This is a genomic window from Pseudomonadales bacterium, assembly GCA_024234615.1.
Taxonomy (GTDB): Bacteria; Pseudomonadota; Gammaproteobacteria; order Pseudomonadales; family IMCC2047; genus JAJFKB01.
The window spans coordinates 1,096,887-1,154,557 of the sequence record JACKNY010000001.1 but is presented as its reverse complement, the minus strand read 5'-3'; the positions used below and the strand labels follow the sequence as shown (position 1 = coordinate 1,154,557).

General features: G+C 45.3%; 43 protein-coding genes (1 of these 43 only partly in view). 4 read left to right on the top strand and 39 right to left on the bottom strand.

The window, feature by feature from the left end; genetic code table 11:
- The 17 genes from H6995_05400 to H6995_05320 all read right to left on the bottom strand — a co-directional run.
- Positions 1–117, bottom strand: the 5' end (the start) of a protein-coding gene (locus tag H6995_05400; GenBank protein ID MCP5214424.1) for a glycosyltransferase family 4 protein. It extends 960 nt beyond the left edge of the window; only the first 117 of its 1,077 coding nucleotides appear in the window; the start codon lies at positions 115–117; its stop codon lies off the left edge, out of view.
- Positions 114–1,334 (bottom strand): glycosyltransferase, exosortase A system-associated, encoded by a 1,221-nt coding sequence (locus tag H6995_05395; protein ID MCP5214423.1) that lies wholly within the window; start codon positions 1,332–1,334, stop codon positions 114–116. Before H6995_05395 ends, H6995_05400 begins: the two co-directional genes overlap by 4 nt.
- Positions 1,335–1,341: 7 nt before the next feature.
- Positions 1,342–1,788, bottom strand: coding sequence for a hypothetical protein (locus H6995_05390; GenBank protein ID MCP5214422.1), 447 nt, complete (start codon positions 1,786–1,788; stop codon positions 1,342–1,344).
- The gene (locus H6995_05385; protein MCP5214421.1) at positions 1,769–2,764 is read right to left on the bottom strand and encodes a sulfotransferase; all 996 of its coding nucleotides are present in this window, start codon (positions 2,762–2,764) and stop codon (positions 1,769–1,771) included. The genes H6995_05390 and H6995_05385 overlap by 20 nt, the downstream gene beginning before the upstream one ends.
- Positions 2,764–4,689, bottom strand: coding sequence for an amidotransferase 1, exosortase A system-associated (locus tag H6995_05380; GenBank protein ID MCP5214420.1), 1,926 nt, complete (start codon positions 4,687–4,689; stop codon positions 2,764–2,766). Before H6995_05380 ends, H6995_05385 begins: the two co-directional genes overlap by 1 nt.
- A 153-nt stretch (positions 4,690–4,842) precedes the next feature.
- The gene (locus H6995_05375; GenBank protein MCP5214419.1) at positions 4,843–6,066 is read right to left on the bottom strand and encodes a glycosyltransferase; all 1,224 of its coding nucleotides are present in this window, start codon (positions 6,064–6,066) and stop codon (positions 4,843–4,845) included.
- A gap of 63 nt (positions 6,067–6,129) precedes the next feature.
- Positions 6,130–7,680 (bottom strand): exosortase A, encoded by a 1,551-nt coding sequence (gene xrtA / locus H6995_05370; protein MCP5214418.1) that lies wholly within the window; start codon positions 7,678–7,680, stop codon positions 6,130–6,132.
- Complete coding sequence (locus tag H6995_05365) at positions 7,677–8,951, bottom strand: TIGR03087 family PEP-CTERM/XrtA system glycosyltransferase (GenBank protein MCP5214417.1); 1,275 nt, start codon at positions 8,949–8,951, stop codon at positions 7,677–7,679. The genes xrtA and H6995_05365 overlap by 4 nt, the downstream gene beginning before the upstream one ends.
- 205 nt (positions 8,952–9,156) lie before the next feature.
- Positions 9,157–10,191 carry a FemAB family PEP-CTERM system-associated protein gene (locus H6995_05360; GenBank protein MCP5214416.1) on the bottom strand — a complete coding sequence of 345 codons (1,035 nt, stop codon included), beginning with the start codon at positions 10,189–10,191 and terminating at the stop codon, positions 9,157–9,159.
- An 86-nt stretch (positions 10,192–10,277) separates the two neighbouring features.
- Positions 10,278–11,090, bottom strand: a complete 813-nt coding sequence (locus H6995_05355; protein MCP5214415.1) for a DUF3473 domain-containing protein — start codon at positions 11,088–11,090, stop codon at positions 10,278–10,280.
- A 247-nt stretch (positions 11,091–11,337) separates the two neighbouring features.
- Positions 11,338–11,673, bottom strand: a complete 336-nt coding sequence (locus tag H6995_05350) for an endonuclease domain-containing protein (GenBank protein ID MCP5214414.1) — start codon at positions 11,671–11,673, stop codon at positions 11,338–11,340.
- Between the two features lie 118 nt (positions 11,674–11,791).
- On the bottom strand, positions 11,792–12,922 hold the full coding sequence (gene wecB / locus H6995_05345) for a UDP-N-acetylglucosamine 2-epimerase (non-hydrolyzing) (protein ID MCP5214413.1): 1,131 nt from the start codon (positions 12,920–12,922) through the stop codon (positions 11,792–11,794).
- 41 nt (positions 12,923–12,963) lie between these two features.
- Complete coding sequence (locus H6995_05340) at positions 12,964–14,031, bottom strand: AAA family ATPase (GenBank protein ID MCP5214412.1); 1,068 nt, start codon at positions 14,029–14,031, stop codon at positions 12,964–12,966.
- A gap of 39 nt (positions 14,032–14,070) precedes the next feature.
- Positions 14,071–15,660, bottom strand: a complete 1,590-nt coding sequence (locus tag H6995_05335; protein ID MCP5214411.1) for a TIGR03016 family PEP-CTERM system-associated outer membrane protein — start codon at positions 15,658–15,660, stop codon at positions 14,071–14,073.
- The gene (locus H6995_05330; GenBank protein MCP5214410.1) at positions 15,657–16,598 is read right to left on the bottom strand and encodes a tyrosine-protein kinase family protein; all 942 of its coding nucleotides are present in this window, start codon (positions 16,596–16,598) and stop codon (positions 15,657–15,659) included. Before H6995_05330 ends, H6995_05335 begins: the two co-directional genes overlap by 4 nt.
- Before the next feature lie 14 nt (positions 16,599–16,612).
- Positions 16,613–18,160 carry a chain length-determining protein gene (locus H6995_05325; GenBank protein ID MCP5214409.1) on the bottom strand — a complete coding sequence of 516 codons (1,548 nt, stop codon included), beginning with the start codon at positions 18,158–18,160 and terminating at the stop codon, positions 16,613–16,615.
- A 141-nt stretch (positions 18,161–18,301) separates the two neighbouring features.
- Positions 18,302–18,955, bottom strand: a complete 654-nt coding sequence (locus H6995_05320; protein MCP5214408.1) for a polysaccharide biosynthesis/export family protein — start codon at positions 18,953–18,955, stop codon at positions 18,302–18,304.
- 223 nt (positions 18,956–19,178) lie between these two features.
- Here H6995_05320 and H6995_05315 point away from each other — a divergent pair, with 223 nt between their 5' ends.
- Positions 19,179–19,982: a PEP-CTERM/exosortase system-associated acyltransferase gene (locus H6995_05315; GenBank protein ID MCP5214407.1), complete on the top strand. Its 804-nt coding sequence runs from the start codon at positions 19,179–19,181 to the stop codon at positions 19,980–19,982.
- Between the two features lie 65 nt (positions 19,983–20,047).
- Here H6995_05315 and H6995_05310 read toward each other — a convergent pair whose 3' ends face one another.
- Positions 20,048–20,872 (bottom strand): PEP-CTERM/exosortase system-associated acyltransferase, encoded by an 825-nt coding sequence (locus H6995_05310; GenBank protein MCP5214406.1) that lies wholly within the window; start codon positions 20,870–20,872, stop codon positions 20,048–20,050.
- Positions 20,873–21,122: 250 nt separating this feature from the next.
- On the opposite strand from H6995_05310, the gene H6995_05305 reads away from it, so the two are divergent.
- The gene (locus tag H6995_05305; GenBank protein MCP5214405.1) at positions 21,123–23,087 is read left to right on the top strand and encodes a ThiF family adenylyltransferase; all 1,965 of its coding nucleotides are present in this window, start codon (positions 21,123–21,125) and stop codon (positions 23,085–23,087) included.
- Positions 23,088–23,294: 207 nt separating this feature from the next.
- Here H6995_05305 and H6995_05300 read toward each other — a convergent pair whose 3' ends face one another.
- The 7 genes from H6995_05300 to prsK form a co-directional block, all read right to left on the bottom strand.
- On the bottom strand, positions 23,295–24,107 hold the full coding sequence (locus tag H6995_05300) for a PEP-CTERM sorting domain-containing protein (GenBank protein ID MCP5214404.1): 813 nt from the start codon (positions 24,105–24,107) through the stop codon (positions 23,295–23,297).
- A 192-nt stretch (positions 24,108–24,299) separates the two neighbouring features.
- Positions 24,300–27,053, bottom strand: coding sequence for a PEP-CTERM system TPR-repeat protein PrsT (gene prsT, locus H6995_05295; GenBank protein MCP5214403.1), 2,754 nt, complete (start codon positions 27,051–27,053; stop codon positions 24,300–24,302).
- A gap of 90 nt (positions 27,054–27,143) precedes the next feature.
- On the bottom strand, positions 27,144–28,322 hold the full coding sequence (locus tag H6995_05290) for a hypothetical protein (GenBank protein ID MCP5214402.1): 1,179 nt from the start codon (positions 28,320–28,322) through the stop codon (positions 27,144–27,146).
- Positions 28,323–28,414: 92 nt separating this feature from the next.
- Positions 28,415–29,149 (bottom strand): outer membrane lipoprotein-sorting protein, encoded by a 735-nt coding sequence (locus H6995_05285; protein MCP5214401.1) that lies wholly within the window; start codon positions 29,147–29,149, stop codon positions 28,415–28,417.
- A 160-nt stretch (positions 29,150–29,309) separates the two neighbouring features.
- On the bottom strand, positions 29,310–31,613 hold the full coding sequence (locus H6995_05280; GenBank protein ID MCP5214400.1) for an MMPL family transporter: 2,304 nt from the start codon (positions 31,611–31,613) through the stop codon (positions 29,310–29,312).
- Positions 31,614–31,783: 170 nt separating this feature from the next.
- Complete coding sequence (gene prsR / locus H6995_05275; protein ID MCP5214399.1) at positions 31,784–33,118, bottom strand: PEP-CTERM-box response regulator transcription factor; 1,335 nt, start codon at positions 33,116–33,118, stop codon at positions 31,784–31,786.
- Between the two features lie 41 nt (positions 33,119–33,159).
- A complete protein-coding gene (gene prsK, locus H6995_05270; protein ID MCP5214398.1) occupies positions 33,160–35,253 on the bottom strand; it encodes a PEP-CTERM system histidine kinase PrsK in 2,094 nt (697 codons plus the stop codon).
- A gap of 211 nt (positions 35,254–35,464) precedes the next feature.
- On the opposite strand from prsK, the gene H6995_05265 reads away from it, so the two are divergent.
- A complete protein-coding gene (locus H6995_05265; protein MCP5214397.1) occupies positions 35,465–36,586 on the top strand; it encodes a 1-acyl-sn-glycerol-3-phosphate acyltransferase in 1,122 nt (373 codons plus the stop codon).
- Here the strand turns inward: H6995_05265 and H6995_05260 are convergent.
- On the bottom strand, positions 36,580–36,852 hold the full coding sequence (locus H6995_05260; GenBank protein MCP5214396.1) for a PilZ domain-containing protein: 273 nt from the start codon (positions 36,850–36,852) through the stop codon (positions 36,580–36,582). The genes H6995_05265 and H6995_05260 overlap by 7 nt on opposite strands.
- A 426-nt stretch (positions 36,853–37,278) precedes the next feature.
- Here H6995_05260 and H6995_05255 point away from each other — a divergent pair, with 426 nt between their 5' ends.
- Positions 37,279–38,463, top strand: a complete 1,185-nt coding sequence (locus H6995_05255; protein MCP5214395.1) for a cation transporter — start codon at positions 37,279–37,281, stop codon at positions 38,461–38,463.
- 15 nt (positions 38,464–38,478) lie between these two features.
- Here H6995_05255 and rmuC read toward each other — a convergent pair whose 3' ends face one another.
- The 13 genes from rmuC to H6995_05190 all read right to left on the bottom strand — a co-directional run bounded on the left by rmuC (position 38,479) and on the right by H6995_05190 (position 57,368).
- Positions 38,479–39,942 carry a DNA recombination protein RmuC gene (gene rmuC, locus H6995_05250; GenBank protein MCP5214394.1) on the bottom strand — a complete coding sequence of 488 codons (1,464 nt, stop codon included), beginning with the start codon at positions 39,940–39,942 and terminating at the stop codon, positions 38,479–38,481.
- A gap of 171 nt (positions 39,943–40,113) precedes the next feature.
- Entirely contained in the window at positions 40,114–41,283 is a 1,170-nt protein-coding gene (locus tag H6995_05245; GenBank protein ID MCP5214393.1) for a sodium ion-translocating decarboxylase subunit beta, read from the bottom strand.
- Between the two features lie 19 nt (positions 41,284–41,302).
- Positions 41,303–43,087, bottom strand: a complete 1,785-nt coding sequence (oadA, locus tag H6995_05240) for a sodium-extruding oxaloacetate decarboxylase subunit alpha (protein MCP5214392.1) — start codon at positions 43,085–43,087, stop codon at positions 41,303–41,305.
- 93 nt (positions 43,088–43,180) lie between these two features.
- Positions 43,181–43,429 (bottom strand): OadG family protein, encoded by a 249-nt coding sequence (locus tag H6995_05235; GenBank protein MCP5214391.1) that lies wholly within the window; start codon positions 43,427–43,429, stop codon positions 43,181–43,183.
- Between the two features lie 324 nt (positions 43,430–43,753).
- Positions 43,754–44,788 (bottom strand): AraC family transcriptional regulator, encoded by a 1,035-nt coding sequence (locus tag H6995_05230; protein ID MCP5214390.1) that lies wholly within the window; start codon positions 44,786–44,788, stop codon positions 43,754–43,756.
- A gap of 178 nt (positions 44,789–44,966) precedes the next feature.
- Positions 44,967–46,307, bottom strand: coding sequence for an MFS transporter (locus tag H6995_05225; protein MCP5214389.1), 1,341 nt, complete (start codon positions 46,305–46,307; stop codon positions 44,967–44,969).
- A 33-nt stretch (positions 46,308–46,340) separates the two neighbouring features.
- Positions 46,341–47,996, bottom strand: a complete 1,656-nt coding sequence (locus H6995_05220) for an alpha-keto acid decarboxylase family protein (GenBank protein ID MCP5214388.1) — start codon at positions 47,994–47,996, stop codon at positions 46,341–46,343.
- 166 nt (positions 47,997–48,162) lie between these two features.
- Positions 48,163–49,602: an aldehyde dehydrogenase family protein gene (locus H6995_05215; protein ID MCP5214387.1), complete on the bottom strand. Its 1,440-nt coding sequence runs from the start codon at positions 49,600–49,602 to the stop codon at positions 48,163–48,165.
- 207 nt (positions 49,603–49,809) lie between these two features.
- Positions 49,810–51,285, bottom strand: coding sequence for an FAD-binding oxidoreductase (locus tag H6995_05210; GenBank protein MCP5214386.1), 1,476 nt, complete (start codon positions 51,283–51,285; stop codon positions 49,810–49,812).
- A 331-nt stretch (positions 51,286–51,616) separates the two neighbouring features.
- Entirely contained in the window at positions 51,617–53,989 is a 2,373-nt protein-coding gene (locus H6995_05205) for a TonB-dependent receptor (protein ID MCP5214385.1), read from the bottom strand.
- Between the two features lie 168 nt (positions 53,990–54,157).
- Complete coding sequence (locus H6995_05200) at positions 54,158–55,135, bottom strand: 3-hydroxybutyryl-CoA dehydrogenase (GenBank protein ID MCP5214384.1); 978 nt, start codon at positions 55,133–55,135, stop codon at positions 54,158–54,160.
- Between the two features lie 143 nt (positions 55,136–55,278).
- Positions 55,279–56,835: a GMC family oxidoreductase gene (locus H6995_05195; GenBank protein ID MCP5214383.1), complete on the bottom strand. Its 1,557-nt coding sequence runs from the start codon at positions 56,833–56,835 to the stop codon at positions 55,279–55,281.
- The gene (locus H6995_05190; GenBank protein MCP5214382.1) at positions 56,835–57,368 is read right to left on the bottom strand and encodes a hypothetical protein; all 534 of its coding nucleotides are present in this window, start codon (positions 57,366–57,368) and stop codon (positions 56,835–56,837) included. The genes H6995_05195 and H6995_05190 overlap by 1 nt, the downstream gene beginning before the upstream one ends.
- Between the last annotated feature and the right edge of the window lie 303 nt (positions 57,369–57,671).

The window sequence follows — 57,671 nt, the reverse complement described above, 5'->3', positions numbered from 1 at the left end:
TAATTCAACTTGAACACCTTGTTGTGTTAACAGCTCCGCCAATTGTAGCGTTTGCCTCGCCATTCCACCGGCTGGAGGCGGCAACGGCCCGACCAGTCCTAATCTGATTGATTTCATCCTTTCTGACGAGCCTTATTCAGTAACGATCCATATACCATTTCATAGTTCGCGACGCTCACAGCCCAATTGCGCTCCTGCTCGACATATTCTCGGCCCTTTGCCCGGATAGCATCCCATTCCATCTGCCGATCAAGTATTTTATTTAACTTTTTGCTTAGATCCTGTTTGTCTCCACTACGAAATAAATAGCCATTAATACCGTCTTGAATCAACTCTTTGTGTCCTCCCACATCCGAAGCTAGCACAACTTTATTTTGAGCCATCGCTTCCAGTGGCTTTAAAGGAGTAACTAAGTCAGTTAATCGCATCGACATGCGGGGGAAAACTAGTAGATCAATCAATCCGTAATAGCGCTGCACTTGCTCATGCGGTACGCGTCCGGTAAAGATGACGGTATCCTGCAAACCCAATTGCTGCACGCGTTGCTTTAACTTTTGTTCTTCTGGGCCGCCGCCAACTAGCAGCAAACGGATATCAGGCTTGTTCTGCAAAATCATCGGTAAGGTTTCAACAAGAAACACCAACCCCTCATAAGCGTAGAATGAACCGAGGAAGCCAAGAACAGTTTTGCCTGCTAATCCCAGTTCTGATTTCAGTGTGGTATCTTCTATACAGTTTGCGGGAAAATTATCGATATCCACGGCATTGGGGATCACGGTAATTTTTCGCTCCGGTATTCCGCGTCCTATCATTTCTGAACGAAGCCCTTGGCAAATGGTGGTAACCGCATCGGCATTTTTTAGCACTAGTGTTTCACTAGCCCTCGTCAGGCGATATCTAACGCCCCATTCACTACTGGTGCCGTGGTCCACCGCGGCATCTTCCCAAAAGGCGCGCACTTCATAGACCAAAGGTAAATTAAAGCGTCGCGCCACTTTCAGCGCGGCCAAACCGTTTAGTGAGGGAGAATGTGCGTGCAGAATGTCTGGTTGAACCTCTTGCACCACCTGCGCCAATCGATCTCTTAGCGCAGGCACGATGGCCAACTGATTCAGCATAGGTAATTTGCCAAGTTGACCATCGGGTTGCGGGGTACGGTAAAACTCCAAACCGTCGATTTGTTCTTTGAGTTGGTCAGTCTTGCCCTGTTTGGGGCTGGTGACATGAAAAGTTTTCCAGCCCATTGCCCGCTGTTGATTCAGTATCGCACGGGTACGGAAAGTGTAGCCACTGTGTAGAGGGATGGAATGGTCTAGGATGTGGAGGATTCGCATTTTTTGTTTATGCCCTCACCCTAGCCCTCTCCCAGAGGGAGAGGGGATTTGTTTGTGTGTGCTCCCAGAGGGAGAGGGAATTTATTCGTGCGTGCTTCCTAAGGAAGAGGGAATTTATTCGTGCGTGCTTCCTGAGGGAGAGGGAATTTGTCGATGCATTCTCCCGGAAGGCGGGAGCTTTATCCCTTCTCCCCTCTGGGGAGAAGGTTAGGATGAGGGGCGCTTTCTCAATAATTAAAGAGCTTTTTTCTCCCTTCTCCCTTTCCAAGAGCACGCTAGATTGGTAAGCCCGTACTCCAACGCTTCGAATCAATATTTGCTCCAATATGCCAAATTTAGATTGTTTCATATTTGATCGACCGAACAATGCCGTTGCGGAGTAAAATATGCGAGCAAGTAAAAAATATGCATGTGTGTTTTTGCCGTAGCTGCCATTAGTTATGGTTAAAATCATTGTACAATTTTGCTAAACGATCACTTTTTGCAACTACTTCTTCTATCTCACTAATCTGTTTAGGCTCAAGATATTCACGCCAACTATTGGCTGACAACTGTGGATTTTTAAAAACGCTATAGTACGAGTCATTTTCCGATTTAACACTGGCACTCACAAAATCCTCTGTCTGTTGCGACCAACTTAACCCTGCAAATTCAAATAACCTTTGGCTCATTTTAAGCGGTTGGTCACAAAGATCTTCGTACCGAAAAAACATATAATTTTCAAAACCTTGCAACTCAGTTATCGTTTTATCATTCACCAATAACCAACGCCACGCTAAACGTTGAATCGAGCTCATCGCTCTTAATGACTTTTCGTCAATCCCATACTTTCGCGCATTCTTTGTCTGTACTAATGCCAAAAGCATTCCGTAATCTTCACTCGTCGAATCTGAACTTGAAAACCTGTTTTTTTCTTCTCCGCGCATCACAGAAGCAATATATCCACAAGGGTGGCGGATAATATGTACTCCTTTACAGTTTGGCGCGCAACGCAGCATCAAACCCATTCGGCCCAGTGATTCGATTGATTTCCACGCAATACTCATATCTGAAAATTTTGATTTAGTTATTGGCGATATGACCGGAAGTGCCAGATTTGAATTTATACGTGATAACAATAATGACCCATAAACACTCGCTTTGTGGGCAAAAGAGCGAACAGAGGACGAGAAGTTTTTCGCAAATAAAGGCAGTTTGGTCGCAACTGGGGGGCGGTTAAAGTGCTCCAAACGCCCCATATAATCTAGAATATAGTCTTGGTAATAGGTAGCAGAATCAGCCTCTTCGTAAAGACCTAATTTTGATAACTTGATCCACGAATCAGGCTCATGCCGATAGAGTACACTCGGACTGCTATCAAATATTTTACCCAGCCAAGTAGTACCTGATCTAGGCATTCCGAATAGCAGAATAACGGGGTGAGCCGGCATTAGCTTGCCTTTTGCACCTTATACATCGAGCCTGACCCCAAACATTGCCTGGAGAATGACTCAAACATCAAAAGCGACCATAGCGGCGCACTAAAGTCACGACGGCCATTAAGATGTTGTTCGACCATTTGAGCAACGTAATCCATATTGAATAGGCCGCTATCAGCAATCACTTCCCCAAATAATGCTTTTTGCATACGCTGTTTCAAGGGCCCTCGGAACCAGTCGGCGAGTGGCACGGCAAAACCCATTTTCGGACGATAAAGGACGTCATTTGGTAAGTAAGGTACGAGGGATTTTTTAAATACGTCTTTTGTCGTTTGCCCATTTAATTTCAGGCCAGAGGGTATGCCTGCACTCCATTCGAGAAATTTATGATCGAGCAAAGGCACTCTGACCTCAAGCGCATGCGCCATACTGGCGCGATCCACCTTAGTCAGAATATCGCCGACCAAATAGGTTTTCATATCCAGGTACTGGATCAGTGATAATACATCCGAGCCTTTAAACCGGGAGGCATGATCTCGAAATACTTCGATAGCGTTATAGCCTTGTTGATCGCTTCTCAATCTGTCGCTAAAAAGCTTTTTACGATCCTGGTCGCGCATCAGCGACACAGTATGAAAATAGCCTTGCACACTATCTAATGCTAAAGATTGAAAGGTGCTCTTAGCACGAAAAACACGCGGCGCCCAATCGGCTTTTGGGTATACCGTCCCGAGTGCACCGAATAATGGCCGACGAATCGCCAACGGCAAATAGCTGCGTAGCTTTTCTTCATTCATGTGCCAACGGTAGCGGCGATAGCCCGCAAATACCTCATCACCGCCATCGCCAGAAAGAGCGACTGTCACGCGTTGTTTCGCCAATTGGCAGACACGGTAGGTGGGCATGGCGGAACTGTCAGCGTAGGGTTCATCGTAGAGTGTCGCAAGTTTGTCGATCAGGTCAAAATCCTGAGTATCGACGGTTTTTACAAAATGGTTGGTTTGATACCGGTCAGCCACCATTTGCGCAAATTCAGATTCATTGTAGTTCTTTTCATTAAAGGCGATGGCGCAGGTATTGACCGGCTCTTTTTGTAGTTGCGCCATCATCGCAACGACACCGCTGGAATCTACACCGCCAGATAGGAAGGCCCCTAAAGGTACTTCAGACACCAACCGAATATCCACGGCCTCTCTAAAACGCTCGATAAGTTCGTGGTGGATTTCCTCTTCACTTAAATTGACCACGGGGTCAAAACTCACGTCCCAATAAGCTTTAGGCAAACCGACTTCACTACCACGCTTGAGCGTTAAGGTATGCGCTGGCGGTAGTTTATAAACATTTTTATAGATAGTGCGGGGTTCAGGAATGTAGCCAAAGGCAAAATAGTCTTCCACTGCCATTGGGTCGACTTGCTTCGCTAATTGCGGATGAGCCGTTAACACTTTCAACTCTGAACCAAATATAAAATGGCTATCGTCCAGAAGTGCGTAAAATAACGGTTTAATACCGAGGCGATCGCGCGCGAGAAATAATAACTCCCGATTACGATCCCATATAGCAAATGCGAACATACCACGCAGACGGTTCACGCAGGCTTCACCCCAAGCCTCCCAGGCATGCACTATGACTTCAGTATCGGAGTGGGTTTTGAATATATAGCCTAGCTGTACAAGCTCGACACGAATTTCACGAAAATTATAAATTTCACCGTTGAAGACGATACAAACACTGCCGTCTTTGTTGAACAGTGGTTGTTGTCCGGTGGAAATATCGATAATAGAAAGACGGCGATGTGCTAAACCCACGCCCGGCTCGCAGTGCAGTCCACCTTCGTCAGGGCCACGATGAAACTGCACCTGATTCATTTGCGCAAGAATCGATTCATTGATTTCGCGTTGATCTTTTGTGTCAAATATTCCGGCTATGCCGCACATAAACTTTGTTCCTTGCCCTCACCCTAGCCCTCTCCCAGGGGGAGAGGGGATAGTTGGCCCGTTGTTGCTGTGGGTCCCCTCTCCCCCTGGGAGAGGGCTAGGGTGAGGGTATTAATTCTATATCGTTAAACCACTTACTAAAGATAGTCGCTCTCAACGGTTTTGGTAGACTTTTTGGTATTCGCTGACCATTTTATCCAGACTAAAGCAATCAAGTACTCTTTGTCTCGCCGCTTGTCCCTGTCTTTCTATCGTGCTCGGTTGGGAGAGATATTCATAGAGAGCGTTTGCTAATGCCTGTGGATTTTCTTTCGGCACTAGCCTTCCCGTTTCGCCGTCAAGGATAAGCTGTGAGTTACCTCCCACATCTGTCGCCACGACAGGCAGGCCGGTCGCCATTGCCTCCAAAATAGTGTTGGAGATGCCCTCCGCTTTTGACGGCAATACAAAAATATCCATTACACGCATCAAATCAGGCACTTCATCCGATGACCCCACAAACCATGCTGTCGAACTGAGGTTAGCCTGTGCTAATAACTGTTCCAATTGGGGGCGAAGTGCGCCGTCGCCTACCAGCATTAATTTGGCTTTATCTTTAAACTGAGGGTTTGCTTCCAGTAGTAATATAAAAGCACGAACTAAATTCAGCTGGTCTTTGACTATTTCCAGGCGGCCTACTGTGCCGATGATTGTTACCCTCACCCTAGCCCTCTCCCAGAGGGAGAGGGGATTTTGATTCTGCGCCGTTTGGGAGAGGGGATTTTGATTCTGCGCCGTTTGGGAGAGAGAATTTTGTCCCTTCTCCCCTCTGGGGAGAAGGTTAGGATGAGGTGCCCTTGGATAAAACCTGTCAGTATCCACACCATTACATATCTTGCTAATCTTGCCCGAATCAACACCTATTTTATGCTGAAGGTACTCCTCCAAATCATTAGACAGGGGGATATAACGATGTACAAAAAAATCAATAAAACGGTGTAACCTTTGATAGCGCTTATTCTCACCCTTGATATCATAAACATCCCAGCCATGTAAGCCGTGGATACGATAAGGCACTCGCGCGAGCCAAGCCAGCAGTTGCGACTCCAGGGTTGCTAGGTTGCGGGTATGTAATATATCAGGGTTAAGGCGGCGGATAGTCTTAAAAATTCGCCAATACAAGCCAATATCCTTGCCCGGTTTTTTGTGTAGTGAAATCAGTTCGACGGGCGGTTCAATGCGTTGGCTGAAATCCGTGTAGTCAGTCAGGCAGATTATCGCGTGCCTATAACTATCCTTGGGTAAACGGTTAATGATATTAACCAGACCATTCTCAAGCCCACCAACATCAAGCCGGTAAATAATATGTGCAATTAGGGGTTTATCGATGGGTGCCAGAGCCAATTATTGTATCGCTGTCTTGGTTAAAGTGTTATCACGCCGTGGTATCCCGCATGCCTATCAATTTCCATCTACTGTATTCTTTTTAATCTGAGGCAAAAAGTCGTTAACGAAACCACTCAAGAATTGGCGCGCGCCCTCCAAATCTTCTTGAACATAAGATGTATAAATGACCACCCCAGTGGCAGCATTCCCTTTACCCACTAACCGACCCCAGCTTTCCAATAGTTTAGCGTAATAATTATTGACCGTCGGCGTGCCGTTAATAATATTCCACTGCCAGACCAAGAGCATTTTATCGCCGAGTTTAAGCTGACTTTCAACGACACTCATCCCCTCTTCCAGGTTAATGTCCTTAATGTCCTGCTGCGTCAGATGCCAAGGCGACTCTTTGCTGTCGAGCAAAATATTATTAGCATTAATTAGCTCAGCGTCCTGCTTTTGCTCTGCGTAATGAGCCAGATAAAGCCCTACCGACTTGTTATTATTTTGATAAGCCGTCGTTATTAATTGCGAAGGATTGATATATCTTGGCTGCCAATCAGTCACCCAGGGTGCTACGGACTGCCAATTGTTAGCATCGGGTGCAGGCACCACGAAATCTCCCGCTTTAATCTGCCCGATACTGCCTGCCCACAGGGGCCACACTAAAAGTAATAACGTCGTAGCCAATGTAATCCATAACGGCTTTTTGGAATCCAATGTGCTGTCACTTTCCGCTTTTATTTGAGCTTCAGCTGGTTTCTCATCCCGCCAAAAACTACCGACCCAAAATAGAATAAACATGACAATGCCGAACCAAAGCCAGCCATAAATAAGGTGATCAACACCTACCGCTAACTTCATGCTACTCAGGTGGCCAATCATGACAATCATATAGGCGCGGATACCGTTTGCGATGATTGGCGTGATCAATGCCAACAAAATAAACAACGCGCGGCGCCAGTAACTGTAATAAGTCAAATAGGCGTAGAGACACCCTAAGGTCAGTGATGCAATAATGTAACGTACGCCGCTACAGGCTTCCACTACCGACCAAGAACCACTTGGCAGCGTAAAATACAAGCCCTCGCGAAAGACGGGAATACCGGTCTGCCGTACTGCGTACACGGTAAAGTCGGCGGTAAACTCCATCATTGACGGCACTAGAAATTCGCCAGCAGGTACGGCAAACAATAAGAATGCTAAAGGGAACGCCATAGCCCAGGCCTTTTTCAAGCCACAGACCGACCATATCAGAACGGGGATCATCGCTACCACGGCTAGCTGCTGAATGACCAACACATCCGCCAGATTTGCCAACAGCCAACCAAAGCCACAAAGTGCTATAAAGGGTAACCCTCTATAGTCAGGTTGATCATCAATAGCCTGTAATTGTTCGCGCCGAGTCCAGATCAAATAAAGACTGATGGGTAGAATCAAAAATCCGTGCGCGAAAGTCTCGGAGCGCCACCAGGTTTGCACCATGCTCCCATAGGTCTCCACATAGACGAGAAGCTGCACAGCCAGTACCACTAACAGCATCAGCAACGGCGTCCGTCGAATCTGTGCCGTTTGTTGTTGACTCATATGCGCCCCGCCATTCACGATGAGATTACCGCCGTCGCTCAAGACAACACCTCACCAACGCTCATAGCCTCATCCAGCGTCTTGTTATTTTCTGTACTAATGCCTGGCTGGGCGCTGCGATCGCCCAGCAGCTCCTCCAGTTTTAACAGGTTTTGATCCCAATTAAATTCCTGTAATACGTTTTGTCTTCCCTTGGTGCCTAATTCACGCTGATCGCCTTCATTCAGCAGCCTAACACAGGCTTCAATAAAGTCCTTTTCATGATCACAAATCGGTTGCCCAGCTACACTGGGGATACCTTCCATCGCGGCACTGGTTGCCACCACGGGTTTGGCCATCGCCATCGCTTCCAACACTTTATTTTGAACACCTCTGGCAATGCGCATTGGTGCAACCGCCACCTTGGCATGGGCCAAATAAGGACGTATATCCTTAACGGAGCCAGTGACATGGATATGTTTATTCACGGCAAGCTTCTTTACCTTCTCACTCGGGCGCGCCCCAACAATATAGAAATACGCTGTGGGGATTTGACGCTGAACTTGCGGAAAAACCTTTTCGGCAAACCAGGTTACCGCATCAACATTGGCCCAATAATCCATTGCCCCGGTAAAAACCAACACCTGAGAGTCGCTTGGATAAGGGTTACTACTCTCATGCTCCGCTGAAAAATAATGCGAATCTACACCATTGTTAATGAAGGAAACGTGCTGCTTTGACTCGGGCGCTAGCTCCTTAAATACGGCTGCTTCATGCGCCGAAACAAAGATGCTGGCGTCAAATTCTGCGGCGATTACTCGGTCAAAGTGCAACATTCGATCCGCCTCACGCCGATACAACCATTTCATTGGCCAGTTTCGACGTCGACTATATTCCCGCCACTTTTCTGAGTCGACATCGACAAAATCTATAATTCTATGCATATCCTGGTAGGCTGGACCCTGCACGTATTGCGCCATTGCCGAGGAATACACAAAGACCCGGGTTAACTGCTCAGTCTGAATTTTTTCGTCAACCCAGGATTTCAGACGAGTATGTCGATAATAAGGCAAGCTCAATGCTTCATTTTTAAAAAATGCGGTAAAGGTCCGGTACTTCTGTCGATTTTGAATTCCCAGTAAAAAGACTTCCGCGCAGTATTTACGTAGTTCCGCTTCATACTGCCAGTCTTCACTATCATCAACAAAAGCGCCTAAATAAATTCGGTAATCCCGCGCCAAGGATTTCAGCAAATTAAACGACCGTATTTTGTCGCCTTTATTGGGTGGAAAGGGAATGCGATGGGCTAGGAATAGCAGGGCTGGTTTTTTCATAGTGTCTTCACCCTCACCCTAGCCCTCTCCCAGAGGGAGAGGGGATTTATTGCAGAGTTCTTCCAGACGGAGCGGAGATTGATGGCAGATTTCTCCCATAGGGAGCGGGGATTGATCGTAGGTTTTACTCCCAGAGAGAGGAAATTTACCCCTTCTCCCCTCAGGGGAGAAGGCTGGGATGAGGGGAACAAAAAACGCATCATCATTATCCCAAATATTTCGATACAAGTGGCCCGATACGCTGGCTCAGCCATAAAGGTAGTTTTTTCCAACAATTGATCATTAGCTGATACTTCGGATTGAGCGGATTCAATTCAGGAATCTCCGTTGCATTCACCAGATAATACTCATAATACAAAGGCTCCGGCGTAAAGCCCCAATTTTTCTTGAAACTAAAGGAGCCAGTGCCTTCCTTGCTACGCCCGTAATCAAACAGCCTCACACCGCGCTCAGTGGCATGACACATCAACCGCCAATACATATAGTCATTGCCCTTAAGGTTTCTCGCCGCTGCGGTGCCACCACCATAATAGGGTAATACCTCATCTTTAAAATAGAAACTCATCACGCTCGCCACTAAAGCATTATCCTTGGTAATCGTTAGAATGTCGCTTTCAGTGGCAAATACTTGCCTTAATACTCGAAAGTATTTTTTTGAAAAAACCGGCGTACCCAGGTTTCTCACGCTGGTTGAATAGGCAGTATAAAAACGATCCACCTGTTCATCAAAGCTCGACTCAAGTTCCAGTTGAATGGCTTTGCGCACCACAGCCCTTTGTTTTCGAGGTATTCCCTTCAGGTTCTCTTCTTGGTCCGAACTGACCGGCTTACGAAAAGTATAGTACAGGGTTTTGCAGGGCCAACTTTCATCAAAGCGTTTGCGATTACGCAGCTCTAAATAATCTACCGATAATTCATCCGCCAACTGACAAGCCTTCGCCACCAAGGCTTTTTGAACGCTTTGATCCGCTGCAACCACGCCACCATACACGCAAAAAGGTGTTGAAACGAGTGAGTGTCCAAATAACCAGCTTTTAACTTCTGCCAAGGGCAGGATGCCAACTATTTCTCCCTCGCTTTCCGCAAACAGGAAATGGCCGCTATGGTTAAAGGCTTTCTCCAGTACTTCGCGCCATCCAGCGCGGTGGAAAAAAGTGGCATCAGGAGACTGTTCGACAAATTGATCCCAACGCTTTGTATCAGCGTCCGTTAATACTTTTATATTCAATTCTTGCTTCAAACTGACGGCCTATTTTTATCGTTTATGCCCTGCAGCTCTCTCATTCAAGATTTGCTGTCATCAGGGTAGAAAGTTCTTAACACACTTTAGGGGTTGATATACACCCGATCCATGCGATCCCAGTTAAAATCCGCTAACAGGCTTTTGAGCCGAGACTCCATCCGCCCCAAATTTAAATAATGACGAAAGCGTGATTTCCAGCTGGCATCCTTCTGACGCGGCTGTTCGGTATCAATCTCCCAGGGATGGAAGTAAAAAATGGTGGGCTTGTTTTCTTTTTCATTGACGGTGTTAATCGCCCATTTCGAAAATGCATACGGGTAAAGACGAAAATAACCACCGCCACCGATAGGAATATTACGCGAACCTATACGCAAAGTGCTGATAGGAATCTCAAGCAGGCGTTCACGACATTTGAACAGGTATCTAGGTGCTTCTGGAAAACCATATAGATCGTGCTGAACCGGGTATACACTTGAGCTATACAGGTAGCCGGCACTTTCAATTTCTTCATGCGCCCAAAGGTTTGCTTTGCCAATGGAATAACTAGGCGCACGGTAACCATTAACCTTTTCGCCGGAAATATCCTCTAGTAACTTTTTGGCTCGGACAATATCGTCATGGAATTCAGAACGAGATTGGCTGGTGACACGGTAATGCGAATAACCATGGCTCGCCAGTTCATGCCCCTGTTCAACAATGTTTTTTACTAACTCAGGAAAGCGTTCCGCCACCCAGCCAAGGACAAAAAATGTCGCTTTGGTTTGATGTGTATCGAATAGTTCTAGAATTCGTTCGGTATTTTTAGCCACGCGGACGGGCATCGAATCCCAGCGATCCCGCGCTATCGTTTGCTCGAAGGCAGAAACCTGAAAATAGTCCTCGACATCGACAGTCATGGCATTTGTGATTTTATTCATTATTTTTGGATCCGGTTTACTCAGGATAAAGTATTGCAGATATATTGTTTATTGCACGGGTATTTTTTCCCTCATCCCGGCCTTCTCCCAGAGGGAGAAGGAGAAGATTTCCTCATCCTTCGGAGGGAGCCCCTCATCCCAGCCTTTTCCCACAGGGAGAAGGAGCATACCCCCTCACCCTCGGGGGGGAGTCCTTCGATCTGTCCCCTCTCCCCCAGGGAGAGGGTTAGGGTGAGGGCACCTCCAACGTACACAAAATTCGTTCCAACACCCCATCAACATTATCAAACACTTCATTATTCCAGAATCTCAACACATCAAAGCCGAGATGCTTAAGATATTCCGTCCGTTTATTGTCATACTTCTGCCTTTCAAAATGCTGACTCCCATCCAATTCAACGATCAGCTTTCTCTCAAGACAGACAAAATCAACAATATACTTACCTATCGCGTGTTGACGACGAAATTTATAGCCTGCTAAATTTCGGTTTCTTATTCTTCGCCAAATTAGTTTTTCTGCATCAGTTGCGTTTTTTCTTAACACCCGCGCGTGGGATTTCATATGACGTCCTTGTCATTTGTATTGCGGCCCTCCCCATCTGGAAGGACTTATGCGTAGTATCCCCTCTCCCTCTGGGAGAGGGCTAGGGTGAGGGTATTTAGTCTTTTCCAAACTCGCTCTACGCTCCCCTTCCCTCAAACCACTGTTCCAAATCCTTTGCAATCCGAACCGCAGCTTGCCCATCCCATAATTCCGGTTGACGCCCCTGCTTTCCACCCTTTGCCAGAACTTCATCCAGAGTCTGTAAAATTAATGCCGAATTTGCACCGACAATAGTATTGGTTCCCTGCTCAACCGTAATCGGACGCTCGGTGTTTTCTCTAAGCGTAATGCAAGGTACTCCTAGCGCTGTCGTTTCTTCCTGAATACCGCCTGAGTCCGTCAAAACAAGCTTCGCTTTGGACATTAATCCCAGCAATTCCATATAGCCCAAAGGCCCGGTGGTTACGATATTAGCTTCAGCGATCATCTCTTTCAGACCAAACTGCTCAATTCTTGCTTGTGTGCGCGGATGCACCGGAAAAACTATCGGTAGGCGCTCAGAAGCTTGCACAACTGTTTCGATTAAACCTCTTAAAGTCTGTTCATCATCTACGTTGGAAGGTCGATGCATCGTCAATAAAGCAAAATTCTGGCCGGCACTGACGATAGCAGCGCCACCAGGAATATTGGCGAGAGTCTCTGCTGCTGGCGTTGCTTGCCGGACGTGCTTCTTGAGTGTGTCAATCATCACATTGCCAACGAATCGAATTCGTTCTGGCGCCACGCCTTCTCGTATTAAGTTCGCCTGGGCATTACGTTCAGTGGTATAAAGCAGGTCCGCAATTTGATCGGTCAGCACCCGGTTTATCTCTTCCGGCATCGCTCTGTCGTAACTGCGTAATCCCGCTTCGACATGAATGACCGGAATATGTTTTTTGGATGCCACCAAAGCACAGGCAATGGTCGAATTAACATCACCCACCACCAACACGGCATCGGCCTGATGTTCATCAAGCACCGGTTCAAAGCGTTGCATCACTTCCGCAGTTTGCACCGCATGGGAACCCGAGCCCACCCCGAGGTCGATATCCGGCTCAGGAATGCCTAACTGGACAAAAAACTGGTGCTTCATATTAGCGTCGTAATGCTGTCCGGTATGTACCAGCTTTACACAAATTGATTTCGTTTCGTTTTTAATCGCCTCTACGATAGGAGCAATTTTCATAAAATTCGGGCGTGCGCCGACAACACAAATAAGCTGATACATAGTCTATTTCTTAAATGATTGGGGGTTTATAAAGTTAAAAGCTATTTCTTAAGCTGGTTTATGGTTTGGCGTAATAGGTGTATTTTTGCCAGCATTGTTTTCTCCATCGATTCAAGCGCTACTTCTACATGTTGAATCTGCTTCTTCATGTCCATCATCTTTTCTTCCCGCTGACCTTCTGTAGCACTATCTGGAGAGTTCGAACCGGGTTCTGTGTCGACGAGTTTTGTCGGCGTTTTTGCGGCAGCCTTTTTCTCTGCTTTAAGCTTAGATTCAGCCTCATCTTCGTCCGGCACAGCGACCTCACTTGCCAGCTCTTTGGAAACAATGTTCACTACTTCGGGCTTGAACACAAATAGCTCTTCAAGATAGCCGTACAGTAATAATCGATCGCAGAACACGTTAATTCGACGCGGTACGCCCTTTGTAAAATTGTGGATTAGCTCAAAAGCAATATCGGTAATAACCGGTCTTGAGGACCAACCCACTTCCTTTAAACGGTGCTCAATATACAACCGCGTTTCCTTTTTATCGAGCGGCGCCAAATGGCAAGATGCTATTATACGCTGACGCATCTGTTCCATTCCGGGGGACTGAATGGTATGCCTAAACTCTTCTTGCCCCAAGAGAAAGCTTTGAATCAGTGAGCGTTTATCCGTTTGAAAGTTCGATAACATACGTAACTCTTCTACCGTTTCCGATGGTAGATTTTGGGCTTCATCCACGACCAGGAGTACGCGCTTTCCCTGAAACTCGGACTTCTTGAGAAAGGTCTCAAATTGCCTAAGCAATGAGGCTTTGGACAACCCTTCATAGGGCAAACCAAAGGCGGAGGAAATCATTTTAAGGAGTTCATCGGGGCCAAGTTTGGTGGTCACTAATTGCGCTGCAATAACTTCATTTTGATCCAATTCAGAGAACAAGTTACGCACGAGCGTTGTTTTGCCAGTTCCCACGCCACCAGTGATGACAATAAAACCTTCTCCTTGGCTTAACCCATAACGGAGGTAAGACATAGCGCGCTTATGTACACTGCTATTAAAGAAGAAGCGAGGATCTGGGCTCAGCTGGAAGGGCTTGGTCGAGAGGTTATAAAAAGCTTCGTACATTAGGTCATCTTTTGTTAGTGGTACTTGTCATGAGTTGATCTAGAAAAAATGTTGAAAGGAGATGGTAAATCGATTTTCAGTGTAAGCTCTTAAACTGGTATCCGCATCCCTGTCAGAATAATAAATCTCGGCCGATAATGTTGATTTGGCAGTGATATTGGTCGTGAGCGACCAACGCAGGCTTAAATCAGTCCCCTTTTCACTGTCTTCATATTTATTTTCGCCCTGTTCAACTGAAATGAGCGATGTTGTTTTAGGCGCCAACTTGTAGGACCAGGTGAGATTAACATCAAACTCCCGTTCACTCGCGCCGTCTCCGATATAGTCTCTTTGTTGATTGGATACGCCCAGAGTAATGATATTTTTAGCACCACTTATGCTCCAGGAGGCGTTCAATCTTTTATTAATATAAGTATTATTAGAGATTGATGACTGACCACCTAAAATACCGATCAGCTGTTCATCAATCTTGGGAGGATCATTAGGGTTAAATAGTCGGCACTGCTGGATATCGCTACTCCCCAAAGGGCACACGAGAGTGCCAATCAACTCCTGATTGAGCAGCTGATCGCGAAAATCACTGACACTCTCGCTGTAAGCAATCTGCCAGCTGGAGCGTCGCATCTGATGACTCAAACTAAAATCGTAGGTTTCTCCAAAAAAACGATTTCCATATTTTGCAGAAATGTTTGTACGCACCGTCGGTGTCCATGACAAGCTACCACTAATAAAGTTTTCATCCTCATTAGGGCGAGGGTCGGTGCGCTTATTATAACTTATGGATAAATTGAAATTTCGAGATGGCGTCCAGCCGAAACCTCCGCCATAGTAACTATCATCCGGACTACTGTTGCCTCTATCGCCAATAAATTCATTATTTTCATCCGTACCCGATACATTAATACTGAAAGAGCGTGTCAACCTAAGTCCTATAGAACCCTGTAAAACTTCGGTGTCAGTTCTATCACCCTGGGTATAATCAATTTCACGGCTGTTGTAATCTAAGTTCCAAAACAAGTTACCCGTACTGCTGCCATTTTTAAGCGAAGCACGCAAGTTATCGCCAGTACTATCGCTCGAGTTTAGATTGTTGCCATTGTCATTTTCGCTGTCTACATAATCATAGGTGTAGCGCAAATCCGCTAAAAGGAAGTTACCTATCTTTGGTTTGAATGAAGGACTTAAGGAATATGAATACACATCCTCAGAGTTTTGAGAACCGCTGATCTGATCTACCGACACACCATCTCGAATATTGACCAATTGTTGGCCTACCCGCGCATTCGCATCAAAAAATATTAGATCTTTAACAAGTTCCGACTTTAACAAAGTCTGGAGCCTGTGGTTAGTGTCATTTCTCTCGGTATGATCCTGATATGCCAGATTTTGCATGCTATAACTAAATTGTAAATCGACACGATTTCCGTCTGCCGACAGCACCAAGCTGGGACTCAACTCTGTCACCAAATCATTACTTTCGTTCGTCGACTCTAGAAAAATATTATCTGAATAAACTTCTCTCAGACTAATATCGGGTTTAATATCCCACTTCGCGGCGATACAGGTTTGCACCCACAAGGGGTTTAAAAGTACAAAACCTAAAATGCTAAGCTGCGTTGTTATTCTCATTTATCTTCGCTGTAGTAGTAACCGTAATAAGACTCCCCTACCGATTTTGATTTATTCAAAACCAAGCCGGTCAGTTTGTCTCTTTCCAATAGTGCAATGGCATCCTTAACTGCTGACTGAGAAGTTTTATCCTGCTCAACCACAAGCACAATTTGGCCAACCAATTTTGCAAGTACCTTCGCCTCACTGGTGATTAACATCGGAGGGCAATCAAAAATAATTATACGATCCGAGTAACGCGTTGACATTTCATGAGCCAATTCCTGCATAGCATTACTGGCCAGCAACTCGTGCGAAAGGTGATGCGTTTTACCGGCTGGGACAATGGTTAAATTATGAACATTAGTAGTTAAAAGAATATCGGAGAATGAAGACACATCGCCGCTTAAATATTCGACTAATCCGGGTCGATCTTCCATTTCCAACATCTTGTCCAACCCAGGTTTAACCACATCAGCATCCACCAACAAGACTCTTCGGTCTCGCTCTACGGCAATACTCATCGCCAAGTTAAGCGAACTAAAGGTTTTACCCTCGCCAGAATAAGCGCTAGTAACCATGATTAGATTTTTATGAGATTTATCCAGATCAGCCGCTGCCGCTTTTTGCAATAGCGGCCTTTTTATATGCTTATATTCTTCTTTGATTTTACTGCGTTTATCGTCTGGCATGATTACGCCAAGCTTCGATAATCCCTCCAGATCTAGGTTTAGAAATCCATTTTCATCACAGGCAGGGGTGGCCTTATCCTTTTTTGCACTTTTATCCTGTTGCCCAGCGGGAACGTCCGTACCAACAGTTTCCCTGTTATTCACAGGTGTAGCGGCTTGATCACCCTGCATTGGCACAGTTGATTGGATGGTTTCTTCCTCTGCCTTTCTTGCCAGGTTGTCTTTCGAGGCTTGGTGCTTACGAAGCGCTTTTTCTATGGTATCCATATCAACTTCTCAAATTATCTTAAAGTACTACCTACTTGTCCGGTGACCAGCAGTTGAACGAGTAAAAGTGCAGAGAACACTGCCAACAGTAAAAACAATAAGCCGAAAAATACTAAGACTTTGTTTTTATCGCGATTTTCCTCCCCTTCAAACTGAATATATCCGACGCTACCCAATACCGGCAATCCTGTTTGTAACGCCAGCATTCTGGCGCTTGCGAAAGTCGGTCGAATCAGGACGAGAAGCAAAGCAAGTCCAATCCCGACCGCCATTCCAGCAACTAAAACAGCACTGGCAAAGAGAATACGAGGCGGCCCCGATGGTTCAAAGGGCACCCGTGTGGGATCGACAATTTTAAACTCTATTTCATCTGAGGCCTGACTTGCTTTTTGACTTATTGATGCCTGCTCACGCCTTGATAACAAATCCTGATACTTAGCTTTGATAACGCCGTAATCTCGGTTTAAATCAGCCATTTCCGCTTCAATCGCAGGTATGGTATATACCAGTTTTTGCAGATTTTCTACGCGTGTCTCGTACGATTTAACTCGTGCCTCTAAAGCGGCAACCATTGACTGCGCCTGGCTCAAGCTGAGTTTGAGCGACTGCATTACCGGATTTCCCTGATCCACAACTTCCGAACGATTTGACAAATCCTCTTCCCGCTTCAGTTTCAAATCCTCAAGCTGAGATTTCAAGGTAATTACGTCCGGGTGTTTATCCGTATATTTCAGAAACATTTCATCCAGACGCGATTCAATCGCTGCTATCCTTTGATCATAAATGCTACTTGCCTCCGTACCACTTTGATCAAAAATAAAGGAAAGTTCCTCTTCCTGATCTTCAATTTGCTCTTCAATGGAGTCGCGCTGACGCTTGGCCTCGACCAATTGCAATTTAGCCGATTCAACCTCTGCCATACCGGCCTGTAGCCGTTGATAGTAATCATTTCCAGAGCCTGATAAATGCCCCACATTCTTACGTTTAAACTCAACAAGACGTGCTTCGGCATCTTTCAAGCGCTGTTCATACTCTTTGATCTCAGCGTCAAGAAAACGACGTGCCGTTACAGAATCTTCACGATTTTCACCTAAGGTGTTCTCCACAAAAACCGTAAGGACTGCCTGTACAACCCGCTTTGCCACATCTCTATCTTCATGGGAGTAGGTGATTCTGTATAAATCCTGACGATCCACGCGCAGTAGTTCGATGCCATCTTTTAGTTCTTCTAAAAGCTCATCCATTTCCTTATCTGTCTTGGCCGTTAGATCAAGATCTGTAATTCGTGCAATTTTTTCCAGGTTCGGACGACTCAGTAAAGTACTAACCATCAAATCAACCTGCTGATTGGATGAGGTTGAAAAGGCTAGCCCCCTTAACAAGGGACGAAGAAAGGATTGAGTATCAATATGTACTCTGGCACTGGCTTGATATTCATCCGGCAACTTGAAGACAACGGCCCAGCCGATGATACAAATAAGCCAAGCGGTAGCTAATGCATACCAGCGTTTTAGCCAGATAGCACGAGCATAATAAATAATTAGGTCAATAATTTCCTGCATATCCTATTAACTTTCCTCTACAACCTTCCGTTATTTCCCAAAGTAATCTGTGAAACAGTATTTACCTGGATTGCTTTGCGATGTCTTCAGTAATGACCAAAAACAGTAAGTTTGTTACTGATAAATAGGGCTGAGTTTATTTTAGAAAAAAGATTCAGGAATAATCAAAATATCGCCTGGCAACATGTCCACATTTGCCGATATATCGCCATCACGCACGAGCTGATTTAATTTGACTCGATATTCCTTCTGCTGGTCACCCACCACACGCACGATAGTCGCTTTATTACCAGCCGCAAAATCAGTAATACCACCCACTGCTATCATCACATCGAGTAACGTCATATCTTCACGATAAGGAATAGCTTGAGGATTTGTGGCCTCACCAATAATTCGAATTTGCTCGCTGTATGGCCCGATGAATCCGCCGACCATGACAGTCACAATGGGTTCTTTAATATATTCAGCTAAAACCTTCTCAATATCTCTGGCTAACTGGGCCGGCGTTTTACCACTAGCGTCCAGCTCTTCAACCAGAGGCGTTGTGATTTTTCCATCTGGGCGCACAGTGACGGAATTTGAAACCTCAGGATTTCGCCATACGAAGATATTAACCGAATCACCCGGACCAATCAGATAGGTATAATCACTAGGCGAGGTTGTGACGGGTTGTTTCGGTGTCGCCGAAGGCAAATCCATTGTATGTGAAGCGCAACCACTAACAAGCAGCAATGCCAGCATGTAAGCGAGAATGACGCCACTTCTATTTATAAGAAATTTTCCACATTTATTCATTTGCTATCCACCTTAATTAAGTCCACCTTTGAGGCCACTCGAAATTTTCAATTTGGCTCGCACATGATAAGCCATGCATGCAAGTAATTCTATAAACATGCCAACGCATCATTACTATAGCCTGCATAATCGAAAAATGACAAATTCCTTGTAAAAATAGCGTAAAAAGCAATTTCTTCTATACTAACTGTTAATCACAGCCAATTATTCTTCAGGCATGCAAATGCAATTGCAGCAATCAAACACTCCACCACCACAACAGCAATGCGAAAATATTGTTGAAAACTTCAGCAGCTATTTTGATGTTGTTTACGCAAATACGGCTGCATTGCTTAGCGCCGTTTATAAAATTCGATATGATGTATTTTGTGAAGAGTTAAAACTCGAAGAAGGTTGTCCCAAAGACGTGGAAAAAGACGAGTTCGACGCTTACTCTCATCATTTCCTATTAAGGCATAAACGGTCTGGCGAATTTGCTGGCACCGTCAGGTTTGTGATTCCCCCAGCAGAAAATACTAGCCTTATGCTTCCTTTCGAAAAATATTGCCTGAGCGCCTTTAATAGGCGAATTATTGACCCTGCCAAATTACAACGTGGTAATTTCGGAGAGGTATCCCGTCTGGCCGTTCCCGCACGTTTTAGAAAAAGGGTCGGAGAATCTGGCAAGCCTTATATAGTGGATGCCGTTGAAAGCACTAGCAAAGCCAACGAAAAACGTTTGTTCCCTTATATTTCCGTTGGCCTTTACCTGACTTGCGCCGCTCTTTTTGTTCACCGTCAACTGGATTATGCATTTGTGATGGTCGAGCCTCGACTGGCTCGTAGTATGGCGCGAGTGGGTATTAAATTTGAACAAGCTGGTGACGTGACCGACTACCATGGAAAACGGGCACCTTTCTACATTTCGCAGAGTATGCTCGCTAAAAATCTAAAACCTGAAATTATGGGGCTGTTTTACTATCTAAAAGAAGAGGTAGCCCGCCAACTAGATTCCCCACCACCCACATATAACCGACTCACCGGTTAAGCGAAAGCGAACCTTTTAAGCTGAATAATTAAAGCGGAACAACAAAGACTAACCTTAAAGCGCAATTAACCTGCCAAAACCTTTTCCGTATCCAGGTATGGCATCAGTGGCCACACCTCACCGTTTTTCGTTACAAAGCGCCAAATATCTGGACGCTTCTGCCAGATGCCTAAAGCAACCTCATCGGCATTAGCATAGCAAGGTTGGCGCAAGCCCCTATGGGAAATAACATCTCCAAGCGGCGTAAACTTAATACCGTAACGACTCAAAAATCTTAACAACGGAGGTTCCATTACAGCAAACCAATTCTCAACACCCTCTTCCGCGCTCATTTTAAAAATTGCTGCGAATAGGGCGACCGTAATATGCGGCAAAAGCCGACAACCATCGGTAACATCCAGCCGTGATGTAGAGCGCTGGTGATCACTACCATCTTCCAAAAAATCCAACTGTGGGTTGACCGACAAATCCTTGCGCATCCCATTCTCCTGCTGCACCAAACAGTTTTTAAACTCTTTAGAGACGCAAAAACGAGATATCTCAGCAAACTTTGATTTGTCTTCAAATCCCCTCCCGATCTCATCACCAATAAGACTTGGTGAAACCAGCTCTTGGATCGGAAAATGGAAATCGGCTTGATCTGAACGAGGCAGGACAAGGCGCACATTAGCTGTTAACTGACCCGTTAAACGGTGCCTAATAATTGAATGCGCAGAAAACAGATCAAATTTATCGAATTCAATATCTTCACCACAGGAGGAAGGGGCTTCATATTGATTTTCAACGCAATATACTTGATGGCGAAGTCGCAGGGCCTGGTCTAACAGAGTGGGCGAATTAGCTCGAACAATTTCGAAGACACTGCTAAATTTTTTATTTATATCATCCAAGTCTTCTCCCCCACAAAAATGACTTACCCTGCAAACATGCTATGCTACCTGTAGCACTAATTCAATGCAATATTTGTTCCTTCTCAATAAAATCAATGTGTTAGGTATCTCGCAAAGAACAATTGTAAATAATGCTGACAATATGTAAGACGACAAAAGAAGGCACGCTAGCCATAAGGTAATCCTATTAATATTCTTATTTTATGCAATACTTATTAACAATCAATGACACGCCTCAAAGACAAGATAAATGACCGAAAATACTTTTAAGTATCGACAAGCATTCTCCCGAAATACTGGCTGGGTCACTCCAGATGAACAGCAAATCCTTAGATGTAGGCGTGTTGCGATTGCCGGTCTAGGTGGCGTTGGTGGCAGTCATCTAATAACCTTAACTCGGCTGGGTGTTGGTAAATTCAACATTTCGGATTTTGATAAATTTGGCATCGAAAATTTTAATCGCCAATTTGGCGCTGCTATGTCTACCGTAGAGCAGCCAAAAATGACGGTGTTAGCTGCTCTAGCCACAGACATAAATCCAGAACTGGAAATTCGAGGTTTTGACACCGGCATTAATGAAAAGAATGTGGATGAGTTTTTACAGGATGTTGACCTCTATGTAGATAGCTTAGATTTCTTTTCAATTAAAGCCCGTCGTCTACTGTTCTCAAAATGTGCGGAAAAAGATATTCCTGCTATTACAGCAGCACCGCTGGGGATGGGTTGCGCCTATCTAGGCTTTTTACCCGGCAAGATGAGCTTTGAAGATTATTTTAAGCTGGAAGGACATGATGAAACCGAACAGTTGATACGCTTTCTCGTGGGGCTGGCGCCCGCAAGACTGCAAAACCGTTATTTAGTCTATCCACAGGCGGTCGATATTCCCAATAAAAAAGGCCCTTCAACTCCGTTAGCCATAGAGCTATGCGCTGGTGTTGCTGGAACGGAAGCATTAAAAATTCTTTTGCACCGAGGTGAGCCCATCGCCGCACCTTGGGGTATGCAGGTGGATGCTTATAGTAATCAACTGAAAAGAACGTATCGCCCCTGGGGAAACAACCACCCCATACAGCAACTATCTCTAATCATAGGCCGTAAAAAATTCGGCGAAGCACTCAGGGATTCATCAGCAACAGCGTTTCAGCCTCAATCGACCATTGAAAAAATACTCGATTCAGCCCGATGGACACCCAGTGGGGATAACAGTCAACCTTGGTGTTTCACGATAATTAACGAGCACAATTTTCAAATCAACGTTGAAATCGATAATGATAACCCCTACGAATATAACGACGGAGAACCCACGCTCATCAGCACAGGAATGCTGCTGGAAACCATTGGTATTGCAGCCAGTCGATTTGGACTAAAACTTAACTATGATGTAGATAGACCCAATAGCACACAGCTGGTTATTCAATGTGTATTAGAAAGTGATCCAACAATCCAACCCGATAACCTGTTTGCCTTCATCAAAACACGCTCTGTAAACCGTTGCTCTTATAAACGACAAAAGCTGAGCAAAAAAACTATCGCATTGCTTACCGACACGCTGCATCCTCAACTTAGCATCCACTGGTATGAAACACTAAACGAGCGCTGGAACATGGTAAAGCTAAACACGCTAGCAACAGATATAAGGTTGCGCTTAAAGTCCTGTTACGCCGTCCACACAAATATTATAGATTGGACTTCAAAACAAAGTCCTTCTGGAGTACCCGCCAGTGCACTTGGTCTAGATCGCGCAACGCTATTTCTCATGAAATGGGCGATGGAGAAATGGGAGCGCATTAATTTCATGAACAACTATCTCGGCGCGACCCTCACTGCAAGATTACAGATGGACGTTTTACCCGGCCTAAACTGTGCTGCGCACTTTGCCGTCACTCTTGCGCCAAAGACTGACAAGTCTACTACTAATCTACTCTCCATGGGTGCTTCGCTACAGCGCTTTTGGTTAACGGCTACTAAACTGGGCTTAGCAATACAACCTGGACTAGCGCCGTTATGCTTTGCCAACAGGTCTCTCTCACCGAAAATTTTTAACTCTGACAATAAAACTTTACATAAAGCCCAGCAACTGGATAAGTCACTACGCAAACAGCTACACCAGGAAGCATCTAATGCACTTTTTTTAGGCCGTGTCGGTTATCCGAAATCGCAACTTCAAGTAAGTCGCTCGGTTAGACTCAGTCTTGAAAGACTCATCGGCAATTAAACAACCCAAAACTCAGGTTTAGATCTTTCATATGCTCCAGAAGCGAACATACTCTTTTCTTTTTAGTGAGAAAACTTGAGAGCGCGAAATGGTAACAATCGAAGATAGGAAATCCGTAGTTTACTGCGCTATAAGAACTAAAAAAAGAGCCTGCCAATTGGCAAGCTCTCTTCTTAATGGATGAAGATCGTTCAACCGGTAGGTTGTTTAAACCTTACGGCGACGTGCTGCACCTAAACCTAACAGACCTAATCCCAACAGACCAAGCGTTGCTGGCTCAGGAATTACTTTTCCTCTTACGTCAGCACTGCCGCCTAAAGCAGTTTGTCCATGAGGAGGGGGTACTGCAGTACCAAAAGACGAAGTAAATGTGAAGTCGGCAGTTCCACCAATATTATCATTCAAACCATCAGTATCGAAGTTACCGTTAGCTATTGCTCCAGCACCAGCAGTATTCCCATTTGCCAAACCGGTAAAATCAACATCAAACAATCCTGTGCCTGTACCAACGTCATTACCGCCGCTACCAATTTGATTACCCGTTCCAACCAAGGCCGCATTTTGAAAACCAAAATTGTTAGTCAATACCAAATTAGGATGCCCTGCCAGAGTTAACCAGAGTGCTCCATTGCTAGCTTCGGCGATATCTTCAGCCTGAGACGCGCTGGTAAAAGGATTAAAGTCATTAGTTGCACCGGTGCCCACATAGAAATTCACCCAACCACCGGTAAATACTACTTCTGTTGGTAAAATCTGAGCAACAGTAAAGCCACCGAAGGTATAGGTCAACTCACATAGGAATGGGCCAGCAGCACAAAAATTTCCGTTGCCGTTAATCTGTGTAACTTCGCCATAGCCAGTTAACACATCCCCAATATTAGCGACTGTATTTTCATAAATTGACGCCACCTCAAAATGGACGCCCCCAGGAGTTTCAATACCACCCAGATTAATAGCCGACGCGCTATTGGCGAGACCTAATCCGGCAGCTATTGCACTTGCTAATACTAATTTTTTCATTGTCTTCATCCTTTTCACTGTTCTAAAAATCAAATTTTAAACTTTAGTTAACATATCAAATAAATAACTGTCGATGAACATAATGCACGGCCTGTGCCAAAAATATATATTCTTTAATTTTCAGCAACTTACAATATTTAAAATATAAATCATTTCATTACCCAAAAAAAAGTGTAAAAAAACCCGACGCTTCTATTTTATTCCTTCGCTTTTAAGCAATTTCTGATAAACAGGGTTCGTGATTTTTGCTACAACATCTTTCAACTCAGTCTGTTTACCTAGTCGATTAAGAACCACCGCAATATGATAAGCGATCTCTTGATTGTCTGGCAGATTTTCAAAAGCTTTTTTTAGAAGTTCCAAACCTTTCTCCAACTGCTCATTTTGTACTAAAGCCCAACCATAGGTATCCATTACTTCCGGACTCGCACCTCGTAATTTATAGGCTCTTTCAGCAAAATTTAGGGCTTCTTTAAATTCACCCACAGACACATGAAGATTGGCTAAATTATTTAACGCAGCTAAGTTATTTTTATCCGCTTCGAGTACTTTATGGTATTCATTTTTAGCGTCTGCAACTCTACTTTGCTTTTCCAAGAATGACGCTCGTAATATACGCGCATCAAAATGATTGGGATTTTTTGAAATATAGTTCTGTAACTGATTATCTATATCCTTTGTCTGATTGAGGTTAAGGGCCAGAATTGAGAGTTTCCTGAGCAGACCATAGTTTTCCGACGCACTATATGCCTGCTTATAAAGGCTAAAAGCTTTTTCTATTGTATTTTCCCGTAATGCTATATCGCCACTTAGCTCATGGTAAACGGCTTTCGAAATAGATGAGCCCGCCAAACTTCTTATTATTTCTTTCGCATCCTTAACTTGATTCGCTTGCAAAAGCAGGCGTACTTTGACAGCCGCCAATAGTGGAGCATCCCCATTTTGTCTTATAAGGTTATCTATCTCGCGCATTGCTGCAGTGATATCTGGCTGCTTACTCAACACTTCAACCAGAAACAAGCGAGTTCCAATATCCTGTGGATAGAGCTCCAGATAATGTCTGAGCTTATCCTCAACACCCAATAAATTGCCACCTGCTAATAGCGCTTTAGCACTGAGAATAATTCCTTTTTGAGACTTTTTATTGTTATTCTCATATTGTTGGGCAATATTTATCGCCCGGTCCGGTTCTCCATTATTAATATATATATTAATCAACGCTTCAACTGGCTCAGATGCGTTTGGCACAAGTTCACGTGCCTTCTGTAACCAAGTCACTGTAGAAGCTGCATCCCCTCGCATATCACCAATTAAGGCTAGTCCCATTATGCTCCCCAAATGGCTAGGCTTAACAGATAACACCTGTTTAAATTGGTTTTCGGCTTCGGCGTATTGTTTTTCCTGCACTGCAATTTCGGCCAGTCCTATGCGACTAAGGATAAATTCTTTATCCTTAGTCAGTGCTTCATTAAAATCTGATTTGGCTTGCTCAATATCGGCATTATGCTGATGAATCACTCCTCGAATGAATAAACGCTGAGCATCTTCAGGCTCCTTTTCTAAACCTAACCTAGCGTACTCCATTGCTTTATCGAATTGTCCACTTCGCACTAATGCCCAAATTAATAAAATTTCCCCTTGTTTATTTACTTGGGTTCCTTGTAATTCTTGCTCTAGACTTTTTGCGGCCACCTGGCTCTCACCAGTTAGAATATTCAGAATCGCTAATTGATTGACAGAAGCTGCTTCGCTTGGATTCAGCTCATTCGCATAAGATAGATTCTGCTTGGCTTTCGTTAGATCAGAGTTTAGTAAGTAGGCATCCCCAAGCATTTGGTAAAGGCCGGGATCCTCTGCATTTTTTACGGCAAGATTTTCAAGCAACCTTATCGCTAACTCTCCGTTACCTAAACGAATATAGGACTCCGCCAGCAATCGCTCAATATCAGGATTTCCAGGCGCTTGGTGCTGGTATTTTTCCAAAGTATTAACCGCCTGTTCAAAGTTCTCAAGATTAAAGTTAACAACTCCTAACAAGGCAATAGATTGAAGGTGATTCGGTAGTGCATTTAACACCTGCTCGAAGTGATTCTTTGCTTCGTCAAACTGTTTTTGTTGATAGCTAATTTTTCCTTTAATAAAATTTGCCAGCGGATGTCCTTTCTCCAATTGCAAAACACTGTCTACATCAACTTGAGCAAGTTGACTCTTTCCGATTGTGATATATAAATCGGCTCTCCTTAAAATGACATTTACATTCTCTCTGATGTCTATTGCTTTACTGTAATACTCTATCGCTCTATCGAAATCCTTTATATTCAGGTAGTAATCACCCGCCACTAAGTTCAAATCGAAACTCTTAGGGAATGAAGCCAGGGCTTTATTTAGGTTAACTAAAGTTTCATCTCCTCCTCCATGGAGTATTTTAATTTTTATTAAACCAGCACGGGCACTAGGGTTATCTTGTAGCGCAACGGATTTTTCTAATAATGAGCGTGACAACTCTAGATTACCTTGCTCCAAATAAGCGTTACCTAGCAAGGCTTGAGCACGACTCAAATTTCTTTCGTTAGCATACTTATTCAGATCTAAGTCACTAATAATTTTATTGAAATCTCCTCGAATATAGATACTTTCAAATAAATCGAGTTCGACTTGTGGATCGTTAATCCCAAGTTCAATGGCACGTGCCAATTCTTTTTCGGCTACATCCGCACTTCCGTTTAACAGATAAATTCTTCCCAAAAGCAACCTTGCTTCAGGATTATTAGGGTTCTTATTAGCAGCATTTTTTAATTCAATTATCGCGCTCACCAAATCGCCCTTATCTTGAAAATCCTTTGCCCTTTCAATATGTTCAATATCTGTGTAGTCAGCCCCACAGCCAGCAATGCCTAAAAAAATAAACAACAGCATATACTTATGCAAAGCTCTACAATTTTTCATCACTATATTCCTTGGATATGTTTATCTATATCACATTATAAGTACTGATCGATCTATTAACCCGCAAGCCAATAGCTGCTCACCGTTAAACTAGAAGTATTTTGAAATTTGAAACTCAATATAGTCATCATTTCGCAGATCAAAAAACAAATCCCTTTTATCCTGATTGGAGAATATTCTGGCTTCCAATGATATCTTCCAAGACTGCCCCAGCCTTCTGCTCGCTTCAAGATTGCCAAACGTCGCTTGTGTATCCGAATCGACTATAGCGCCCACCAGGACTTCTGTACTTTGTATATCATTGAGCACCCAGCGTACTCCGGTAAAAATATCGTTTTGGAAGGGGGACGTTGCTTTGTCATCACGGTCATCGAAATGATATTCGAGCAATAGACCCAGATCGGAGGCTGTGCCTAACACACCAACCAGTGAGTACTCAAAACCACCGACAAAGGCAGTATAGCGCCCCTGATCATTACGGCTGGAAATCAGTTCCAGTTTCCACAGCCAGTCACCTTTGGTTGCTTGCAAATCTAAGCTGGTTTGGTCTATTTGCTGGTAATGAGGTATAAGCACCAATTGCCCGGCATGTAACGACGGTACCAAATCTGGGGCGCGGCTGGTGCCGGAAAAATGCGCCAATCCGATATCCCAATCACCTATATAATGTCGCCAACGTACAGCAAAATCGACGTGCTTTTCCTCATCGCTAGCTTCATAGCTTGCATGGTCGGTGTCGACTACCAGAGATGTCCGCAGCCGCCCTTCTTCTCCCGCGAAGGTGCGTTCCCTAAAATAAGGCAGCACATAGAGTTCAAGCGTTCCCCAACTTTTTATGAAACTGAGGTTGACCATGGGTTGCCCGAGCTTATCTTCCGTATCGATATTTTCAACCAGATCAGTCTGATTTATCACATCAACTAAATGTTGTGATTCCGTAACACCCCAAAACACTTTGGCTACACCGACCTTTAATTCAACGTCCTGGAAGGAGCCACGCCAATAAAACTCTCTCAAGTCAGCATGGGAACGCTCATCATCCGAGGTGTCATAGCGTAAGAAAGGGCTAAAAACAATGCGTTGATCACCATCTGCCCAGTCGACATAAAACTCTGGCTCAATCGAGACTGAACCATTTTGGTCTTCTTGGCCGGGATAGTCCGCGCTCTGCAAAAAGGCCCTGGCTTCTAAACTAATATTTCCGGACAGCTCGATAGAATTGACCTGTGCATTTCCGATCCCACACCAGACCAAAGTTAATAGCACCAAATATAATTTTCCAAACCCTGATCGCAACCAGAAAGCAATCGCATAGCGCAGCATGCTGCCCATCCTTATATGATTTTTATCGCTGGGAAATATTACCGTATATTAGTCAAACTATTAAGGCTAAAGTCTTTTTCTGTGTAACCATTTTTGAATTGGAAATCATCCCATTTCAACAGGGTGCTCTTCCCAGTCTGATGATTAATCATCTCCATTTGATGAGGCCGCCAGTATTTAGCTAGATATTGTTGATAGTCCGCAAAAGTCAGCGTTTTTAACAAAGTGCGTTTTCGATCATAGTATTCTATCTTCCAGGGCCTATATTCATCCTTGTCTACCCATAAAAGCTGACGAGTATAACCTGACTTTTGATCAACAGGATAACGCGCCAGGACAAAAACCGGCATTCCATCCAACTCTTCATCCTGCAAGTAGCTATAGGAGTACTTTTCAACCTCCTGTGACGCCATATCCTCATAAGCAAATTCACTCCCCATAAAAGGTCCGGATTGATTACTAGAGGAAATGCGTTTAGTCCTTTTCAGAGCGGGCAAATAAAGCCATTGATCATCATTTTTTGTTTTATAGGAGAAGGTTAACAACGCGGCGCCCTTAACATCCAGGGGATCATCAAATACAAAAATGCTTTTATTACCCTCTTCCTGCTCAAGTACTCGGTTGCGTAATTTTCTGGTCGAAACATCGCCTTTACGGTTTTTTAGCACCATCTCCATGGTGGATGCGCTGTCTGCGAAACCAGCGTCCCTTCGATCCATTTCTACCGCTATCGCCAAGCCTTTCTCAACACTTGGTTCAGCAGCAATTGGCATGCCGAGAAAAAGTAATAACAACAGAATACTCAGTTTAATAGATCGCAATGGTTGCTCCTTAGCTGAGCTATCAGGTTAATAACAAATTTGTACAAATTAGATACCGCAAGGCCTGCTATAACATATCCCCTCGAAAACCTAATCACAAAGAATCTCTCAATTAATCTTTATCCACCAGCATTAATAAGGGTGGTAAAAATAAAAAATCAACAATCAATGCTAATACTATAGTAATCAGGGTTAATAGCGAGCTATCCGCGTTTAAGGCGAAATCCGACTGTGCCATGATAGCAAACCCTGCAGCCAAGGCGACGCTGGTGACGACTAAAGCCAGACCGACTGAAGTAAATGCGTATCGGACAGATTCTGCACTGTTGTATTTATAGTCCCTACGGGCTCGCAAATACTTGCTCATAAAATGAACCGTATCATCGACAATAATGCCCAATGTCATCGTCATGACGAGGGAAACTGCCATATTTACCTGTCCGACCCATAAAGCCCAAATCCCGAATGCCAGACCAGCTGGCAGCAGGTTCGGTAGCAAGCTAAGCACTCCATACTTCAGGCTTTTTAACGCAAAGATGAGAATGGCCGATATGATGAGCATTCCTACCAGAACACCATTTATCATTGTTTCTGTGGAACGCTTAAAGATATCGGCAAACATAACGCTGGCACCTACGCCGTAAGTAAACTGCTGAGGCGCATTCTTCTTCAGCCAACTTTCGCTTGCATCCCGAAAACTCTTTATCTCGTTGGTAGAAACATCACCAAGAGTTACCACTATCCGTGACGCTGATTTCGAGATGTTTATTTCATTATTCAGGTCACGGCCGAAGGGCAATGATAATTCGTAGAGCAATAGGTATTGCGATGCGAGTTCTTTGCTGTCCGGCAATCGATACCAGTTGACATCATCACCGTGCAGATTTTGATTTAACCGCTTCATAATATCGCTAAGGGCACTGACGTGCATCACTTCTGGGCGCTTGCGAAGCCATTTCGTAAAGGCTTCCAAATGTGCTAAATATTGAGGCTCAGTTACGCCGTTAGCGGCTAACGCTGGTAAAGAATATTCAACCGTGTATAACCCGGTAAGGTGCTTTAAACTGTAATCGCTATCTTGTCGAAACTGTATTTCCGGACCGAAAAACTTCACAATCTCATTGTTAACTTCATTTCTCGGAATTGCGGTCAGTAGTAAACCAAATATAACCAGCATGCTTAATAAAAACACCTTCCTATTTTTGATAACAACGTCCGCCAACCAGCCAAGTGCGGAAACGGAAACTATGTTCAACGTCTGCTTTGGCTGAAGTCGGAAGCAAGAGATAAAGGCGGGTAAAAAGATGACTGATAGCATGAATGCAGCGATCACACCCATTGCACTTATATTTCCAAAATCCTTAAAGGGGGGCACATCAACAAAATTTAGCGTTAAAAAGCCAACCGCGGTCGTTACGCTGGTAATGAGAATGGGTGAGAAGTTGATGATGAAGCTACTAATCAAAGCTTCGTTTTGAGTTTTGCCTTCTCGCATAAAGCCAAACATTGACACCAGAATATGAATGGCATCAGCAATAGCCAGGGTCATTATCATTGTCGGCGCGGCAATGGATGTGACCGTTAAAAACAAACCGCCCCAACCAGCCGCCCCCAATGCGACTAATACTGACAAGGTGACAAGCAAGACAACGGCAACCACCGCAACCACGGATTTAAGCAATAAGGCCACAACCAAAATAATGGTTAAATACATTAAGGGTGTTAAGTGGGTGGCGTCTTTGTTGCCAATCTCTTGAAAGGCTGTGTTAATCATCAGCTCGCCCGTAAGCCTGATTTCCAGGCTAGGATAAGTCTGTCGAATATCTGCTGCGAGCTGACGCACCTTAAGCGTCAGTTTTGCGAGTGCAGCCGGGTCAGCTTCCGGCATTTGAAAGGTAACCATTACCGCAGTCACCTTTGCATCCGGAGAAATTATTCGATTTAGCAAACGCGGCTCAGCTAGCGCAACTTTTTGTTTCGCCTTTATATCATTGGTACTGAAAGACTCAATATCGCCGAACAAATCTTCGACCACCAGTTCATCACCTTCAGCATAGGTATGCTGAAAGTTAATAATAGAATCTACTCGCGTCGAATAGGGAAGTTGCCAACTAGCATTGGTCAAGGTTTCAAGCGCGGTTAATGTCTCAGCATTAAATATGCTAGCGCTGGGATGACTGACAATAAAGAGAATATTGTCATTCTTAGTATAGGTGTTTTCGAGTTCTTCAAATGCCAGCAACTGAGGGTTTTCAGCACTAAAATAGGCACGATAATCGTCTACAAAATAAAGGTGTCGAGCTCCGCTGGCAATACCAACAGCCATCAGCAAAGAGCCCACCACCACCCATAGCCGATTTCGGATTAGCCAGAGGGCATACCGTTCCAACATTAAGTCGAATCGATTTTTATTCACCGAGGTATTCTGTTGTTTCAGGAAACGCCTTCCTTTATTTCCATGAGGAGCAGTTTTAAACCATTACGCCGTGAGCACCTGTCATTAAAATCGATAACAACCCTGCTCAAAGAAAACCTCACTTATTAAACAAAGCCGCCAATGCTGGTTCGTTTACCACTTGTCAATCATTAGCTGCTTTCCGCAATTCCATATTTACTCATGAGCGAGTAAAGTGTCGGCCTAGTAACACCCAGTAATTCTGCTGTTTTTGAGATATTCCCTTCGGTATACATCATGGCGCGACGAATCACATGACTTTCTGTCGACTCTCGAACTTCCTTAAGATTAAAGGGCATCGGCTGCTGGTCTTCGGATTCGAGTTCTAAATCTTCAGCGGTGATTTGTTTACCGTCAGCCATCACCACTGCTCTATTAATCCGGTTTTCCAATTCACGAATGTTCCCTGGCCAAGCATAATTATTAATAGCATCCAGGGCGTCAGTACTGAAACTGCGTATGGATTTGCTATGTCTCGCAGCATATTTATTCAGTAGTGATCGAGCAACAACGATTGCATCTCCTGGTCGGTCACGTAAGGGCGGAATATTAACGGTAATCTCACTGAGCCGGTAATAAAGGTCTTCACGAAATCGCCCTTCGCTAATTAGCTGACTTAGATCCTGATGGGTCGCACACAAAACTCTAACGTTAACGGGAATCTCAGCTCTACCACCAATTCGCTCAATTGTGCGCTCCTGTAGAAAGCGTAATAATTTTGCCTGCAACGCCATCGGCAGATCACCAATTTCATCAAGGAAAAAAGTGCCCCCGTCCGCATATTCGATTTTACCTTTGGTCTGTTTTACGGCACCGGTGAAGGCCCCTTTTTCGTAACCGAAGAGTTCACTCTCCAACAAATTTTCCGGAATTGCGGCGCAATTAATAGCCACAAAATTATTTTTTGACCGCGGGCTCATGGAATGAATGGCCTTCGCCAATACTTCCTTACCGGTCCCGCTTTCACCAAGCAATAAAGTAGTTACATCCGTCGGTGCAATCTTTTCAATAGTGCGGCACACCTTCAGCATTGTAGCGCTGCCAGCAATCACCCCGTCCAAGGGCATATCATCTTTCACATTCCTTGCCAAACGCTCATTCTCCTCTTCCAGTGCCAACAATTTAAACGCTCTCTCTATAATTAGCCCCAGCACCTCAGCATCAATCGGTTTCTGATAAAAATCATAGGCGCCAAGACCGACAGCTTTAACCGCATTTTCAATATCATCATTACCGGTGACGACCACTACTTTCGTTTGCGGCGCCAAACTCAGAATTTCCGACAAAGTTTGTAGTCCTTCGCTCGCGTTGGACTCATCAGGCGGCAACCCAAGGTCCAAAGTCACCACCTTAGGTTCATAACGTCGAAGTTCCTTAATAGCCGACTCTCTATCTCCGGCAATAATGACTTCGTAATCCTCAAAACACCATTTCAGCTGTTTCTGAATACCGGCGTCATCTTCCACCGCCAACAATACTTTCGTTTGCTTGTCATCTTTTGCTTTGCTCAAACTACGTCCCTCTCATTGCGCTTATTTTCCAGCGCTTGTTTTGCTAATGGTAATCGCAAAGTAAAGCGCGTGCCTTTGTTAGGTTCACTTTCAACTTCCATCTGACCACCGTAAGTGGTGACCAGCTGGCGTGCCTCAAACACGCCAATACCCATTCCAGCATTGCCTTTAGTCGTATCGAAAGGCCTGAAAAGACGCTCTCGTATAAATCGAGAATCCATCCCACAACCCGTATCAGTCACCTCAATAATAGCGCGACTATCGAGTTTATACAGACTCAAGCTCACCGAACCATTTTCTTGCGTCGCCTCTTGTGCATTCTGCACCAAATGCCCCAAAATGCTGACAAGTTTATCCTGATCACCGCTAACCAGCATATTTTCCTCTGTTTTGACGACCTTGGGTTTTGGCTTAGCCTTATTTTGCTGCTTAACCACTAATTCCAAAATTTCCTTCATATTAACAGTTCGCACCTTTGGCTCGATGACGTTGCCCTTGCGCAGCTGTCCGAGTAGACGGTTCATTTTATCCACTGAATTTGCCAGCGTATCAACCACATCATCAATAAACGCGGGATTCCGCTTATGCTTTTCTGCATTTTTCACCACTAACGACAGCTGTGCAACGAGGTTTTTTAAATCGTGTACGATAAAAGCAGACAATCGATTATAGGCCTCAAATTGTCGAGCATTTGCCAAGGCATCGCTAGTATCCATTAACGCCAAATAATTAGCCAACTGTTGCCCCACCGTTTTTAGCAAATCATGATCTTCCCAATTGATATCGCGGGTTGCCTGGGGTTGGACTAAAGCAATAAAACCATAGAGTTTCCCTTGCTGAATCAAAGGCACCACCAGCCATAGCATTGGCACTTTATCTTGCCACTCATATAAATTTAAGCCTTCGTATAGCTCTGGCGTTTGTAAATATTCAGGCAACTCAATAACCCACTGACATTGGCGTAAGAATGTCACCAGGGAGTCGCTCTCATCGACTGTTTTCATTTGCTCTATCACGACATTACATTCAGCCGAAATTCGATATTTCCCATCTTCCTGCTTTATCCAAAGTGCACCGCCGCCACTATCGACAATATTCAGCAGCACCTTAATACAGCCCTCTCTCAATGCCTGTTCCGACTCTCCAGCAGCCAAAGTGCGATTCAACTTCAGCCACTCATCGCGATAGTCATATTTATAGGTAAAAAAATGTTGGTTAAAAAATACTTTTACCGAAGCCCTAATCCTGCCTGAAGTGATCATCAACAAAAGAATTAAGCTCGAAATCACGACAAAAACAACCTGGGCTACCCTTCCCCAGGAGCCGCCAAACTCGCGTATATAGTAGCCTACAGTTGCCATGAGTAGCAGATAGATACCCGTAGCTAACAATGCGGTCGTGTGGTAAACCATGCTTCTAGAGACAAAAATGTCGACCGACCAATGCGGGTTGCGTGCTGCGGAAATAGCCACCATGGGTACGACAAAGGCGTTAACAATGCCACGCGCATCCCAAAGATCGGGATCAATTCGACCAAACAATAGTGCCTCACTATAAAGTACGAAATCATAGAGAAACATGACGCCAGCACCCAAACATAGAAGTTTTATCGTCCAGCGTAATTCGAGCCGGGTGTTGCGAAACAATTGTTCAACCAAAAAGAGGCCTACTATCGCCTGAACCACATGACTTAGAATTCGAAAATCAATCAGCGTGATACTCTTCAGCATCGCTCCAAATGCCGGAAATAGCTCAGCAACTATGGTTACCAGTGCTAATTCCAGATACCCCAGTACATAAAGATTCTTCCAGTGATGCTCTTTATTGAGTTTGGTATAACTTAGCAATTGCCAAATCATGGCTGACCATATTGCATTCCGTACGACTTCCAAAGCCAGGAAGTGTTTAAGTTGCAGATATTCGCTACTCCCGGCAAATGCTCCGGCCGCCGCCCATAGCTCCGATACAAGCACCACAGTGAGCAGCAAGCCACCTTTCATTCGACCGCGCCAGCTCGTGCATAAGAGCAACCCCAAGATCGCATAAAACACGGCGGTAATAATGTAGCTTGCAAAGCCAAATTGAGTCATTTAGAGTTCCAACGCTGATTTTCAGGTTATATTATAGTTGAACATCAGGGCTATGCAGCCTACTAAGCAGTAAATTGCTCGTAACCATAACCTTTTTATAATTAACCAATGCCAAAATAAAAATACTTGCTTTTGAGCAAGGGTTGACGAGGCTGATTTATCTTAATCGCTCCAATCAAGGAGACCTATCCCATTCGGGAATTACTAATCAATGACTAGTTTTGACGATATCCGGCCATTTCATGACGAAGAAGTTCAGGAAACCATAAAACGCCTGTTAGGTGATCCAGAATTTATCGCGGCCATCACGGCTTTTAAATTTTCCAACTGGCCAAAATGGTTGCGCAAATTAGCTCAGCCTTTGATAAAAATTGCACTCGATAGAGAACTGTCTGGGGTCAAAACTGTTGGCCAAGTACAGAACATTTGCAGCAAGTATCTCGATGAGGTTATTGAAAAAACTATCTCTAAAATCACTATTTCCGGCTTAGACAACCTCAAGTCGGGGCAAGCCTACCTGTTTATTTCCAACCACCGCGACATTGTGATGGATCCGGCGTTCGTCAACTATGCGCTATACCATAATGGCTTCGAGACGGCGCGCATCGCCATCGGTGATAATCTTTTACAGAAACCCTTTGTTTCAGATTTAATGCGCTTGAACAAAAGTTTTATTGTGAAACGCTCCGCCAGTGGCGTTCGTGAGAAAATGAATGCCTACACCAGCCTATCTCGCTATATCCACCACTCTATTCAAACGGGCTGTCCGATATGGATTGCGCAGCGCGAAGGCCGTGCAAAAAATGGTATCGATAAAACAGATCCGGCCATTATTAAAATGCTTTATATGGGCCAGAAAAAAGGAGAGCTTTCCTTTTCCGACTACATCAACTGGCTAAATATCGTACCGGTGGTCATCTGTTATGAGTACAACCCCTGCGACCGCTTGATTGCGAACGAACTCTATCAAGTTGAGCAGCATGGCCATTACCAAAAAGCACCCGGCGAAGACATTATCAGCATTGTCACCGGCATTACCGGAGACAAGGGACATGTTCACGTCGCCTTCGGCAAAGTGCTAAGCGGTGTTTTTCCAGATGCAGATTCAGTGGCGGATGAAATTGATCGACAAATTATCGCAAATACCGTGCTACACACATCTAACTATATTGCTGCGCAGCAACTTGATGCGACGCTTAATGTGGACCCGGCTCAGCTGCCGGAGGATAAAAAAGCCGCCTTTCTAGCTAGGCTAGCGCAATGCGACGATACCTTAAAGCCTTTTTTTCTGGCGCTCTATGCGAATACCTTCCTGCGCAAAACTAATTATTGATCAAGCATCATAAGGCCTAACCCGGAAGCCTCTTCGCGAACCACTCGCATACTTACCCAAGGTGCCACCTCGTCACCACCGACGTTCTGTACTTGTACACGGACAGTATCCCCTACTTTGGGAACCGTTTCTTGATCAAGCAACAAAAAAATACCACCGTCAGAAATATCGCGGGTAATCGCGTAGAGATGACCATCTTCCGAAAATTTTAAGCTGACTTTCAGTGGAACTTGAATGCGGGGGGAAGTACGTTGTTCTCTTGTCATTCAGGTTGGCTCACTCAATGCATTAATGAATTGTATTGCACATAACCATAGCCGATTTCATTAGATTGTGCGAATCACTAAAATATTATCCCTGATGAGGCTTGATGTATATCACTAGCATGCACAAAGATTATCCACAAATACTGTGGATAACTTTGGGGATAGCTTTTTTTTGCACACCTTAAATCCATACCTATATTGGCTTTGTCACAAATTGTTCATTTTTCGAGCACATTTTATATCCTTATTTATCATATAGTTACAGTTTTTTTCAACCACTTAGCCACATCATCTCTAATTCAACTTCATATAAGTAATCTAACTGGAGCAAATGAGCATAAGTCTCTCGATAAAATGGTTTATAGGCTCTGACAATGGTCGCTATAATACACCCCACTCTGAGCCTCAGAAAACCGAAGGAATAGCATGCAAAGCCAGTTCGCTGAGAATATGAAAATCGCCCATCGCGTCACTATCGTCGGAATGATCCTCGATACTTTCTTAGGCGTGGGGAAAATATTTATCGGTCTGATATCTTCCTCTCATGCCGTACTGATTGATGGCATACATTCATTGTCCGATATGGTAACCGATATTTTTGTCCTTATTATCACCCGCATTTCTAACAACGAACCCGACCGGGAGCACCCATACGGTCACGCCCGCTTCGAAGCGATCGGCACGGTACTTTTGGGCGGGACACTAATAATAGTGGCACTAGTTTTAGCCTACGAGAACATTGGGCGTGCTATTACAGGCACAGACATAGAACTCCCCACTTGGCCTGCCCTGGTAATTACCCTCATTTCAATTGTCAGCAAGGAGTGGATTTTCCATTACACACGCAGAGCAGGCGAGCGACTACGCTCCAATTTACTCATCGCCAATGCTTGGCACAGTCGTACAGACATGTTTTCCTCCGTTGTAGTATTAGTTGGCGTTGCAGGCGCCATGCTCGGAGTTGCCTGGCTAGATGCCGCAGCGGCAGCAGTCGTCGCTCTTATCATTGGCCAGGTCGGCACGAAACTTGTCTGGGATAGTATAAAAGAATTAGTTGATACTGGGCTTTCTAAAGAGGAAACCGACGAGATAAAAAAGGTAATTGTCTCAATGGAGGGAGTCCGTAGCGCCCACAATCTGCGCACCCGGCAAATGGGTTCTGATATATTTCTGGACGTTCACATTAGAGTCAACCCTAGGGTCAGCGTCTCAGAAGGACACCAAATCGGCGAATGGGTAACCAAGCGGTTATTAGAGCGGTTTCGCTCTATAAAAGATCTGACATACCATATTGATGCTGAAGATGACCGCCATACGGAAGTTAACGCCGGTGAAACGTTACTACCACTTCGGGAAGCGGTTATAGCTGAACTGGAAAATTGCTGGTCTCAGGTGCCTCATCTCTCGACAATCCAGAAAAGATACATTCTCCATTATTTGGACGACAAGATAGATATCGAGGTATTTTTCGAAGCCAATGCAAATGCACCTGAAAACGAAGATCCTGTCTCTTTACAGGATATTGCCGAATTGAAGGCTGCGCTGAATGAGCGGGGTAGTCAAATCCCTTGGCTTGGTCGGATAGAGGTATGGCTAGGCGCTAAATTATAGTCTTTGCAGACCGCTCTATTCATTTTCAGAAGTGGCGTTATCCAAAAACTCAAGCACTTCAAAATCCTGGTCGTTTTTTTCTAGTACCGCCTTGGGTAAAGTCTTACTGGTTTTCGCACCCAGCTCTCTGAGTGTCTCCGCCCTGCTGACTAAATTGCCGCGCCCGGACGTAAGCTTGTTATGGGCTTTATCATAGGCATCCTGAGCCTTATTCAGACGGAGCCCTACATCTTCAAGATCTTCGATAAAATTAACAAATTTATCGTATAAATAGCCCGCTCGTTTTGCAATTTCCTGCGCGTTTTTAGTTTGATATTCATTGCGCCAGATATGTTGAATTGTCTTCAAGGTCGCCAGCAAAGTGGACGGACCTACCAGAATAATATTATTCTCAAAAGCTCGGCTGAATAACTCTGGATCTTTTTGTACTGCCAGATTAAAGGCATCTTCCACTGGCAAAAACATCAAGACAAAATCGAGCGTTTGCACTCCGATGAGATTTTGGTAGTCCTTAGCACTTAAGTCCTTGATATGCTTTTGCAGTGACTGGACATGTAACGCCGCCTGTTGCTGACGCTCGGTCTCCGTTTCGACCGAAACGTAACGATGGTAGGCGGTCAATGTGACCTTGGAATCAATAATAACATCCTTGTTTTCAGGCAAGTGTACTACCACATCCGGCTGCAGCCTCGCGCCAGCTTCATTTTTCATGCTGACTTGAACATCGTACTCGCGCCCTTTCAACAAACCCGACGCCTCCAATATTTTCTCCAACTTCAACTCGCCCCAGGTTCCTTGAGTTTTACTTTCCCCTTTCAACGCATTGGTTAGATTAACCGCATCCACGCTGATTCGGCTATTCAACTCCTGTAAGCTTTTAATTTCTTTGACGAGAGAAAAGCGATCTTTGGACTCTTTGTCGTAGCTGTCCTCTACCCGTTTCTGAAAGTCTTTAATTTGTCCGCTCAGAGGTTTGAGTACAGATTCCAGGTTAACTCTGTTCTGTTCCGTAAACCTCGTGCTTTTTTCTTCAAAAATCTCATTAGCCAGATTCTTAAACTCTATGGTGAGCCGTTCTTTGGCCTCACTCAAAATTGCCAGCTTTTCCTCTGCCTGCTTGCGCTCACTCGAAAGACTGGTCAACAATTGCGCATTCTGTTCTCGCAGACTTACCAAATCGCGTTCATCCGCACTTTTCAACAATTTTAATTGGTCCAGCTGCTCCACCACCATTGTTAGCCTGGTGCTTGCTCGATCATATTCCGACTGTAAAGCAGCTAACTCAGCGTTCCGTTGTTTGAGATCTTCTTCAAATCGCAGATGGAGTTGCTGATGAGTTTGCCAATCATTCTGTGCTACCGTCAGCTTTTCCGTCAATACAGCCGCACGGCTGCGCATGATAAGCCAAGTGGTAACCCCTCCCAACCACAGCCCCGCCGCAATACTGAGCATAATGTGGGCTGAAAAGCCAAGGTTCATTAAAGTATCCATCGACAAAGCTTACCGCAAAAGAGAGATTCAGCGTAGCCAAAAACCTTCAGCAAACAAGAAGGCAACGGCATAAAAAATAGACGATAGCTGAGATCAGCATCGTGCAATAATTATTTGAGGCCTTTGTATAACGGTTGCGCCTGACAATACGGCGAAATACTAGCCAGCTACCATACTAATCATCACCCCTGCGGCTACAGCAGATCCAATAACGCCGGCAACATTTGGCCCCATTGCGTGCATCAGGAGATAATTATTCGGGTTCGCTTCCAGTCCAACCTTATTGGCGACTCGCGCAGCCATAGGTACAGCAGAGACGCCAGCAGCGCCAATTAATGGGTTAATCGGGCTTTTTGATAGTTTGTTGAGAAGCTTAGCCATCAACACCCCCGCCGCAGTCCCAATACAAAAAGCAATCATCCCCAAAGCTAATATGCCAAGCGTTTTAAGATCGAGAAATTTATCTGCACTTAATTTCGAGCCAACACCCAAGCCTAAAAATATGGTAACTATATTAATCAATGCATTTTGAGTCGTGTCGCTAAGCCGGTCAACCACGCCACACTCGCGCATCAAATTACCCAGACAAAACATGCCTAATAAAGGCGCCGCACTAGGTAAAAATAGCGCCACCAAAATCAGCACTATCAGCGGGAAAACAATTTTTTCTCTCCTCGAAACATGACGTAACTGCGTCATCTCAATGGCGCGTTCCTGTTTCGTCGTCAGTGCCCGCATAATTGGCGGTTGAATTAAGGGTACCAGCGCCATATAGGAATAGGCCGCAACCGCTATCGCTCCCAACAAATCTGGTGCTAATTTGCTGGCAACGAAAATAGCCGTAGGTCCGTCTGCGCCACCAATGATACCAATAGCGGCTGCATCAGCGATCGAAAAATCAATCACCCCTGTCACGGATAAACCAACTGCGCCCAAAACTGTAGCAAAAATACCAAATTGTGCAGCGGCGCCAAGAAAAAGAGTTTTCGGATTAGCTAAGAGCGGGCCAAAATCTGTCATGGCCCCGACACCCATAAAGATAATCAACGGGAAAACCCCTGTGGCGATACCTACATTGTAGATGTAGTAAAGCATGCCGCCGGGTGTTTCCAGGTGCCCAAACGCATCGTAGATCGGAGCTTCGCTAAACCCTGCGCCCGGAATATTGACTAATACAGCACCAAAACCAATTGGCAGTAATAGCAAAGGCTCAAACCCCTTGCGGATAGCAAGAAAGAGCAAAAGCAGCCCAACGGCGATCATCAAAAGTTGACCAGATGTTATTTGACTCAAGCCCGAACTCAGCCACAACCCATGAAGCGCATTCATTATTAGCTTCCTTAAGTTGTTAATTCAGTGTCAGCAAGGGACTACCCACGGCGACACCGTCACCCACCTTGACCAGCACATCAATCACTGATCCTGCTCGCCCTGCTCTTACCTCCGTCTCCATTTTCATGGCTTCCAGTATAATAATGACATCGCCCTGCTGCACATGATCGCCATTACCGACATTCACCTTGATAATATTTCCTGCTAAGGGCGCTTTGACTGTCATCACATCCGCTGCACTTGAAGTCGCAGATTTTGATGTCAAGTTCGCGGTGTTCAGCGATTCAATATCACCACCCTCAGCAACTTCCACCACATAGCGTTCACCATTGACAGAAACAGTGTAGACTTCCTTACCAGCAGCGGGTGACGTCGCTGCAGGCACCTCAGTTGCCGGCGATTCAGCCGAAGGAACCGGCTCAAAAGCATCCGCACTACCTCGATTTTGCAGAAATTTGAGGCCAATCTGTTGGAATAATGCGTAGGTCAGGACATCATCTACCTGGTGCTCAGAAAGTTTAATCGATTCTTTTTGCGCCAGACTAGTCAACTCAGTGGTTAATTTATCCATCTCCGGTTGCAGCAAATCAGCAGGCCGACAAGTGATTGCCTCGGCTCCGTCGAGTACTTGTGCTTGTAGCTCAGTGTTGACTGGGGCAGGCGTAGCGCCATACTCACCCTTCAAAACACCGGCAGTCTCCTTTGAAATCGATTTGTAACGCTCTCCGGTTAAAACATTAATGACCGCTTGAGTGCCAACAATCTGTGATGTGGGCGTCACCAAGGGGATATAACCTAAATCCTTTCTCACCCGTGGAATTTCTTCCAAAACTTCATCTAACTTATCCGCTGCGTTTTGCTCTCGCAGCTGACTTTCCATATTGGTCAACATCCCGCCAGGAACCTGGGCAACTAATATACGAGAATCAGTGCCTCGCAAGGAGCCCTCAAACTTTGCATATTTCTTACGCACTTCACGGAAATAAGCGGCAATCTCCTCCAGCAGATTAATATTTAACCCGGTATCCCGATCAGTGCCTTCGAAAATCGCCACTACTGATTCTGTAGAAGAATGACCGTAAGTCATGCTCATCGAAGAAATAGCAGTATCCACATTATCAATCCCTGCCTCAACGCATTTCACGATAGTTGAAGTGGACAGCCCAGTGGTAGCATGGCATTGCATATGAATAGGAATATTCACTGCTGCTTTTAAGCGCGTCACCAACTCATAGCCTTCATAGGGACGCAACAGCCCTGCCATATCCTTAATGGCAATGGAGTGGGCACCTATATCTTCAAGTTGGCGACCTAAATCAACCCACAAATCCATCGTGTGAACGGGGCTTACTGTATAAGAAATGGTTCCCTGGGCATGTTTGCCCTGTTTGATAACAGCTTTTACTGCCGTTTTCAGGTTTCGCACATCATTCATCGCGTCAAATACACGAAACACATCGACACCATTAACCGCTGCTCTTTCAACAAACTTTTCCACCACATCATCAGCGTAGTGTCGATAACCGAGAATATTCTGGCCCCGGAACAGCATCTGCTGCGGAGTGTTCGGCATCGCAGCCTTTAATTCGCGGATACGTTCCCAAGGATCTTCGCCTAAATATCGTATACAGGCATCGAAGGTTGCGCCACCCCAGGACTCGAGCGACCAGAACCCGACTTGATCCAACTTTTCAGCGATGGGCAACATATCATCTAAGCGTAGCCGGGTCGCAAATAGTGACTGGTGTGCATCTCGCAGTACAACATCGGTTATACCGAGCGGTTTTTTTACATCACTCATGAACAATGTACCCTTTTATCAAATCTATTCTCATTTCAAATGCTAATTTTGAAATACTTCAACCGTTTCTTGGTTTGAATAATGGTTAACTTACTATTTTTTCTTATTTTTACGGTGCAGATGAATTGCTGCGGAGATAACTGAAATAAGCCGGACATCCGAATTCTGCGTTTTTACTATCCTCTGAGAAATTGTCGGCTCAATTTCTGCTTCAGGGAAGAATTTCGCTATCGCCTTCGACATCGTATAGGTGGATAGCACCAAAACACCTAAGAACAAAAATACCGTGCCCATACCGTAGGCCAAAAGCATTAAACCTTGATCTAATAGACTACCCGTCACACAAAATTCCAATGAGTTAGGTTATAAATATTTTTTTATCGTTTCTAGCAAGCTAAAAAGCTGGCCATAAATTACCCTTTATTTTTAGCTTTGGCAAATGAATACCTTCCCCTTCCCAAGATATTGGACTCGAGAAAAAACATTCTTAGCAACCGAGTTATAGCCGTAGAGGTGAAACGTAATTCCGCTTTATCATTAACAATATCAGGCCGCTAAGCGAACTCCGCTCTACAACGTTTTTTCAAGTAATCACAAGAATGAATGATAGCAACAAGGAGGTAAAACAAAAATATTATACGAGTATTTTTATTGTTAATTTTACCATTATTTTTTTAATGTATCTGAAGGCGACTCACCAAAGCGCTGTTTGTATTCAACTGAAAATTTACCCAATTGAGTAAACCCCCAAGCGAGCGCTATTTCAGTGACACGGTGACGACTTGGGTCCGCACTCTTTAATTCTTTGTGGACACGCTCCATACGTACCGACTTGAGGTACTTCATAGGGGAGGTACCTTTGTAACGTCGAAAACCCTCCAGCAAGGTTCTGCCACTAACGCCTGAAACATCCACCAATTGCGATAGCGTAATCGCCTCTGCACTATGCTCGTTCACATAGTCTTCGACATAATGCACATAATGTGGCGCAACCGTGGGTTTTCTTGATGCCAATTCAGCTGAATAATTGTTGGGCTGAGCGTTTAACAACACCCACATTAACATTTGCTCATATTGAGAATAGCCCAAGGGGGCAATATTCAACAATGACTGACCATTCTCCAGCTCCGCAACTAACCACTGCACCATATTCCAAAGTGAGGCACTCGCTGGTGAATAAAGATCGAGGCCTACCCTGAAGTCAAGTGGACGCTGCAAATCTTGGCCAAGCATCATGCTCAAATGCCGCTCTAAAGCAAGACGGTTAATTTTAATTAACAGTTTCGAGCATTCAGCATTCCAGCGTGTTGAAAACTGCTGGTAGGGGCCAGCCACCACGCCAGAACCCATATTCGTTGTCACTTTGACTTTACCGTATTGGGTTTCCGAAATACCGGACAAAGGTATCTCGATAAGAAAAAAGTCCAACCGCTCAACATTAACGCTGGCCTCAGCGCCATAGAGCAAATAATTAATAGAAATATCTGATAGCGGCGCGTGATGGAAAACCGCACTTTGGCTGGCACTTGATTTATTCAGCACCTTACAGTTGTGCGGCAACAGAACGTTACCGATATGTCTGCTCAGCTCTTCAAAATCATGGGTATTGCATAGCTCCCGTCCCTGTAGTGGACGAGTATTATACAGCGGACTGTGGTTGTCCCCGGTCAGCTCAAAGCCTGTCATTCTGGGATAATTCATCAGTAATCAACGTGTACGACTATGATTTAAATCAAACCAAGGTATATCTTAAATCCCCGTTGAAGTCAACCGCTCTGATTCCACAAAAATAATTTAACCATATGATTTTATTAAAAATAACCCGCACAGCAAGATCTAAAAATACTTATCCACCCGCTCTCTGAAGAGAAAAACCAACCTAAGCCTGCTGCAAGTCACTCACGGTTTTTCTGAAAGCGGCCAAACCGCGCGCCATCAATACAACGGCAATCAGTGCCGCCGCGCAAGCGACAATAGCCATAGAGTATCCAACTAATTGCTCGTCTTTAAACAGATAGTCGGTCGATAAGGCAACTAGGCTGGAGCCCCCGGTAATGCCAAATAGGTTCATGAAAAGGAAAAACAAAGCTGTCACCTGAGCCCGCATCTGGTTTGGCGCCATCCACTGTAAAGCAGCCGCAGATGTCGCCATCGGAAAGCTCGCAAAATAAAGCGCAACACCCAATACTATTAATGTCGTGGTTAAATTAGGCATAAAGGGAAACAGCGCCGCAGGAATTAGTGCACCAACACCGCCCACAATAGCAGCGATTAACGCCGCATCGGTTCGACCTCGCTTTGTGAAAAAGTCGATCAGCCAGCCGCTAGTGAGAACACCACCCACATTACAGACTAACACGAGTGTCCCCAGATAAAGCCCAACCTCGCGAGTAGTTAGCTCAAAATTACGTAAAAAGAAAGCCGGCGCCCAAGACATTAACGCATAGAGCACCAACGCTAGCAGGCCAAAGCCTACATAATGCGCAGTAAAAGAACCTTTGTTTTGCCCTATGTACGCAAACACCTCACCGATGGAATAGCCACTATCTCCCTGTACAACACCCTTGCGTTCGGGATCTTTAACGGTAAGAAAAAATAGTGCCGCGATCAACAGCCCGGGTAAGCCCACGATAAAAAAAGTCATTTGCCAGGGCTTCACCGTTCCGATAATCGGCATTTCGACAATACCTATCTTGGTAACCATCTCAATAGCGACACCACCGATAATATAGGCCAGACCCGCCCCCAAAAAAGAGCCCATGGAGTAAACACCCAACGCCACCCCCAGCTTGGATTTTGGAAATGCGTCCGTGATCATTGAATAAGCAGCCGGAGACAGAGCCGCCTCACCCACCCCCACCGCCATGCGTGCGGCGAAGAGCTGAAAAAAACTTTTGGCAGTACCACATACCGCTGTAGCAATACTCCAAACGGCAATACCGATAGCAATAATCACAGGGCGGGATTTGGTGTCTGCCAAGCGAGCGATCGGCAAACCCATCACCGCATAAAAAATCGCAAAAGCGAGACCATGAATCAGACTAAACTGCGTGTCTGATATATGCAAATCAGCACGAATCGGCTCAATTAAAAGGGCAACAATCTGCCGGTCAACAAAAGAAAATAAATAGGCGATCATGCAGAGCACCACCATATACCAAGCTGTACCCAAGGACTGTGGTTGCTCTTTTAAATTGCTATCGATATCCTCACTAGCCATCATTATTATTCTCCGGTGTTTAAATTTATTGTTCTATTTACCGCGCAGTGTTTCACTCATCAACGTAAAGGCTTCGGAGGCGTCCCAAGGGTCTACATGTACTTCTATGATCAGGGGGCCTGGACCTTGATAACTATCTGCAAGGATTAATGCTTCCTCCAAATCACCCTCGGTATGCACATCCACACCCTGCCCGCCAAAAGCTTCCGACAATTTGTGGTACTTCCAATCGGCGATATCATTGAAGGGTCCATCGTGAATCAGGCGTTCCGCAGTATAACCTTTATTATTAACCACAAAAATTATCGGTGCTTTCGCATAACGTGTCATGCTCGACAATTCCTGTGCCGTCATTTGAAAAGAACCATCCCCTTCCAGCGCAATAACACGCTGCCCCTCGTTTGCCGCAAAACAAGCTCCCAACGTCGCCCCAAACCCCATACCGATAGACGCCCAATAACAGGAGGCGACATAATTAACACCTTCCGGCAATTGTAAATGGCTGGCATTAATTGCACACCCAGCATCTGCGCAAAGAATATCTCCAGGTTTTATAAAATGCACCATACGGTCATAGAAGCGTTTATTGCTCATGGCTGCGTTTGGCATTGCTTCATATACGGCGTTCGGTTTATGTGAAAATCCCTGCACAGGCCGATTCTGCTCTACATCCTGGTTATCAGGTAAGCTCTCTAACAGACCATTAATGAAATCAGTAATCCGAACACCATCATAGCAGTGACCCGACACAGTTACCTGATTCTCCAGCACTTTAACAACTTGCTGATCCGTCAGCTTAGCGGTAAATCCGCCCAGATTAAAATCGGATGGTACTGCGCCTAAAAAGATAACTGTATCGGCCCCTTCAACAAAGTTTTTTACCTCTGTCAAACTGCCCGCACCCTGATACAGACCAATACATTCCGGCATATGCTCAATAAAGTCAGCCTTTCCTATAAACATAGTACCAACGGGAAGGCCTTTCTTTTTCACTAGATCAACAACCTGCTCCTGCAAATTAGATCGATGAATTTCATGCCCGGGTAGGAGTACAGTTCTGGAGCCTTGCCGGATGCGCTCCGCAACCACACGCACGGCGTCAGCTAACGCGGTGATATCGCTTAATCCTGGTTCTAGGATAAATGGCCCTGGAGCTTCGCAAGCGGTGGTTTGAATGTCTCGCGGTATTTCTAAGTAAACTGGCTTTTTCTCAGTCAGGCAGATGCGTAGCGCCTCATCAATTGCAGCTGTCGCCTGTGCAGGATCATCCAACAGTTTTGTATGCACGGTTACCTGCTCAAATATTTTCATAGAGGCGTCGTACTTATTCGGCAACAAATGATGCAGTATCGGCTGTGTTTTATAGGATTCCGTTTCAGGGCCGCCGGAAATAAAGACCACCGGGACTCGCTCGGCAAGTGCGCCAGCCGCCGCATTAACGAAACTAAAGGCGCCGGGGCCATAGGTTGCAGCAACTGCAGCCAACCCACGCAGTCGCGCGTAACCGTCTGCAGCATAACCTGCATTAAGCTCATTACAGGCCGCCACATGAGAGATGCCACTGTCGTCCATTTTCTGGAAAAACGGCAGAATAAAATCACCGGGAATACCAAACACATGATCAACCCCTAAGGACTTGAGACGGGTTAGCAAGTAATCAGATACGGTCATGGTTTTATCATCTATCATTTTAATTTCACCTCAGGCCTACGGTTAGCCTTACTAATTGCACCAACAATAATAATGCTCGTATATGCTCTATAAATAACGAAATGGGCCTTTAGCACGGCCCATTTCAATGCATTTATGGTACAGAAAGTAATTAAGGAAACGCTGCTTAATATTACTTCCTGTTTTATACCTTTGGATTATTCACCGTAATCCACTTCCATTCGGTGAGTATATCCAGTTCTGCTTCTGTTCCTTCACGACCGAACCCACTTAGTCCTGAACCGCCGAAGGGTGGATTAGGCTCATCCTGAATCGTTGCACGGTTAATATGGACAGCGCCGGACTTTGCTTGCTGCGCCATTGACAGCGCTTTTTCAATATCCCGTGTAAAGATAGAGAAACTCAGGCCGTACTCGGTATCGTTCGCTTTTTCCATGGCTTCGCCAATCGTGTCAAACGTATACAGGCTAGTCACTGGGCCAAAGGTTTCGTTACGGCAAACATCCATACTTTCATTCACACCACGTAGGATTGTTGGGCGACAACGATTACCCACCCACTCGCCGCCACAAAGCAGTTCAGCGCCTTTCGCCTTAGCTTGATCCACATGAGCACGCACTCGATCACGCTGCCTTGGGCTGATAATCGGTCCAACAAAAGCTTCTGGAGACCGCAAATCGCCCATGCTGACATTATTCGCAGCGGCGACAAATTTTTCAGTAAACTCATCAGCGATCGTGCTCTGCAATAGAATACGACTGGAAGCCATACAGGCTTGACCCTGGAAGAAGAAAATGCCGAACACTGCAGCCTGCACGGCAGCATCAATATCCGCATCTTCCAAAACGATCAGTGGGCTTTTACCACCTAATTCCAGTGTGATAGGTTTAAGATCCTTAGCCGCCAGTTCCGCCACATGCTTGCCGACAACGGGCGAGCCGCAGAAAGTAATTGCGTTCACTTGCTTATGCGAGGTCAACACATCACCAATTTCAAAGGGGTTGCCCGTAATAACGTTAAACAGGCCAGCTGGCACACCCGCCTCATGCAGTGTTTGCGCAAACTTAATTGAAACTTGCGAGGCAAATTCGGAGGGCATATGTACTACGGCGTTACCACAGGCCAAAGGCATCGTGCCCTGCTTAGTGACCTTTAGCAACGGCACATTAAACGGCGAAATCGCCGCAACCACACCTACCGGTGAACGTACTGCCATGCTAAATACGTCGGGGGATTCGGAGGGAATGACTTCACCTCGAATTCGACGCGGCACGCTGGCAATGGCGCGCAGTGCGTTAATGCAATAATTGACTTCGAACTGGGCTTTAAATATCGGGGAGCCCACTTCATCAACGAGGATATCCAAGTACTCCTGGCGATCCCGCTCGACCAAGTCAGCCGCGCGCAAAAACCAGATTTCACGCTGGTGAGCCAGCAGACCTTTATTCGCATGAAAAGCCTCTTTGGCAACTTGCACCGCTCTATTAATGTCATCAGCAGTACCACTCGCTATTCTTGAATAGAGAGAATCATCTGAAGGGTTAAAATCGTCCAGATAAACTCCCGATGAAGGCGGCGTCCATTCCCCACCAATCCATAATTCAGTTTGTTTTACATCAGCCATTTCAACTCGCCTCCTAATTGACTTCTCATTTGCCGTGCGTAGCAGCGGAGAAAATATTAATCCTGCTTGAAAAACACACTTAACCTATCCATTTAAAGGAAATTTCATCGCTACGTCTATTCCATAATGGCAGCGATTTGCGTACAAATTGAGCTCCTTCCTTTGTCTGTCTCGCCATAATCCTATGCATTTAGGGCAGATCAAGCGCTAGGAATACCCGATATAGGTATGGAACACACTCTGGGGATCGTATTTAGTCCGCAGTGTTTCTAAACGCTTCCAGCCTTCTTCGGTAAAGCACTGCTTGATATGTTCCGGGTAGCGCACAAATTCAGTTTCGTTGATATAGTGTCCCTTCGCAAAACCATCATCCATCGTCGCTTTAATCTTGTCCATCCAGAGATAATTTGGTTCGATATGCTCAGGTTTATCTGCCAGCGCATAGTAGGACATATAGTCATCGGCAAAATGTGGTAGCGCTGTATCGGTGCGTTTACTTGGGTTTACACCCCAAACGGTAATCACAAAAGAGCGTTTTGATGGCGATTCCCGCAATATATCAACCATTTTAAGCACCGCGTTACCCAGATTATCCGTCCACATATTATCAATACTGGTTCGATCCGGCGCAGTGGCATCAGTAATCAACTGCCCTTCAAACAGCTCCGAGAAAGTATGCGGCCTGTTTACTTTTTTCAAATGAGCTTTATCCGCAATTGGACTGGCCGCAAAAGGAGCCAGTATCTTCTGCGCCTGCTCTGCGCTATCGGCAAAGGCAATAACGCTGACGATAAAGGCAATGCCTTCCTTCGGCATACCCGGTATGTCCGCGCTATGTTTTAGGACGCCCAAAATCTCGGCGTTAATATCCTTTTCTTTAGCAAGTCGCTGTAGCTGCTCCACCGCCATAGGGATATGTTCTTCCGTTACAATATAGGAGCTCTTAGTAATGGCTCGCGGCATCGGATACATCTTTACGTGATAACGAACAATAATACCGAAGAAGCCAGGGCCAGCACCGCGAATCGCCCAAAGCAAATCGGGATGTTCCTTTTCGTTAACCTGAATCAGTTCGCCATCTGCCGTTACGATTTCTGCACCCAACACTGAACGACAAGAAATATCCCACTTCTGTAGATTCCAGCCCAAACCGCCACCCAATAAGAAGCCACCCATGCCCACCACATTTGTATGAGCGGTTGGAAAGGCTAGGCCTCGGGCGTTCGCCAGCTCCTGAAACTCCTGGGCGCGCATTCCCGGCTGCAACCAAGCCGTTTGGTTTTCAACATCAAAGCTGACTTCACGTAACTGGGATAAATCGATCATGACTGACTCATCCCGTAACGGCGAAGCTGAAATACTATGACCTGTACTGCGGATGGATACCTTCAAGTCTCGCTCTCGCGCATACTTAACGGCCTCGATCACATCCTCAACCGATTGCGCCAAAATCATGGTATCGGGATAACGCTTGGGTATGCGCACATACCAGGTCATGCCTTGACGCCAATCTTCATAAAATTTATCTGTCTTTCGAATGACGGTACCTTTAATGCGGCTCAAGGTATCACCGACCTGTTTGGCGAAAGCAGCCGACGCATTAAAACTCGCCACCATACCCAGGGCACAGGCTGAAGTCAGCCTTTTTAAAAAGGTACGACGTGTAGGCTTATGATCAACCATAGAAAACTCTCCATTCGTTTTATTTCAACAACAGTAACAACGACAATAAAAGATGAATCTGTTATCCGACTTTCATTGCCACAACCCTGTAAGTATATGACTCTTGGAGAAGACCGAACAATCTCTGACTAAACAGAGTTATTCAAAATCAAGCACTTTGTAGTAAGGGTTAGATTACGCTAACCCACCAATTCCTGACGATATAATTATTTTTATGTATGACAACCGAATAATAAATCATCACCCCGGTTAGACCAGCCAACCGGGGTGATGTTCGGTTCGTTTCTTTCTTTTAGAAACTTATTATAAAAACGCTTTATCCTTAACTAACTCAGAAAAAGTTATATTTAACGGACAATGACCACTCAAAAGGACGTCCATAAACCTGCTCTACGTAAGCCGCTGACGTCTGGAAAGATGAGTTGCCGGTAATGATATACTCTTCATCCGTAATATTTCGGAAAGACAACAGACCTTCCCAGCGGCCATCCGTGGTTTCCAATGACATCGATGCATTCAGCATGTCGTAGGAATCCTGATGGATCTGAGGCGTATTAATCGCATCATTTTCCTGCTCATCATGGTATGACCAATCCACCCGGGGTGTTAAAGTTGCCCAGTCGCCCAGATCAAAGGTATAAGCAACACCAATCGCTGCACTCAGCTCCGGCGTATTGACCAGCTTAAAGCTTTTTTCTAAGGGCGTCAGGTTAGTGGTAACCCTAGTGTCGAGTTTGTCATATTCCGCATCGATATAACCAACGGAAGTGGTTACGTACCAACGATCAGTCGGCACCCAGGTCAGCTCTACTTCGCCACCTTGGATGGTTGCTTCACCACCGTTGTAAGTGATGGGGTTAAATCCCTCACGGATAATGATCTGTAAGTCTGTGTAATCCGTATGGAATACCGCAACGTTCAGACGGACCTGACTATCCAGCAAATCAGACTTGAATCCGACTTCATAGCTTTCCACCGTTTCAGGATCAAAACTACTCGGCACGGCTGTAAATTGGGTAAAACGCTGATCGAAACCACCGCCCTTATAGCCTTCCGAATAAGTGACATAAGCCATGAAATCATCGGTCACCTGGTAAGACAGGTTCAACATGATATTGGTGTCATCAAACTTTTCTTCAAACCAAGCATAAGTCGCCAAGCGTTCTCCGGCAGCAAGAGGCGGCCCGCCCCCTGACTGCAGATAGAATCCGGCAAAATTCGGGAATACATTAGGGAAGAGACCGCTGGAAGAAGCATCTCCGTAGGAGATTTGATCCGGCTTAAACTGCTTAGTGTCCTCGGTATATCTAACCCCAAAAGTTAATGCCAGCTTATCGGTCATATCATAAGTGGCTTGAAAAAACGCCGCTTTTGACTCGTTATCAAAGATACCACCACTCTGAATTCCACCTACGGGTAAATACACCGGGTTTTTATTAAAACCATCTTCCTCGAAGTAGTAGAGACCCAACAACCACTTCAGCCTGTCTTCCATAGCCACACCGGAAAACTGCAGTTCCTGGCTGAATTGATCCTGCTCGTAAAAGTCTCGTGTCGCAAAGATAATACCGGGAGTATTATCGCCGTCACGCGACGATTCCATGTCCATATCACGATAACCGGTGATCGATTTAATCGTCAGCCAGTCGTTAACATTCCAGGTCATTTCGACACTCGCACCCCAGATATCCAAATCCGATTTCGTCGGGAATGTACCGCCTGATTTATATTCTCCGTTAAACGTATCCGGCGTTAAGCAACCGGGAGCACCACCAGCGCCGACATTTATCCACGGTAACGTAGGCGGACCGTTTGGCTGGGAGCCATCAAAGTTTGGATTGATATTAACTGCGGTACAGCTGGCCAGTACGCCATTAGCCATGGCGCCAAACGATGCTTTATCGTTAACACCACCGGTAACACCGGGAGTACCATTTTCACGAATCTTGGTTGCATCCGCTGTAGCATAGAGTTCGAAATTATCGGTTGGCGTCCAGAGCAACGAACCACGACCAGCGAGGCTATCGTCATCACCGGTACTAGGCCCACCAAAGATACGATCGACATACCCATCGCGCTTACGCGAAGATATTGCGAAATTAGTTAACAGATCTTCAGAGACGGGCATATTCGCCTTGGCAGTGATGTAGCGCATATCATCATCACCCACCTGAATCTGAACACTGCCGCTGGCATCCGGCTCCGGTTTTTTGGAATAGATAGCCACCGCGCCGCCAATAGTATTGCGGCCAAACAGGGTTCCCTGTGGCCCACGTAATACTTCAATGCGCTGTACATCCAGAAAATCCAACACGCCGCCTACCGAACGGGCCATATAGATGCCGTCAATATAAAGACCAACGCCTGGGTCGGTGACCGGCGTAAAATCCGTTTGGCCAATGCCACGAATAAAAATCTGCGCCGTCGAACTTGAACCTGATGACGGAGAAGCCGAATCGAAGGTCAGGTTTGGCGTAATATCGCTTAACTTATCAGTAGAATCAATTTGACGGTATGCCAGTTCGCGCTCAGTAAAAGCTGAAACGGCTATTGGTGTGGATTGCAGGTTTTCTTCACGTTTCCGTGCAGTCACCACCACTTCTTCTAAAGCAAAACCCGTCCCGCCTTCATTTGCCTGCACAACAGCAGTGGCGAGCAAACTTGTTGCCAGCAATGGGGTTAACCCATAGGTAATTTTTTTCATAATTTATCCCTCGTTTGTGTTTGCCTATATAAATCTATTTCTAAACCATCTTAATTATTATGTTCAGTGTTATTGATAACAACACTGTGTTCCTCCTTCCTACTAATGAATGACAGATACGACTTTACTCGTCTCTCTCCGCCAGTCAAATTTTTAATTTGATTAGCCCTATTTTGCCCGAGGCATTAATTCAAGGTGTTTCAGTAAATTCACAAAGGCCGCCAACTTCCTATTGCGATAAGCGTCCAAATCAACACCTTCGTACTCATAAAAACCAACGCCGTCTCTTAAGCCGTTACGGTGGTTTTCCATATTTTGTTTAACGATATCTGCCGGTGCAAATCGTTTTTGATCAATATTATCCGCTAAATAGTTGCAGGCATAATAAAGAATATCTCCGCCACCCCAGTCGACAAACTCCAGCATGCCTAAAATCGCATAACGGATGCCGAAACCATAGCGAACGGCGTTATCAATATCTTCTGCGCTGGCGACGCCCTCTTCAACCATTCGTGCGGACTCGTTTAAGGCAAGCGCCTGCAAACGAGACACAATGTATCCCGGAGACGCCGCGCAAACAATGGGTTTCTTACCCATTTTTTCAAATAGTGTTTTGAGCTTCGTCACGGTCTCATCGCTAGTACCTTGCGACGGACTGATTTCGATCAAAGGCATCAAATAGGCGGGGTTCAGCCAATGGGCATTGGAAAAGCGGGAACTATCACGAACAAATTCCGCTAGCTTATTAGCCAGCATAGTGGATGTCGTCGAAGCAAAAATAGCTTTTGGTGAGGCTATATCGTTAAGCCAGGCATAAGTGCTTTTTTTAATCTCAACGACTTCAGAAACGGCTTCAAAGATAAAGTCTGCCTGTTGCAGATAACTCGCAGCATTCGCTTTAGGCACAATACTGATGCGCGCCAAAATTTCTGTCGATTGCTGTTCAGAAATAACGCTGACACTTTTAAGAAAATCCAGATCTGCCTGTAATAGCGGCAAAGTAGCGGCAACCAGCTCCGCAAAACGCTGCTCGGAACGATCTTCGCTATCAACGAGGGTAATAGGGTAGCCTGCGTAAGCAAAACTTAAAGCAATGCCACAGCCCATACGCCCGACGCCAATAACGGACAGGTTTGATCCTTCGATTTCTAGATTCATATTTAAATCGAATTCGGAATCATTCATACGTCAACTCTCATGGGCGGATTAGACAACAAGCTTGATTGTCAATCTATTCCAAAATGGCAGCGATTTCGACACAGATTATATCGCGCTGGAGGAATACCTTCTTATAGTACGCCTTTTTTTAATGCCTGTTCAATATAGTCGGCCTGTCGAATCACGAGAGCAACGATGGTTAGGGTAGGATTTTCGCAGCCAACGGTCGGGAATAAGCTGCCATCGGATATGAAGAGATTCTTTATATCATGGGTTTGCCCCCAGCTATTACAAACTGAATGCTGTGGGTTAGTGCCCATACGGGCAACACCCATATTATGAGTTGCAGGAAATACATCCTGCGCTGTAAAAATCTCTTTCGCCCCCAGTGCCTCATAAACAGCCTGCCCTTTTTGTGCGGCATATTTCTTCATCGCCTTGGTATTAGGATGATCCTCATAATGCACCACAGGCACCGGTAAGCCATTGGCATCTTTCTCGGTTGCATGCAGACTAATCCGGTTACTTTGCTGTGGCATATCTTCACCATGCACCAACATGGCCGCCATATGGTCATATTGCTCCATCACCTCCACTAAACGCTCACCCCATAAATCCTTGAGGATAATTTTGCTAATAATTTCTGGCGTGAAGGGTACGGTGAGAAATAGAAACCCACCGTTAAAACCCCTTTTGGGATCATGGTGGCGCTCATCTTTGACGATCCCGGCCTGGTGAGTGCCACGATGAATATTGACTGGCCCCGGCATGATACCAATCACAGGCAAGGCAAAATGTCTCATATAATTGCGCCCCACCTGATCGCTGCTGTTGGCCAAGCCCGCAGGAAAATGCTCAGAACTAGAATTCAGCAACAGGCGCGTGGTTTCCACCGCATTGCCCGCAACGCAAACAATTCGCGCCCGCTGCACGTGCCGCTGTCCCATATTATCAATATACTCAACACTCGCTGCTCGCCCCGTCGTGTCATGATTAATTCGAACCGCCATTGATTCAGATCGAAGCTCAAAATGCTCGGTAGTTTCCGCCTTACTGATTTCAGTATAGAGTGTCGACCACTTAGCCTGCACAACACAACCACTGGTACAAAAACCCAGCTGCAAACAGGATGCCCGGCCATCTCGTGGCTTTGAATTAATAGCAACATTATTGGTATCTATATCCCGATAGCCAACAGCGCGAGCCCCTGCTTCCAGTACTTTATAATTATTATTGCCTGGCAAGCGCTCAATGCCGTGGGTGCCGGTAATACCCATCTTATCTTCTGCGCGCTCATAATAGGGTGCTAACTTTTGTAAGCCGATAGGCCAGTCCACCAAATTGGCATCGGCTATATCCCCGTAAGTTGAGCGTGCCCGGAACTCGTGCTCCTGCATGCGTGGACAGGAGGCCGTCCAGTGCATGGTCGTGCCTCCCACTGTTTTACAAGTCCAGACCGGGAAATCTTTAGGCGCAATGCCAGAACCAATACGTCGATCAAACCAGGTAAAACGTTCAAACATGATAGCTTCATCATTAACCACTTCATGCGCCGCTAAACGCTTGCCCGCCTCCAGACAGACGACGTTAATGTCACGCTGAGCAAGCTCATTAGCCAGCGTTCCTCCGCCAGCCCCAGACCCAATTACGACAACTACCGACTCATCGGAAAGCGCAAACTTTCTCATTATTTTCTCTCTCTTGGTGCTTCTGGCAGCCAGTCAATATCATCAAAACCACGCTGTAAATAGCCGCCCTTTTCAATTGATGAGCCTTGGTATCCCAATTGATTCCAAATCTGCCGATCTCTCAACACAACCTCCTGAGTAGTCCAACGCACCATGCTGACAAAAGGCGTATCGAATAGCGCCTGTATCACTTGCCGACGTTCCTTTGCGGTTAATTCAAGCCAAGGCTTGCCAGTAAATCCATTAAAAGTCTCCACGCCTTGCCTGATCAGTTCTGCGGCTCCCGGTCGCTGCGTTAACTGGTTCATCAATGCGTGAACAACCGACTGATAAAGCGCCGATTGCGGCGCTTGTATAGGTAATAATTGATATGACAGCTCAGCAATCAACGCTGCCTGATTATGGGCACTGACATTCGCCCCCGAGGTGTCTCCAGCCCGAGCTTGAACGAACCAACCTGCCGCACTTATAGCAACGGCTATACGACTCAATCGCAGAATAAATTGTCGCCTATCCATGTCTTTTATCATCATCTCCCATCTAAACCTCTTCTCGCTAATGACTAGGTTAAAGATAAAGTTATTAGGTTGAGTATAAAGCTTCGGGTTGAGCCTGGGATATTCGTTACTGGTAAGAAATATTCTGAATAGGAAACCTTCGGACAAAAAAAAGGCCCTTAAAAAGGGCCAGCCCAGCCGGGCGTATTTGTTGCGCTATGCACAACAGGAGGAAGAAATATGAAAAACAACGAATTGCTTATCTTCAGGTGCTATTTGACCAGAGCATGAAAGACTGCGCTATTCGATAATGGCAGCAATTTTTGGATAATTTAACAG

Coding starts and splice junctions, on each gene's coding strand:
- H6995_05395 (MCP5214423.1), bottom strand. CDS start 1,334: ATGCGAATCCTCCACATCCTAGACCATTCCATCCCTCTACACAGTGGC.
- H6995_05390 (MCP5214422.1), bottom strand. CDS start 1,788: ATGATTTTAACCATAACTAATGGCAGCTACGGCAAAAACACACATGCA.
- H6995_05385 (MCP5214421.1), bottom strand. CDS start 2,764: ATGCCGGCTCACCCCGTTATTCTGCTATTCGGAATGCCTAGATCAGGT.
- H6995_05380 (MCP5214420.1), bottom strand. CDS start 4,689: ATGTGCGGCATAGCCGGAATATTTGACACAAAAGATCAACGCGAAATC.
- H6995_05365 (MCP5214417.1), bottom strand. CDS start 8,951: ATGAAAAAACCAGCCCTGCTATTCCTAGCCCATCGCATTCCCTTTCCA.
- H6995_05355 (MCP5214415.1), bottom strand. CDS start 11,090: ATGACTGTCGATGTCGAGGACTATTTTCAGGTTTCTGCCTTCGAGCAA.
- H6995_05350 (MCP5214414.1), bottom strand. CDS start 11,673: ATGAAATCCCACGCGCGGGTGTTAAGAAAAAACGCAACTGATGCAGAA.
- wecB (MCP5214413.1), bottom strand. CDS start 12,922: ATGTATCAGCTTATTTGTGTTGTCGGCGCACGCCCGAATTTTATGAAA.
- H6995_05340 (MCP5214412.1), bottom strand. CDS start 14,031: ATGTACGAAGCTTTTTATAACCTCTCGACCAAGCCCTTCCAGCTGAGC.
- H6995_05335 (MCP5214411.1), bottom strand. CDS start 15,660: ATGAGAATAACAACGCAGCTTAGCATTTTAGGTTTTGTACTTTTAAAC.
- H6995_05330 (MCP5214410.1), bottom strand. CDS start 16,598: ATGGATACCATAGAAAAAGCGCTTCGTAAGCACCAAGCCTCGAAAGAC.
- H6995_05325 (MCP5214409.1), bottom strand. CDS start 18,160: ATGCAGGAAATTATTGACCTAATTATTTATTATGCTCGTGCTATCTGG.
- H6995_05320 (MCP5214408.1), bottom strand. CDS start 18,955: ATGAATAAATGTGGAAAATTTCTTATAAATAGAAGTGGCGTCATTCTC.
- H6995_05315 (MCP5214407.1), top strand. CDS start 19,179: ATGCAATTGCAGCAATCAAACACTCCACCACCACAACAGCAATGCGAA.
- H6995_05305 (MCP5214405.1), top strand. CDS start 21,123: ATGACCGAAAATACTTTTAAGTATCGACAAGCATTCTCCCGAAATACT.
- H6995_05300 (MCP5214404.1), bottom strand. CDS start 24,107: ATGAAAAAATTAGTATTAGCAAGTGCAATAGCTGCCGGATTAGGTCTC.
- prsT (MCP5214403.1), bottom strand. CDS start 27,053: ATGAAAAATTGTAGAGCTTTGCATAAGTATATGCTGTTGTTTATTTTT.
- H6995_05285 (MCP5214401.1), bottom strand. CDS start 29,149: ATGCCAATTGCTGCTGAACCAAGTGTTGAGAAAGGCTTGGCGATAGCG.
- prsK (MCP5214398.1), bottom strand. CDS start 35,253: ATGACTCAATTTGGCTTTGCAAGCTACATTATTACCGCCGTGTTTTAT.
- H6995_05265 (MCP5214397.1), top strand. CDS start 35,465: ATGACTAGTTTTGACGATATCCGGCCATTTCATGACGAAGAAGTTCAG.
- H6995_05260 (MCP5214396.1), bottom strand. CDS start 36,852: ATGACAAGAGAACAACGTACTTCCCCCCGCATTCAAGTTCCACTGAAA.
- H6995_05255 (MCP5214395.1), top strand. CDS start 37,279: ATGCAAAGCCAGTTCGCTGAGAATATGAAAATCGCCCATCGCGTCACT.
- rmuC (MCP5214394.1), bottom strand. CDS start 39,942: ATGAACCTTGGCTTTTCAGCCCACATTATGCTCAGTATTGCGGCGGGG.
- H6995_05245 (MCP5214393.1), bottom strand. CDS start 41,283: ATGAATGCGCTTCATGGGTTGTGGCTGAGTTCGGGCTTGAGTCAAATA.
- oadA (MCP5214392.1), bottom strand. CDS start 43,087: ATGAGTGATGTAAAAAAACCGCTCGGTATAACCGATGTTGTACTGCGA.
- H6995_05230 (MCP5214390.1), bottom strand. CDS start 44,788: ATGAATTATCCCAGAATGACAGGCTTTGAGCTGACCGGGGACAACCAC.
- H6995_05225 (MCP5214389.1), bottom strand. CDS start 46,307: ATGGCTAGTGAGGATATCGATAGCAATTTAAAAGAGCAACCACAGTCC.
- H6995_05220 (MCP5214388.1), bottom strand. CDS start 47,996: ATGATAGATGATAAAACCATGACCGTATCTGATTACTTGCTAACCCGT.
- H6995_05215 (MCP5214387.1), bottom strand. CDS start 49,602: ATGGCTGATGTAAAACAAACTGAATTATGGATTGGTGGGGAATGGACG.
- H6995_05210 (MCP5214386.1), bottom strand. CDS start 51,285: ATGGTTGATCATAAGCCTACACGTCGTACCTTTTTAAAAAGGCTGACT.
- H6995_05205 (MCP5214385.1), bottom strand. CDS start 53,989: ATGAAAAAAATTACCTATGGGTTAACCCCATTGCTGGCAACAAGTTTG.
- H6995_05195 (MCP5214383.1), bottom strand. CDS start 56,835: ATGAGAAAGTTTGCGCTTTCCGATGAGTCGGTAGTTGTCGTAATTGGG.
- H6995_05190 (MCP5214382.1), bottom strand. CDS start 57,368: ATGATGATAAAAGACATGGATAGGCGACAATTTATTCTGCGATTGAGT.